At 64.5% G+C, this 56,324-nt stretch carries 51 protein-coding genes (1 of these 51 cut by a window edge); 27 read left to right on the plus strand and 24 right to left on the minus strand.

Translation table 11 applies throughout. The features are described from left to right. Positions 1-434: 434 nt before the first annotated feature. Together BUE21_RS01170 and BUE21_RS01175 are read left to right on the plus strand one after the other, a co-directional pair. Positions 435-1,757, plus strand: a complete 1,323-nt coding sequence (locus BUE21_RS01170) for an acetyl-CoA hydrolase/transferase family protein (RefSeq protein ID WP_073353695.1) — start codon at positions 435-437, stop codon at positions 1,755-1,757. 174 nt (positions 1,758-1,931) lie between these two features. Then, the gene (locus tag BUE21_RS01175; protein ID WP_073353875.1) at positions 1,932-3,623 is read left to right on the plus strand and encodes a SulP family inorganic anion transporter; all 1,692 of its coding nucleotides are present in this window, start codon (positions 1,932-1,934) and stop codon (positions 3,621-3,623) included. Between the two features lie 9 nt (positions 3,624-3,632). Here BUE21_RS01175 and holA read toward each other — a convergent pair whose 3' ends face one another. The 3 genes from holA to BUE21_RS01190 form a co-directional block, all read right to left on the minus strand. Then, on the minus strand, positions 3,633-4,703 hold the full coding sequence (gene holA / locus BUE21_RS01180; RefSeq protein WP_073353696.1) for a DNA polymerase III subunit delta: 1,071 nt from the start codon (positions 4,701-4,703) through the stop codon (positions 3,633-3,635). 26 nt (positions 4,704-4,729) lie between these two features. Next, the gene (locus BUE21_RS01185) at positions 4,730-5,101 is read right to left on the minus strand and encodes a 5-carboxymethyl-2-hydroxymuconate Delta-isomerase (protein ID WP_073353878.1); all 372 of its coding nucleotides are present in this window, start codon (positions 5,099-5,101) and stop codon (positions 4,730-4,732) included. A gap of 205 nt (positions 5,102-5,306) precedes the next feature. Next, the gene (locus BUE21_RS01190) at positions 5,307-5,957 is read right to left on the minus strand and encodes a response regulator (protein WP_073353698.1); all 651 of its coding nucleotides are present in this window, start codon (positions 5,955-5,957) and stop codon (positions 5,307-5,309) included. A gap of 229 nt (positions 5,958-6,186) precedes the next feature. Between BUE21_RS01190 and BUE21_RS01195 the strand changes: the two genes are divergently transcribed. The 6 genes from BUE21_RS01195 (at position 6,187) to BUE21_RS01220 (ending at position 11,816) form a co-directional block, all read left to right on the plus strand. Continuing rightward, a complete protein-coding gene (locus BUE21_RS01195) occupies positions 6,187-6,744 on the plus strand; it encodes a dimethylamine monooxygenase subunit DmmA family protein (protein ID WP_073353880.1) in 558 nt (185 codons plus the stop codon). Next, positions 6,741-7,700 (plus strand): PDR/VanB family oxidoreductase, encoded by a 960-nt coding sequence (locus BUE21_RS01200; protein WP_073353700.1) that lies wholly within the window; start codon positions 6,741-6,743, stop codon positions 7,698-7,700. The genes BUE21_RS01195 and BUE21_RS01200 overlap by 4 nt, the downstream gene beginning before the upstream one ends. A gap of 17 nt (positions 7,701-7,717) precedes the next feature. After that, entirely contained in the window at positions 7,718-8,737 is a 1,020-nt protein-coding gene (locus tag BUE21_RS01205; protein WP_073353701.1) for a heme-dependent oxidative N-demethylase family protein, read from the plus strand. Between the two features lie 69 nt (positions 8,738-8,806). Beyond that, positions 8,807-9,940 carry an aminomethyl transferase family protein gene (locus BUE21_RS01210; protein ID WP_073353704.1) on the plus strand — a complete coding sequence of 378 codons (1,134 nt, stop codon included), beginning with the start codon at positions 8,807-8,809 and terminating at the stop codon, positions 9,938-9,940. Between the two features lie 143 nt (positions 9,941-10,083). Continuing rightward, positions 10,084-10,947 (plus strand): formyltetrahydrofolate deformylase, encoded by an 864-nt coding sequence (gene purU / locus BUE21_RS01215; protein ID WP_073353705.1) that lies wholly within the window; start codon positions 10,084-10,086, stop codon positions 10,945-10,947. Next, complete coding sequence (locus BUE21_RS01220; protein WP_073353707.1) at positions 10,944-11,816, plus strand: bifunctional 5,10-methylenetetrahydrofolate dehydrogenase/5,10-methenyltetrahydrofolate cyclohydrolase; 873 nt, start codon at positions 10,944-10,946, stop codon at positions 11,814-11,816. The genes purU and BUE21_RS01220 overlap by 4 nt, the downstream gene beginning before the upstream one ends. Positions 11,817-12,021: 205 nt before the next feature. Here the strand turns inward: BUE21_RS01220 and BUE21_RS01225 are convergent, their stop codons facing one another. Genes BUE21_RS01225 through BUE21_RS01240 form a run of 4 tightly spaced genes read right to left on the minus strand, consistent with a single transcriptional unit; the run spans position 12,022 to position 18,057 of the window. Next, positions 12,022-13,392 (minus strand): ammonium transporter, encoded by a 1,371-nt coding sequence (locus tag BUE21_RS01225; protein WP_234971012.1) that lies wholly within the window; start codon positions 13,390-13,392, stop codon positions 12,022-12,024. Positions 13,393-13,434: 42 nt separating this feature from the next. Next, the gene (locus BUE21_RS01230; protein ID WP_200796671.1) at positions 13,435-14,241 is read right to left on the minus strand and encodes a TorF family putative porin; all 807 of its coding nucleotides are present in this window, start codon (positions 14,239-14,241) and stop codon (positions 13,435-13,437) included. Positions 14,242-14,288: 47 nt separating this feature from the next. Continuing rightward, a complete protein-coding gene (locus tag BUE21_RS01235) occupies positions 14,289-16,628 on the minus strand; it encodes a trimethylamine N-oxide demethylase (RefSeq protein WP_073353710.1) in 2,340 nt (779 codons plus the stop codon). A gap of 1 nt (position 16,629) precedes the next feature. Next, positions 16,630-18,057, minus strand: a complete 1,428-nt coding sequence (locus BUE21_RS01240) for an NAD(P)-binding domain-containing protein (RefSeq protein ID WP_084522637.1) — start codon at positions 18,055-18,057, stop codon at positions 16,630-16,632. 278 nt (positions 18,058-18,335) lie between these two features. On the opposite strand from BUE21_RS01240, the gene BUE21_RS01245 reads away from it, so the two are divergent. From BUE21_RS01245 to BUE21_RS01255, 3 genes are read left to right on the plus strand one after another with little or no spacing between them, the layout of a single operon-like run. Then, positions 18,336-19,034 carry a sensor histidine kinase gene (locus BUE21_RS01245; RefSeq protein ID WP_073353712.1) on the plus strand — a complete coding sequence of 233 codons (699 nt, stop codon included), beginning with the start codon at positions 18,336-18,338 and terminating at the stop codon, positions 19,032-19,034. Next, on the plus strand, positions 19,031-19,732 hold the full coding sequence (locus BUE21_RS01250) for a response regulator (RefSeq protein WP_073353715.1): 702 nt from the start codon (positions 19,031-19,033) through the stop codon (positions 19,730-19,732). Before BUE21_RS01245 ends, BUE21_RS01250 begins: the two co-directional genes overlap by 4 nt. Continuing rightward, entirely contained in the window at positions 19,695-20,492 is a 798-nt protein-coding gene (locus BUE21_RS01255) for a PAS domain-containing protein (protein ID WP_084522641.1), read from the plus strand. Before BUE21_RS01250 ends, BUE21_RS01255 begins: the two co-directional genes overlap by 38 nt. Before the next feature lie 22 nt (positions 20,493-20,514). Here the strand turns inward: BUE21_RS01255 and fghA are convergent, their stop codons facing one another. The 7 genes from fghA to glnT all read right to left on the minus strand — a co-directional run bounded on the left by fghA (position 20,515) and on the right by glnT (position 27,248). Further along, positions 20,515-21,348 (minus strand): S-formylglutathione hydrolase, encoded by an 834-nt coding sequence (gene fghA, locus BUE21_RS01260; protein ID WP_073353721.1) that lies wholly within the window; start codon positions 21,346-21,348, stop codon positions 20,515-20,517. 14 nt (positions 21,349-21,362) lie between these two features. Next, positions 21,363-22,475, minus strand: a complete 1,113-nt coding sequence (locus tag BUE21_RS01265; protein ID WP_073353723.1) for an S-(hydroxymethyl)glutathione dehydrogenase/class III alcohol dehydrogenase — start codon at positions 22,473-22,475, stop codon at positions 21,363-21,365. Positions 22,476-22,507: 32 nt separating this feature from the next. Next, positions 22,508-22,834: a metal/formaldehyde-sensitive transcriptional repressor gene (locus tag BUE21_RS01270; protein ID WP_073353726.1), complete on the minus strand. Its 327-nt coding sequence runs from the start codon at positions 22,832-22,834 to the stop codon at positions 22,508-22,510. A 176-nt stretch (positions 22,835-23,010) separates the two neighbouring features. Next, positions 23,011-24,342, minus strand: a complete 1,332-nt coding sequence (locus tag BUE21_RS01275) for an FMN-binding glutamate synthase family protein (RefSeq protein ID WP_073353729.1) — start codon at positions 24,340-24,342, stop codon at positions 23,011-23,013. Position 24,343: 1 nt separating this feature from the next. Next, positions 24,344-25,036: a GltB/FmdC/FwdC-like GXGXG domain-containing protein gene (locus BUE21_RS01280; protein ID WP_073353732.1), complete on the minus strand. Its 693-nt coding sequence runs from the start codon at positions 25,034-25,036 to the stop codon at positions 24,344-24,346. Next, positions 25,024-25,932, minus strand: a complete 909-nt coding sequence (locus BUE21_RS01285) for a class II glutamine amidotransferase domain-containing protein (protein ID WP_073353735.1) — start codon at positions 25,930-25,932, stop codon at positions 25,024-25,026. Before BUE21_RS01285 ends, BUE21_RS01280 begins: the two co-directional genes overlap by 13 nt. Before the next feature lie 14 nt (positions 25,933-25,946). Continuing rightward, positions 25,947-27,248 (minus strand): type III glutamate--ammonia ligase, encoded by a 1,302-nt coding sequence (gene glnT / locus BUE21_RS01290; protein ID WP_407656050.1) that lies wholly within the window; start codon positions 27,246-27,248, stop codon positions 25,947-25,949. 256 nt (positions 27,249-27,504) lie between these two features. Here glnT and BUE21_RS01295 point away from each other — a divergent pair, with 256 nt between their 5' ends. Further along, positions 27,505-28,122, plus strand: coding sequence for a helix-turn-helix domain-containing protein (locus tag BUE21_RS01295; protein WP_073353736.1), 618 nt, complete (start codon positions 27,505-27,507; stop codon positions 28,120-28,122). A gap of 183 nt (positions 28,123-28,305) precedes the next feature. Further along, positions 28,306-28,758 carry a MaoC family dehydratase gene (locus BUE21_RS01300; RefSeq protein ID WP_073353738.1) on the plus strand — a complete coding sequence of 151 codons (453 nt, stop codon included), beginning with the start codon at positions 28,306-28,308 and terminating at the stop codon, positions 28,756-28,758. Positions 28,759-28,863: 105 nt separating this feature from the next. Here BUE21_RS01300 and BUE21_RS01305 read toward each other — a convergent pair whose 3' ends face one another. From BUE21_RS01305 to BUE21_RS01320, 4 genes are all read right to left on the minus strand, one after another. Further along, a complete protein-coding gene (locus BUE21_RS01305) occupies positions 28,864-29,532 on the minus strand; it encodes a HutD/Ves family protein (protein ID WP_073353739.1) in 669 nt (222 codons plus the stop codon). Then, entirely contained in the window at positions 29,529-30,482 is a 954-nt protein-coding gene (locus BUE21_RS01310; protein ID WP_073353740.1) for an electron transfer flavoprotein subunit alpha/FixB family protein, read from the minus strand. Before BUE21_RS01310 ends, BUE21_RS01305 begins: the two co-directional genes overlap by 4 nt. Positions 30,483-30,525: 43 nt before the next feature. Continuing rightward, the gene (locus tag BUE21_RS01315; RefSeq protein ID WP_073353742.1) at positions 30,526-31,281 is read right to left on the minus strand and encodes an electron transfer flavoprotein subunit beta/FixA family protein; all 756 of its coding nucleotides are present in this window, start codon (positions 31,279-31,281) and stop codon (positions 30,526-30,528) included. Positions 31,282-31,371: 90 nt separating this feature from the next. Then, positions 31,372-32,556, minus strand: a complete 1,185-nt coding sequence (locus tag BUE21_RS01320; RefSeq protein ID WP_073353744.1) for an NAD(P)/FAD-dependent oxidoreductase — start codon at positions 32,554-32,556, stop codon at positions 31,372-31,374. 153 nt (positions 32,557-32,709) lie between these two features. On the opposite strand from BUE21_RS01320, the gene BUE21_RS01325 reads away from it, so the two are divergent. The 4 genes from BUE21_RS01325 (at position 32,710) to BUE21_RS01340 (ending at position 36,489) form a co-directional block, all read left to right on the plus strand. Beyond that, entirely contained in the window at positions 32,710-33,822 is a 1,113-nt protein-coding gene (locus BUE21_RS01325; protein WP_073353890.1) for a LysR family transcriptional regulator, read from the plus strand. After that, entirely contained in the window at positions 33,819-34,640 is an 822-nt protein-coding gene (gene hutG / locus BUE21_RS01330) for an N-formylglutamate deformylase (protein WP_073353745.1), read from the plus strand. The genes BUE21_RS01325 and hutG overlap by 4 nt, the downstream gene beginning before the upstream one ends. A gap of 147 nt (positions 34,641-34,787) precedes the next feature. Continuing rightward, entirely contained in the window at positions 34,788-36,098 is a 1,311-nt protein-coding gene (locus tag BUE21_RS01335; protein ID WP_073353746.1) for an ammonium transporter, read from the plus strand. Positions 36,099-36,144: 46 nt separating this feature from the next. Beyond that, a complete protein-coding gene (locus BUE21_RS01340; protein ID WP_073353747.1) occupies positions 36,145-36,489 on the plus strand; it encodes a P-II family nitrogen regulator in 345 nt (114 codons plus the stop codon). An 86-nt stretch (positions 36,490-36,575) separates the two neighbouring features. On the opposite strand, the gene BUE21_RS01345 is transcribed toward BUE21_RS01340, so the two are convergent. Together BUE21_RS01345 and leuS are read right to left on the minus strand one after the other, a co-directional pair. Next, positions 36,576-37,085 (minus strand): LPS-assembly lipoprotein LptE, encoded by a 510-nt coding sequence (locus BUE21_RS01345; protein WP_073353749.1) that lies wholly within the window; start codon positions 37,083-37,085, stop codon positions 36,576-36,578. A gap of 38 nt (positions 37,086-37,123) precedes the next feature. After that, on the minus strand, positions 37,124-39,823 hold the full coding sequence (gene leuS / locus BUE21_RS01350) for a leucine--tRNA ligase (RefSeq protein WP_073353751.1): 2,700 nt from the start codon (positions 39,821-39,823) through the stop codon (positions 37,124-37,126). Positions 39,824-40,096: 273 nt separating this feature from the next. On the opposite strand from leuS, the gene BUE21_RS01355 reads away from it, so the two are divergent. The 6 genes from BUE21_RS01355 (at position 40,097) to BUE21_RS01380 (ending at position 47,275) form a co-directional block, all read left to right on the plus strand. Further along, positions 40,097-41,455 carry an LLM class flavin-dependent oxidoreductase gene (locus BUE21_RS01355; RefSeq protein WP_073353753.1) on the plus strand — a complete coding sequence of 453 codons (1,359 nt, stop codon included), beginning with the start codon at positions 40,097-40,099 and terminating at the stop codon, positions 41,453-41,455. A 158-nt stretch (positions 41,456-41,613) separates the two neighbouring features. Further along, the gene (locus tag BUE21_RS01360) at positions 41,614-43,203 is read left to right on the plus strand and encodes an ABC transporter substrate-binding protein (protein WP_073353755.1); all 1,590 of its coding nucleotides are present in this window, start codon (positions 41,614-41,616) and stop codon (positions 43,201-43,203) included. A 25-nt stretch (positions 43,204-43,228) separates the two neighbouring features. Further along, positions 43,229-44,035: a MetQ/NlpA family ABC transporter substrate-binding protein gene (locus BUE21_RS01365; RefSeq protein ID WP_073353758.1), complete on the plus strand. Its 807-nt coding sequence runs from the start codon at positions 43,229-43,231 to the stop codon at positions 44,033-44,035. Positions 44,036-44,042: 7 nt separating this feature from the next. Then, positions 44,043-45,200: a methionine ABC transporter ATP-binding protein gene (locus tag BUE21_RS01370; RefSeq protein ID WP_084522648.1), complete on the plus strand. Its 1,158-nt coding sequence runs from the start codon at positions 44,043-44,045 to the stop codon at positions 45,198-45,200. Then, complete coding sequence (locus BUE21_RS01375; protein WP_073353760.1) at positions 45,190-45,897, plus strand: methionine ABC transporter permease; 708 nt, start codon at positions 45,190-45,192, stop codon at positions 45,895-45,897. The genes BUE21_RS01370 and BUE21_RS01375 overlap by 11 nt, the downstream gene beginning before the upstream one ends. A 46-nt stretch (positions 45,898-45,943) precedes the next feature. Then, positions 45,944-47,275, plus strand: a complete 1,332-nt coding sequence (locus BUE21_RS01380; RefSeq protein WP_073353762.1) for an LLM class flavin-dependent oxidoreductase — start codon at positions 45,944-45,946, stop codon at positions 47,273-47,275. 30 nt (positions 47,276-47,305) lie between these two features. Here BUE21_RS01380 and BUE21_RS01385 read toward each other — a convergent pair whose 3' ends face one another. Then, on the minus strand, positions 47,306-48,814 hold the full coding sequence (locus BUE21_RS01385) for a Ppx/GppA phosphatase family protein (protein ID WP_073353765.1): 1,509 nt from the start codon (positions 48,812-48,814) through the stop codon (positions 47,306-47,308). Between the two features lie 169 nt (positions 48,815-48,983). Then, on the minus strand, positions 48,984-50,456 hold the full coding sequence (locus tag BUE21_RS01390) for an aminotransferase-like domain-containing protein (RefSeq protein ID WP_073353767.1): 1,473 nt from the start codon (positions 50,454-50,456) through the stop codon (positions 48,984-48,986). Between the two features lie 184 nt (positions 50,457-50,640). Here BUE21_RS01390 and gabT point away from each other — a divergent pair, with 184 nt between their 5' ends. The 3 genes from gabT (at position 50,641) to BUE21_RS01405 (ending at position 55,266) form a co-directional block, all read left to right on the plus strand. Beyond that, positions 50,641-51,936: a 4-aminobutyrate--2-oxoglutarate transaminase gene (gene gabT / locus BUE21_RS01395; protein ID WP_073353770.1), complete on the plus strand. Its 1,296-nt coding sequence runs from the start codon at positions 50,641-50,643 to the stop codon at positions 51,934-51,936. A gap of 362 nt (positions 51,937-52,298) precedes the next feature. Further along, entirely contained in the window at positions 52,299-53,744 is a 1,446-nt protein-coding gene (locus BUE21_RS01400; RefSeq protein ID WP_073353772.1) for an amino acid permease, read from the plus strand. Positions 53,745-53,784: 40 nt separating this feature from the next. Further along, positions 53,785-55,266: an NAD-dependent succinate-semialdehyde dehydrogenase gene (locus BUE21_RS01405; protein ID WP_073353775.1), complete on the plus strand. Its 1,482-nt coding sequence runs from the start codon at positions 53,785-53,787 to the stop codon at positions 55,264-55,266. A gap of 103 nt (positions 55,267-55,369) precedes the next feature. On the opposite strand, the gene BUE21_RS14305 is transcribed toward BUE21_RS01405, so the two are convergent. Both BUE21_RS14305 and BUE21_RS14310 read right to left on the minus strand, forming a co-directional pair. Continuing rightward, on the minus strand, positions 55,370-55,714 hold the full coding sequence (locus BUE21_RS14305) for a hypothetical protein (protein WP_143164361.1): 345 nt from the start codon (positions 55,712-55,714) through the stop codon (positions 55,370-55,372). A gap of 58 nt (positions 55,715-55,772) precedes the next feature. Then, positions 55,773-56,072, minus strand: coding sequence for a hypothetical protein (locus tag BUE21_RS14310; RefSeq protein WP_143164362.1), 300 nt, complete (start codon positions 56,070-56,072; stop codon positions 55,773-55,775). Between the two features lie 198 nt (positions 56,073-56,270). On the opposite strand from BUE21_RS14310, the gene BUE21_RS01410 reads away from it, so the two are divergent. Further along, positions 56,271-56,324: the beginning of a helix-turn-helix domain-containing protein gene (locus tag BUE21_RS01410; protein ID WP_073353778.1), read on the plus strand. Its footprint extends 162 nt past the window's final position; only the first 54 of its 216 coding nucleotides appear in the window; its start codon is at positions 56,271-56,273; its stop codon lies off the right edge, out of view.

Consider the following 56,324-nt stretch of genomic DNA (forward strand, 5'->3'; position numbering starts at 1 on the left):
GGCCGACAGGCCGACAGGCCGACAGGCCGACAGGCCGACAGGCTACGATAAATCGAAAAAACTGCACGAGAAAAAATTTGGCATATTTTTTCATTTGTCATAAAAAACAATAAATGTAAATAAATACCATCGAATCATTCCGATCTGCGCGTTACTTTTCAAAAAAGCAATCATATTCTAGCGACAGAACAAATGTTGCTCTCCATGAAAGCAATCACCCACCAAGGGGAGCCGCAATTACCAGGGTTTTTGCAACGCCTCCCCTACTCCAGTAGGGAATTGTTCAACATGGCACAAAATCGATGATACGATCTGCGCGTTTTTTTGCCGGGCATCGCACAGGTACTCCCTAGAAAATACCGATTCCCACCACCCGGCACGTCGATGAATTTTCGTTTTCGTAACATGGGTGACCATAAAAAGGAGATACAGAAATGGCTTCCGAATTCGCCGAACTCTATCGCAGCAAACTGGTTTCTGCCAAAGAAGCCGCCGCACTTGTGCCCTCCGGGGCCAAGATCACCATGGGCGCAGTGATTTCCCAGCCGCCCGCCACCTTCAAGGCCCTGGCCGAACGTGCCGAAGCCGGTGAAGTCGAAGACCTGCGTCTGTATTACCTGCTCTCCAGCGGCATTGCCGGCAGCACCGTGATGCGCGACGAACTGTCCGAGCGGATTGCCCCCATCAGCTTCTTCCACGGCGGCGTCGAGCGCGCCCTGGACAACAAGCGTGTGGCCGAAGGCCGTCCGCTGCTGGAGTTCCTGCCCACTTCGTTTGGCCGAACTCCACACATCATGATCGATGTCATCAAGGTCGATACCCTGATGGCCACGGTCTCGCCGATGGACGAGAACGGCTATTTCAGCTTCGGCACCAACGTCGATTACTCCCAGCCCGTCTCGCAAACTGCCAGACACGTGATTCTGGAAGTGAACCCGAACATGCCGCGCGCCTATGGCAACAGCACCGTGCACATCTCGCAGGTCACCGCCATCGTCGAGCACGAAACCCCGCTGGTCGAGCTGCCCTCCTTTGAGATTGGCGTGGAAGACCGCGCCATCGGCAACATCGTGGCGGGCTTCATCCACGACGGCGACTGTCTGCAAATGGGCATCGGCGCATTGCCCGATGCCATCTGTGCCGCCCTGGGCGATCGCAAGCACCTGGGTGTGCACACCGAGATGATGATGCCCGGCCTGATGAACCTGATGAAGGCAGGCGTGGTGGACAACAGCCGCAAGAAGGTCAATACCGGCAAGAGCGTCTATGCGTTTGCCGCTGGCTCCAAGGAACTGTACGAATACCTGCATGAGAACCCACTGGTCGAAGGCCACCCGGTCGATTACGTGAACAACCCGTTCGTGATCTCCCAGAACGACAACGTGGTGTCGGTCAATGCCACCATCGAAGTCGATCTGTTCGGTGCCTGCAACTCCGAATTCCTCAAGGGTCGCCAGTTCAGTGCCAGCGGTGGCCAGCTGGACTTCGTGCGCGGAGCCAACTACTCCAAGAACGGTCGCTCCATCATTGCCTGCCACTCCACCGCCGCCAAGGGCACTGCCTCGCGCATCGTGCCCAAACTCAGCGGCCCGGTGACCACCCCACGCAACGACGTGCACATGATCGTGACCGAACACGGCTACGCCGACCTGAAGGGCAAGACCGCCACCGAACGCGCCCGCGCGCTGATCTCGATTGCGCACCCCCAGTTCCGTGAGCAACTGGAGCAGGAAGCCAAGGCACTCAGCCTGCTGTAAGCCAGACCGGCATCGCAGCCCAGGCGCGTGGAACCACCACTTGCCTGTGCCGCGTGCTTTTTCCGACGGAGCCTGATGGCTCCGTTTTTCATGGCCGCTTGCCTTGCCCTTGCGATACATTGCACGAGAATGCCCCGGTGAAATGCCATCGCAATGCCCTGGAAAACCTGCTCCATGCCCATCCACCTGCCCTCCTCCCTTCGCCACCTCCTTCCCTGTCTGGGCTGGCCCAGACCCACGGCCCAGTCGCTGCAACAGGACGTGTTTGCAGGCATGACGGTGGGGCTGATGCTGATTCCCCAGGCCGTAGCCTATGCCGCACTGGCCGGCATGCCGCTGGAGACGGGCCTGTATGCCGCCATCGTGCCGCTGGTGGTGGCCACATTGCTGGCATCGTCTCCCCGGCTGGGGGTGGGGCCATCGGCACTGACCTCGCTGATGGTGTCCTCGGCCCTGCTGCCAATGGCCCTGCCCGGCAGTGCCGACTGGATCACCCTGGCGGTGTGGCTGGCCCTGCTGGCCGGACTGGCGCAACTGTGCATGGGGCTGTTCCGGCTGGACTGGCTGCTGAACGTGGTGACCTCCCCGGTGCTCAACGGCTTCACCCAGGCGGGGGCACTGCTCATCATGGCCTCGCAGGTTCCCAACATCACCGGCATTGCCTGGCAGCAATGGGGGGCGGTGACGCACTTCGATGCCTTTCTGGCCCTGTGGCTGGCCATGGACACCGAAGGGCTGCAATACGGGCTGATTGGCATTGCCGCGTTTGTGCTGGCGCGCCGCCTCGGATCGCGCATTCCCTCGGCCATGCTGATTCTGGCGATTGGCGCAGTGGTCAGTGCGTGGACGGACTATGGTGCACGCGGTGGGGCGGTGATTGGCGACCTGCATGTGCGCCTGCACGCCCTGGCCCTGCCGGGCTGGATTGGCTGGCCGCTGCTGGGGCAATTGCTGGTGCCCGCGCTGGTGATCGCGTTGATGAGTTTTGTGGAGGTGGCCGCCTCGGCCAAGAAAGAGCATGAACGCGCAGGCACGAACTGGGTGCCGCATCAGGACTGGATTGCCCAGGGCATGGCCAAGATCGGCTCGGGCCTGTCGGGCGGCTTTGCCACCAGTGCCTCGTTTTCGCGCTCGGCGGTCAATCTGTATGCCGGAGCGGTGTCCGGCTGGTCGGTGCTGTTCACCAGCCTGTTCGTGCTGGCCACCGCCCTGTGGCTGACCCCGCTGCTCTACCATGTGCCGCTGGCCCTGCTGGGTGCATTGGTGATTACTGCCGTGAGCAATCTGCTGCGCCCTTCGTGGTTCCGCAAACTGTGGGCATTCTCGCGCACGGAAATGCTCATCGCGTTGCTGACATTCACCATCACACTGCTGGCCTCACCACGCATTTACTGGGGGGTGCTGGCTGGACTGCTGGCGAATCTGGCCTACTTCATGTACCAGCGGCTGCACCCACGCATCATAGAAGTGGGCGTATTCCCGGCCGATGGCCGCCTGCGCGACCGCCATCTCTGGGAGCTGTCGCCTCTCTCGGAACAGGTGCTGAGCCTGCGCATGGATGCGCCGCTGGACTTCGCCTCAGCCAGCGTGCTGGAGAACCGCGTGGTGCAACTGCTGGAGCAACGCCCGCAGACGCGCCATGTCTGCCTGGTGGCCTCCAGCATCACCGGGCTGGATGCCACCGGCATGGAAACGCTGCAACACATCCGCGACCGCGTACAGCAGCGCGGCGGCACGCTGTTCCTGAGTGGCATGAAACTGCCGATGGAACTGCGCCTGCGCGACAGCGGCTTCTGCAACGACCCCGAGCGCGTGCGCCTGCTGCCCACCGATGCCGAAACCGTGCAGGTGTTGCGGCAGCTTTAGAACAATGCGTCATCCCGCCAGCGAACGCTGGCACAGGCGGCTCAATTGCAGGGTCAGACGCTGCATGGCCGCCGTGGGGTCGGTGGGCCAGGCGGTATGCGGCAAGCCTTTGTTGATGCCATCGACGGTGTGTGCCGACTGCACGATGCGCGCAATCGCAGGCAGGCGCAGACGCGGCAGCACGCGCTCGAAACCCTGTTCCTTCGGCCCCCAGGCGCGGGCCAGCCGCAGTGCCTGGGGCATGGGTGCGCCTTCGTCCAGTGCCTGCCGGGCACGGTACAGCCCGAGAATGTCATTGGCCAGCACACTGTGCAGGCGCACCACCGCCTCGCCTTCGGCCAGCAGGCCATTGAGGATTTTCTGGCTGCGCAGCACCTGTCCGGCCAGCGTGGCACTGGAGAGATCGTTGATGCTGTAGCGCGCCACGTTCAGCACGCTGGCGGCAATCTGCTCGTAACCCAATTCGCCAGGCGGGTACAACAGCGCGAGTTTTTCCACTTCCTGGTGCGCGGCCATCAGGTTGCCTTCCACGCAGTCGGTGAAGAAGCTGAGAATGCGCAGACCTTCTTCGCCTACGGGCACATGCTGGCCGTGCCGCTGCATCCGTTGCGCCAGCCAGGCGGGCATGTCGCGCCGGGGCACCGGGTCGATGCGCAACACGGCTCCGGCATCGGCCAGCGCGCCAAACCACGGGGTGGCCTGCATGGTGCGGTCGGCCTTGGGCAGGATCACCAGCAGCAGGGTGTCGCTGGCTGCGCCACTGGCCGCCGCCTGCTGCGCCAGCCGCTGCAACACCTGCCCGCCTTCCCTGCCGGGCTTGCCGGTGGGAATGCGGATTTCCACGATCTGCCGCTCGGCAAACAGGCTTTGGCTGGCACTGGCAGCCAGCACGGCCGACCAGTCAAACTGGGTGGCCGAACCGCTGAACACCGTGCGCTCGGCAAAGCCCTGCTGGCGTGCAGCAACGCGGATGCTGTCCAGGGCTTCCTGCTCCAGCAAGGGTTCATCGCCATGCAGCACATACAGCGGAGCCAGCCGCTGCTGCAAGTGGGAGGAGAGTTGTGACGGGCTGAGCTGCATCAGGTACGCATTCGGGGTGTGCCGCTTCAGGCAGCCGATTCAAGGGCCGTCTTGGCGTAGGTATCGGGCTGAATCTCGATCACGTCCACGGTCAGTTGCACATGAATCTGCCGGGGAATGTGCTGCACCAGTTCGCGCAGGCTCTCCAGCACCTGCTGCGACAGGGCCTGCCGCTCCTGTAGCGAACGGCCCGCCATGATGGCTGCCTGCACATGTACAAAGCCCTGCCCCTGTGGATCGGTTCCCACCAGATAGTCATCGAGTGCAATCGCACGGCTCTTGATCTGCGGGGGCTGAAAATGACCGCTGTCCAGCAGCGTCTGGTTCACCACGGCAAGGGCCTGGCGGGGCGAGAAGCCGTCGATGTTGCGGGTGTATTCGATGGTGATGTGTGGCATGGGCAAATCCTTGGGACAAATGAAATGGCTCAACAACAGGGGGGATGACTGGCTCTGTGCGCACAGCATGGCACAGGCCCGTGCCAGCTTAGCGAATTTCCGGCGATCCTGCTGGAAACCGGTGGCCAGTCCGCCGGTTATGGCCCACAGGTCGGCAACGGGCATCCGCAAAGGGAAGAAATTGTAGTGCACCGGGTTTGGAGATTCAGGACGATTGGTGAAACCACGCCGCAAGGTCCAGCCGCGAACGCAACCGCAGCTTGCGCAACAGGTTCTTGACGTAGATTTTCACCGTGCCGTCGCTGATGCCCAGCTCCCTGGCCACCAGCTTGTTGCTCAAGCCTCTGGCAATCAAGGCCAGCGTCTGGGCCTCGCGGGTCGTCAATTCGATCTGGTGCAGCGGTGCAGCAAGCCCTGCCGCCGAGGTTGGTGGCGTTGGCTGGGGCTGTGCCAGCAGTGCGACCATCTGGTCTTTCAGCACCACCGTGCCTTCGCAGCATTGCAGCAAATACGCTTGCAGGCGCGACGGCTCCATATCCTTGAGCGCATAGCCGTTGCACCCCAGAGCCAGTGCCTGTAGCAACTCGCTGCGGTCCAGCGAGGCCGTGAACACGACCACGCGGCAGGCCAGTTCCAGTTGGCGGATTTCATCAAGCACCTGCATCCCGGAAAGCCTGGGCATGTGCCAGTCCAGCAGCACGAGGTCGGGGTGCAAACGTCGCGCCATCTCCACGCCTTCACGCCCGCTGCCGCTCTCGCCCACCACCTCGAAGCGGGAATTGCCTGCCAGCAAGGTGACCAGTCCGCGCCGGAACATGGGATGGTCGTCGATGACGAGCAGGCGCACCGCACTCATCGATGCCCCTCCAGCACGCCAGGGCCATGCAGTCGCACCGTGCAACAGGCGAAGGCAGGGCAAGGCGGCGTATTCATCATGGCAGGCCATTCTACGCAGCGGCCCCGAAGCCGTAACTACCCCCAAGGGAGTATCACCTTGTCGGGATTGAGGCCGCTGGCAGCAGCACAGAGAATTTCCCCGACAGGCAGACAGCCCGCGAATGCGAAACACCCTCTGGAGCCAGCCCATGACTTTGCACCCACCCAGCCCTTGCGGGCATTCGGCCAGCCTCCCGGTCTATCAGGCCCACGCGCTGCGCAACGATGCCCGCCACCACATTCTGGTCTGCGTCGGCCTGCCCGACGCATCCGACCTGCGCTTTCTGGCAGAACTGCCGCAGCGCGTGCCACACCAGCACCACTGCCTGATGCTGGAAGACGACGGCGATGGCAACCTGCCGCCCGCCCAGACCGCGCGGCTGATGCCGCTGCTGTCCGAAGCCCGCACCGGCTGGCACCTGTACCTGTCCGGCCCGGAAGCGGGGCTGTGGCCGCTCTACGTTCAGGCCATTCAGGCGGGCATGCAGCCGCAGGAAATCAGCCTGCACCGCCACGACAGCGCGATGCGCCCGATCTACTGCGTGCACTGCGGCACACGCCAGCAGGCCGCCAGCCAGGCCCCCCAGCCCATCTGTGGCTGCTGTGGCGTGGCCCTGGAAATCCGCGACCATTTCTCCCGCGTGCAGGGAGCCTATCTGGGGGTGGTGGCGAATGCCGACCAACCGTATGCGAGGGCCAGCACATGAGCACGTCCAGTCCCCTCAACGTCACGGTGGCCGCCATCAGGCCCCTGACCCCGCTGGTGCGCGAGTTCACCTTCACCGCCACCGATGGCAGCCTGCTGCCGCGCTTTTCTGCGGGCAGTCACATCCAGGTGCACCTGCCGCTGGGTGACAGCGGCCGTGTGCTGCGCAATGCCTATTCGCTGGTGAGCGACCCCGGCGATGGCTCACACTACCGCATCGCGGTGCGGCGGCAGGAGGATTCGCGCGGCGGTTCGCGTTTTCTGCACGAGCAGGTGCAGCCCGGCGACCGCCTGGGCATTGGCGCACCGGCGAACCTGTTCGCGCCGCATTCGCGCGCCCGCCACCACATTCTGGTGGCAGGTGGCATCGGCATCACGCCCTTCATGGCCTATGTGCAGGAATTCGAGCGGCGCGGCGACTCCTTTGAGCTGCACCATGCCTGCCGCACCGGCCTGACGGATGCCTACCTGAAGCACCTGCAACAGCACCTGGGCGACCGCTTCCACAGCTATGACGCAGAACACGGCAAGCCCCTGCGGCTGGAACAACTGCTGCACGACCGACCGCTGGGCACGCATGTGTACTGCTGCGGCCCGCAACGCCTGATCGACGGTGTGCGCGATGCCGCGCGCCAGCAAGGCTGGGCGGATACCCGCGTGCACTTCGAGGCATTTGCAGCCCCCGAACCGGGGGTTCCCTTCACCGCACACCTGGCGCGCAGTCAGTGCACCGTGCAGGTGGCCAGCGACCAGAGCCTGCTGGAAGCCCTGGAGGCCGGTGGCATCGGCGTGCCCAACCTGTGCCGGGGTGGCGTGTGCGGCCAGTGCGCCACGCGCTTTCTGGACGGCGCGGTAGAGCACCGTGACCACTTCCTCTCCAGCGAGGAACGCACGCACCTGCTGATGCCCTGCGTCTCGCGCTGTGGCAGCGACCGCCCGCTTTTGCTTGATCTATAGGAATAGGAGACCGCGCCATGACGCTTGAATTCGCACCGTCCATCGAAACCTTCCGCGACGACTTCAGCTACCGCAACAGCCCGCGTGCGATTGCGCGCTTTCCACTCCCCTTCCCCGAAGACCGCTACATGTACTCGGTGAACATGGAACCGGCCACCTCGCGCGACCCCGGCTCCGTGTTCGAGCACCTGTTCGACATCGACGAGCACTACCGCTCCGAAATGGCCGAGCGCGCCCTGGTGCTGGAGCGCGACCCGCGCCGCAGCATCACCATGCCGCACATGCAGGAAGCCGCCTGGGACGCACTGGAGCGCATCATGGAACAGCTCAGCCACGACTACCCGGACTGGTTCGCGCTGGAACGCCACGGCAGGGAATGCACCTGGCGCAACCGGGCACTGGGCATCGAACAATCCTTCGTGCTCGACCAGCCCGACACCCTGCCCTACCCGCCACTCGAATACATCATGCGCCAGACCCAGGGCGACATGGCCCTGCTCGACCAGCGCGAAGGCGACCTGTTCATGGATGCCGGGGTCGTCACCTGCCCGGCCGACTGGTCGCTGGCCTTCGATGCGGGCATGAGCTTCAAGCAGTGGCACTCGCCGGTGCCGCTGGCCCACCAGATGGGCGTGTTCGACCGCGCCCTCAAATACCTGCTGAACGTGCAGGTGGGCCAGCCGGTGCGCCGCCTGAACTGGACACTCACCATCAACCCACGCCTGGACACCTCTGCCGAAACCTACCACGAATGGGGCAGTGACCGTGGCACCGTCACACCCGGCAACGCCGGCCAGAAAGTGCACCTGCGCGTGGAATTGCAACTGATGCTGCGCCTGCCGCGCAGCAACGCGCTGATGTTCGGCATCCGCACCTACCTCGCCAGCCTGGAAGAACTCGTCACCCGCCCCGGCTGGGGCCAGCGTCTGCACCGCGTCATGCGCGACCTGCCCGAGCCGATTGCCGACTACAAGGGCATCACCCGCTACCGCCCGCAACTGGTGCAGTGGCTGCGCCAGCACGACCCCGAAGCCTGACGGCCCGGCCAGCGGCAAGCCCCCATCCCCTCTGAATCCCCTGAACCACAACCACTGGAGAATATCAACATGGCAACTCAATGGCGTTTTTCCGCACTCGCCGACCGGCATCGCGCCCTCGGCTCCCAACTCGAAGACTGGCTGGGCATGGGCACCGCCTGGACTTACGACACCCCCACCAGCGAGCACTACAAGGCCATCCGCACCCAGGCCGGGCTGATGGACGTTTCCGGCCTGAAAAAAGTGCACTACGTCGGCCCGCATGCCGAGCAACTGCTGCAATGGGCCACCACGCGCAACATCGACAAGCTCTACCCCGGCAAATCCGCCTACGTCACCTTCCTGAACGACGATGGCAAATTCATCGACGATGGCATCGTTTACCGCACCGGCCCGAATGCCTTCATGGTGGTGCATGGCGGCGGCACCGGCTACGAGGCCCTCACCCAGGGCATACAGGGCAAGCAGGTGGCCGTGCTGTTCGACGACGACCTGCACGACCTCTCGCTGCAAGGCCCCGCAGCCGTCGATTTTCTGGCAGAGCATGTGCCCGGCATCCGCGGCCTGAACTACTTCCACCACATGCAGACCCAGCTTTTCGGCAAGCCGGTGATGATCTCGCGCACCGGCTACACCGGCGAACGCGGCTATGAAATCTTCGTCAAGGCCGCCGATGCGCCTACCGTCTGGGACAGCATCCTCGAAAAAGGCGCGGCCCACGGCATCATCGCCTGTTCGTTCACCACGCTGGACTGGCTGCGCGTGGAGAGCTACCTGCTGTTCTACCCTTTCGACAACTCCCAGTATTACCCGTTTGCCAATGAAAAGGCTGGCGACACCCTCTGGGAACTGGGGCTGGACTTCACCGTCTCGCCCGGCAAGCAGGGCTTTCGCGGTGCCGAGGAGCACTACCGCCTGAAAGGCCGGGAACGCTTCAGAATTTACGGCATCGAGATCACCGGCACCGATCAGCCTGCGGCGGCTGGCGACACGCTCTGGAATGGCGACACGCAAGTGGGCATCATCACCGGCGGAATGCACTCGCCCCTGACGGGCCGCAACCTCGCCATTGCCCGGCTGGATGTGGCAGCCGCCGTGCCCGGCACACCACTGCGCGTCAGCGGCAGCCTGGAAGCGACCGCCACCGCCCAGCCCATGCCCTTCGACGACCCGGACAAGAAAAAGCGCACGGCCAAAGGCTGACGGCCATGCTGAACCCGCATCCCGTGCGGCACCACAGAGCCTGGTTCAGCGTCGCCTGACACCACTTCCCCGCCCCCTGTCATCGCTCCCGCCCCGACTCCGACCGGGGCGGGCTGTTCCACGCCCTTTCACCCCATACCCCCATGACCCCGTCCCGCGAAAACTTCATACTCACCATCAGTTGCCCGGCCACCACCGGCATCGTGGCCGCCATCTCCACATTCCTGGCCGAGCGCGGCTGCTACATCAGCGAACTCTCCCAGTTCGACGACGAAGACACCAGCCGCTTCTTCATGCGCTGCGTCTTCCACTTCACCCGCGAAGGCGCGGACATCCAGTCCCTGCGCGAAGCCTTCGCCGATGTCTCCGGCCACTTCGACATGGACTGGCAGGTCTTCAGCAGTGCGCAACCCATGAAAGTGCTGCTGATGGTCAGCAAGTTCGACCACTGCCTGGCCGACCTGCTGTACCGCCGCAACAAGCACGAAATCGACATGGACATCACCGCCGTCGTCTCCAACCACCTCGACCTGCGCCCGATGGCCGAACGCGAGGGCCTGCGCTTCATCTACCTGCCCGTCACCAAAGACAACAAGACCCAGCAAGAAAAGGAGCTGCTGAAGATCGTCGAAGAAACCGGCACCGAGCTGGTGGTGCTGGCCCGCTACATGCAGATTCTTTCCGACGACCTCTGCCGCGCGCTCAGTGGCCGGGCCATCAACATCCACCACAGCTTCCTGCCCGGCTTCAAGGGAGCCAAGCCCTACCACCAGGCACACAGCCGGGGGGTCAAGCTGATCGGGGCCACCGCCCACTACGTCACCGCCGATCTGGACGAAGGCCCCATCATCGAACAGGCAGTGCAGCGCGTCGATCACAGCTACCAACCCGATGACATGGTCGCCGTGGGCCGCGCCACCGAAACCGTGGCCCTGGCCAGTGCCGTGAAGTACTACACCCAGCACCGCGTCTTCCTCAACCAGGACAAAACGGTGGTGTTCAAATGAGCGCGATCCGCATCGACGGCAAGGCCGTCGCCGACACCCTGCTGGCCGAAGTCGGGCAGGACGTGGCCGGGCTGCGCCAGCAGGGCGTACACCCCGCGCTGGCCGTCATTCTGGTGGGCGACGACCCTGCCAGTGATGTCTATGTGCGCAACAAGGTGCAGCGGGCCGAGGCCGTGGGCATTCGCTCGCTCGAATACCGCCTGCCCGCCAACACCTCCGAAGCCGCACTGCTGGAGCGCGTCCAGGCACTCAACGGGGATGCCAGCGTGCACGGCATTCTGGTGCAGATGCCGCTGCCCGCGCACATCAGCGAAGCCAGCGTGATTCAGGCCATCGCCCCGCACAAGGACGTGGACGGCTTCCACCGCGAGAACGTCGGCAGCCTGTCGCTGGGGCAGGAGAGCCTCGTGCCCTGCACCCCGGCCGGCTGTATGCGGCTGCTGCGCACCGTGCTGGGCGAAGACGGCCTCAAGGGCCTGCACGCCGTGGTGGTTGGACGCTCCAACATCGTCGGCAAGCCCATGGCCGCGCTGCTGTTGCAGGCCGATTGCAGCGTCACCGTGGTGCACTCGCGTTCGCGCGATGCCGCCGCGCTGTGCCGCCAGGCCGACATCATGGTCGCTGCCGTGGGCCGCCCGGCCATGATCGGTGCAGACTGGGTCAAACCCGGTGCCATCGTCATCGACGTGGGCATCAACCGCATCGCCACGCCCGAAGGCAAAACCCGCCTGATCGGCGACGTGGATTACCCAGCCGTCGCCCCGCTGGCCCACGCCATCACCCCCGTACCCGGCGGTGTCGGCCCCATGACGATTGCCGGACTGCTGGCCAACACCGTCAAGGCCGCCCGGCAACAGACCGGGCACTGAAAGGACACAGCACCATCCTGTCTGGCCCCGTCTATAGGCAGTACGGGGCCGTAACCAAGAAAAAAGAAAGGGAGTGCCAATATGGCACTCCCTTTTTGCCCTGTCAGCAAGGGAAGGTCTGCAAAACCCGCCTTGCGCTGCATCCCATTGGCGGGCGCGGGCTTACCACAAGAGTTTTGCAGACCTTCCCAAGGGCATGATGTTCTCACCCCAGGTCGCGGTAGCCAATCTCGCCGTGCGAGTTCAGGTCAAGGCCATCGCGTTCGTGTTCGGCATCCACGCGCAGACCCTTGCAGCAGGCAGCGGCCACCTTGAACGCAATCCAGGCAGTGATGGCAGCGTAAACAATGCTGAATGCCATGGCGGCCAGGTTCACGCCCGATTGCTCCAGCAGGGTGCGGCCTTCCGGCAGGCCCTGACCTCCCAGCAGCGGCAGGGCGAACAGCGGGGTGAACAGGCCTCCAAAAATGCCGCCCACGCCATGCACCCCGAATACATCGAAGGCATCGTCCAGTCCGAGGCGGGGCTTGAGCCATTCCACGGCCCAGAGGCACAGCGGCCCAGCCAGCAGGCCCAGCACGATGGCCCCCATCGGCCCGACAAAACCACAGGCCGGAGTGATCGCGACCAGCCCGGCAATCGCACCGGAAACTGCCCCCAGCATACTGGGTCTGCCCCGGTGCAGCCACTCCACCAGCACCCAGCCCAGCGTGCCAGCCGCGCTGGCCAGCATGGTGTTGAGCATGATGAGCATGGCAAAGCCATTGGCCGCCAGCGCGCAGCCGCCACAGAAGCCCAGCCAGCCCACCCACAGCAGCGAGCCGCCGGTCATGCTCATCGTCAGGTTGTGCGGGGCCAGCGATACCGACGAAGTCCCCCAGCCCTGGCGGCGGCCCAGCAAGGCGGCACCGACCAGCGCGGCAATGCCCACGTTGATGTGCACCACGTTGCCCCCGGCAAAGTCCTGCGGCTCCAGCCCCAGCACCCAGCCGCCACCCCAGGCCATGTGGGCCATCGGGATATAGTTGATGACCATCCAGACCGCCATGAACACCAGCACCGCAGAGAACTTCATGCGTTCGGCAAACCCGCCGACGATGATGGGCGGCGTGATGGCAGCAAACATCATCATGAACAGGATGTACAGGTATTCGGGGATGGTGCCCACCATCGAATCGGTGCCGACCCCGGCGAGAAACACTTTGTCGAAGCCGCCCAGCACCGCCTGCCAGGGGCCACCGTCACTGAAGGTGAGGCTGTAGCCGAACAATGCCCACAGCACGGCCATCAGGGCGACGACGGTGAACACCTGCATCAGTATGGACAGCACGTTGCGCGCGCGGGCCAGCCCGGCATAAAAAAGGGCCAGCCCCGGCAGCATCATCAGCAGCACGACCAGGGCACAGAGGGCGACAAAGGCGGTGTCGCCGCTGTCCAGCGCAGGCGCGGCCTGGGCCTGCGCGGGCAGGCCGATGACCATGCCCAGCAGCAGTGCGAGACTGGCATGGGCCTTGCCGCCGGGCAGGCAAGGCGGTTCGTTCTTCATGGAGACTTGGAGACGCTGGCGGGTATTCATGAACTTTCCTTATCGAGGGCTTGCCGGAACCGGGGGACAGACTCAAAAGCGGCGGCTGAGTGTGACCAGCCAGCGGGATGCAGAAGTGTCCACATGCCCGATGCGGTAGAGCGCGCGGTCGGCATTCGTGCCGGTGACGGCCAGTGCCACCGTCCAGCCTCCATCGAACCCCTTGCTGACCTGCGCCTTGTAATCGCTGAAGTCGTAGGCACCGTAGTCCTGCACCCGCTGGTGTCCGGCATGCAGGTCAATCGCCCAGCCCTGTGCCAGCGCAATGGCCAGATTCGCCTCGATGTAGCCAGAACCCTTGCTGTCGTCGCCGTGGCCCATCGAGGCAGCGTTCATGGCGAAGTAGTCGGTGAGGGTGTGCGAGTATTTGAACGTCAGCCATTTCCAGCCGACGCTGGCATAGGCTTCCACGGTGTTGTAGGACTCCCCGGCCAGCCGTGCGCCGGGGTAGCCAAAGCGCAGCAGGCCCAGGTCGTAGGCGACATCACCGACATTGCGGGCATATCCGCCATAGACATCCAGTTCCACGGTCGCACCGGCAATCGCATCGCTGCTGAGGCTGCTGGCCCACACGCCCAGATAGGCTCCGCTGGTGTGCGCCAGATCGAAGCCACCCTGAATGGCCGGTTTTTCCTGCGAATAGTTGATGCCGCGAAACACATACTGCGAGGTGAGCGCGAGGTTGCTGTCGAGCGTGAAGGCCGGTGGCGCATCAGCGGCGTTCTGGGTCTGGGTCTGGGTCTGGGCCTGCGCGGTGCCGATGCCTGTGCAGAGCGCGAACACAGCGGCCATGACGGGACGATGGCAGCGGTGGCGATGGTGGCCGGGGAGTGGGGGCATGTGGAGGCTCCTGGGGTGGTGGGGTGAATGGGTGGCGTGGGTCGGCTTCAGGCACGCACGCGCGTTTTGTCGGGGTCGTAGTGAGCGAAGCGCACCACCTGGCCGGGGTGGCGTTTCTGGTGGCCATCGAGTGTGCCGATCTCGATGGCAGTGCCGATGGCCGCAGCCGATGGCTCCAGCCGCGCCAGCGCAATGCTCTGTTGCAGGATGGGCGAATAGCAGGCACTGGTGACCACGCCCACGCGGGCGCGGCCGATGTACACGCCATCGCCGTGGTGCACGGCCTCGTTGCCCTCGAGTGCCAGCCCGGCCAGCACCTGGCGCGGGTGGCCCTGGCGTTGCAGCATGGCTTCGCGGCCCACGAAGTCCACGTCCTTGCTTTTGATCGGCACGGTAAAGCCGATGCCTGCCTCGAACGGATCGGTGCCATCGTCGAATTCGTGCGCGGCAAAGACCAGCCCGGCCTCGATGCGCAGCATGTCCAGCGCGTGCAGACCCAGCGGTTGCAGCCCCAGCGGGCGGCCCGCTTCCCACACGGCATCCCAGACGGCCTGCGCGTCCCTGGGATGGCAGAAGATTTCGTAGCCCAGCTCCCCCGTGTAGCCGGTGCGCGAAACCACCACGGGCACGCCCGCAAAGCCGCCGATGCGTGCGGGCACGAAGCGGAACCAGCCCAGTTGCGACAGGGGCGTGTGCGCCGGGGCCGTCCACAGGATGGCATCGAGCAGTTCCCGCGAACGCGGCCCCTGCACGGCCAGGTTGTGCATCTGGTCGGTGGAACTGCGCACCCAGACGCGATAGCCTTTTTCGGCGGCCTGCTGGCGCAGCCACAGCCCGGTGGCCTCCTCGCCGCACACCAGGCGGAAATTGTGTTCGCCCAGGCGCAGCACCGTGCCATCGTCCTGCACGCCGCCATGCGGGTGGCAGATGGCGGTATAGACCACCTGACCGATGGCGAGCTTGCGCATGTCGCGCGTGAGGCACCATTGCAGCAGGGCCTGTGCGTCCGGGCCGGTGATCTCGAACTTGCGCAGCGGCGAGAGATCCATGACGGCCACGGCCTGGCGGCAGGCCCAGTATTCCTGGAGCGTGCCCACGGTGTCGTATTGCGCCGGGAGCCAGAAGCCCCGGTATTCGGCAAAGGCGCGCGTCAGGGCCGAGGTGCGGGCATGGAAGGCCGTCTGCCGGGTGGGTTGGGGAATGGATTCGGGGGTCATGCGAATGGCGAAGGTGGGCTGAAAGGTGGACGTGGCGGCATAGACGCGCACCTGGATGTCGGTGGGCTGCCAGCCATTGGCGGGGTCGATGTCGTCCGGGCACGAGGAGCTGACGCAAACCAGATCGGTGAGGGCACGCAGCAGCACATAGTCACCGGGGCGCGACCACGGCTCATCGACCACCATGGCATCGCTGGCATCCACGCGCGTGTTGAAGAAGAAGTTCAGGGCCTCCCAGGCCAGGCGCGGGGCCACGCCGTAGGGAGCCAGTGCGCGGTTGAAGTTGTCGCTGCAATTGACGTGGCCGGGGTAGCCCGCATCGTCGTAGTAGCGGGCATGGCAGGCGGTGGCGAAGGCATCGTGGCGGCCACAGGTGTCCTGTACCAGTTCCACCAGCGGCTCGCACTCGCGCGAGAATGCCTTGGAAGGCAGCCCCGGCTGCGGGTAGGCGCGGTGCAGCATGGTACGGGTGATGGTGGCATCGAGGCAGGATTCGCGCCCCTGCCGCAATGCCTCCAGCGAGAATGCCTGGAAGTCCGAGCACTGACGGCCCTGCACGTCGATGACCTGGATGTACTCGCCCGCACGCACGGTGTAGGCGTGGGCGGTGCCGGGGTCGATGTGGATGTCCTGCAAGGGCGGGGCCAGCGGCGGCGGTGGAGTGCGTTCTCCAGCCCCTGCGCCAGGGCGTGCCTGCCGTCGCAACTCGATGGGTGTGGTGGTGGCCTGCCCGTCCACCGCCATCAGCGGGCCGGGCACGGCCAGCAGCACCCAGCCATCGAGCGGACAATCAAAACACACCTGCGCACCAGGCAGCCCTTGCGGCCCGAACACCGCCAGGGCCTGCGCCCCTGCCAGCGCGATGCCATGCTCCAGCAGCATGGCACGGGCTTCGATCACGCCATCGGCGGTTGCGTCGAGCGCATCCAGTACGTCCGCGATGACACGGCCACCGCCTGCCAGCGCATCGGTGCGGCAGGTGCCGTCGGTGGCAAAAAACAGCAGTTCGCCGGGCTGGCCGCCTTCCAGATCGATCAGCTCGATCTGTTCGCCAGCCGCGACCGCCAGCAGCCGGGCACTGCGGCCCGGCACCTGCCAGCGATCCATTCCGGCGGGCCAGGCCTGCAAGCCCGGTTCGCGCGGGGCCGTGGTGTGCGGTGCGACGGGCATGTCAGATTCTCCCGGACATGGCGCGGCGCACCAGCGGCGCGAAATCTTCGTCGGGGTTGAAGCGGCTGTCGTTGGCCACGCGCTCCAGCGGTGCATCGGACATGTAAGCCTCCAGCGAATCGTCCAGCGCGTCTTTCCACGGCGTGTGGTGCAGCGGTGACATCCGGCCCGTCATCACCGAGCGGTAGGCATGGTCGCGGAAGGTCATGATGCCTTCCTTCTTGTGTTTCTTCCATTCGAGGAAGATGTCCACCACGCCGTCGATGTCGAAGCTGGGGTAATCGGTGCGGGCGATCAGGTCTTTCACATACTCGCCCTGGAAGCGGATGCTGTCGGCATCGTCGCCAATGGCTTCTTCCAGCGCGCGCAGGTGCAGGCTGTCGGCGGTCATCTCCGCCTGGCTGGGCAGGGCGATGCGGCCCTGGATCACGTCGCGCACGAACCACGCCTGCGCATCGAACATGTTGAAGGTGAACCACTGATCCTGCATGCCCAGGTAGAACAGCTTGGGGTTGTGCTCCCACACCACGCCCTTGTACAGGCCCAGCGGCCACATGCGGTTGCGGGTCTTCAGGCGCAGATCGTCGGGCAGGAACGGCAGGTGGTGGATGTAGCCGGTGCAGAGGATGATGGCATCGATCTCCTTGCTGCTGCCATCGGCAAAGTGGACGGTGCGGTTCTCCAGCCGCGTGAGCAGCGGCTTTTCTTCCCAGTTGGTCGGCCACTTGAACCCCATCGGCTTGCTGCGGTAGCAGGTGGTGACGCTTTTTGCGCCGTACTTCCAGCACTGCGAGCCGATGTCCTCGGCAGAGTAGCTGCTGCCCACCAGCAGCACATCCTTGCCCTGGAATTCCACGGCATCGCGGAAATCGTGCGCATGCAGGATGCGGCCATTGAAACCGTCCATGCCCTCGAAGTTCGGCGAGTGGGGCGTGGAGAAATGCCCGGATGCCACCACGACGTAATCGAACGTCTCGGTATAGATGCGGTCGTTCTCCAGATCGTGGGCGGTGACGGTGAACAGGCCGGTCGGCTCGTCGAACACCACCTGGCGCACCGGCGTGCTGAAGCGCACCCAGGGGCGCACATGGGCCTTTTCCACACGGCCCTTCATGTAGTCCCACAGCACGGCACGCGGCGGGTAGGAGCCGATGCCCTTGCCGAAGTGCTCGTCGAACGTGTAATCGGCAAACTCCAGCCCCTCCTTGGGGCCGTTGGTCCACAGGTAGCGGTACATGCTGCAATGCACCGGCTCGCCATGTTCGTCCAGGCCGGTGCGCCAGGTGTAGTTCCACAGGCCGCCCCAGTCGGAACACTTCTCGAAACAGACGATTTCGGGGATGGCGTGGCCGTTACTGGCTTCGGACTGGAAGGCGCGCATTTGCGCCATGCCGGAGGGGCCTGCGCCGATGATGGCGATACGGGTCATGGGATGGTTCCTTTCTGAAAATGCAAAGCGGGAAGTTCACCGATCAGGCAATCGGTGCGTGGACGGTGAATCCAGTATCAAAGCAAGCCGCCGCCCGCTCAATTGCCCGGTGGAGCTAAGCCCAAAGGGGTAACACCCGGCACCACGCCAAGGCACGGAACTTGCATTGACCACGGCAGAGGCGAGCACGCTCCGAAGCGGCCACCACGGGCGGTTTCCGTGCGGGGATGGGCCGCCACTCCTTCCACCCACCGCCCCCGACTGCGCCCGCACCTGCAATGACCGCCCCTGTCCCCACGCCCGGCACCCCCTCGCAGCCCGATGCCGCACCCCCCGTGCGCTCGCGCTACGAAGCCCTGTCGCACGAGCTGCACGACTCCGTGGCCCAGCAACTGGGCTTTCTGGCCTTGCAGGCTCTGCGCGTGGAAAAAATGCTGGATGCCCACCCGCAGGCCCAGACCATGGTCGAGGAAATGCGGCTGGTGCTCAGCCGCGTGCAGAAACAGGTGCGCGAGATGATTACCGGCGTGCGCACCACCTTGCTGGAGGTGTCACTGCGCGAGGCATTGCAGGGAGCAGTCGAGGAGTTCTCCTGCCGCAGCAGCATGGTGTTCGACCTGGACAACCGCCTGCCCGATGGCGTACTCTCGCCCGCCTGTGAACTCCAGGTGCTGCAAATCGTGCGCGAATCGCTGGCCAATGCCGTGCGCCACTCCCAGGCGGCACAGGTCGGCATCCGGCTCTGTCTGGATGCCGAGGGCCAGCAGGTCGATGTTTCCATCAGCGACAACGGCGTGGGCATGGCCCCCACCAGCCCACAGCCCTGCGGGGGCCACTACGGCCTGCTCATCATGCAGGAGCGTGCGCATTCGATTGGTGCATCGCTGTCGGTGCAGCCTGCCCGCACACGGGGCAGTCAAGGCCATCCCGGCACCTGCGTGCACCTGCAAGTGCCCTTGGCGGATACCGTGCCATGACCGCCCGCGTGCGCATTCTTCTGGTGGACGACCACCCGCTGATGCGGCGCGGCATCGCCGAACTGCTGGCCAGCACCGAAGACTTCGAGGTGCTGGCCGAAGCCTCCAGCGGCCGCGAAGCCATCCACCTCGCCACCCGCCTGCACCCCGACCTGATCCTGCTCGACCAGCACATGCCCGGCGGCCTGTCGGGCTTGCAGGTGCTCGACGAACTGCGACAACTGGAACTGCCGCTGCAAGCCGTCATCCTCACCGCCGAATTGCAGCGCGGCGAGTTTCTGGCCGCGCTGCAACTGGGCGTATCGGGCTACATCCTCAAGGATGCCGACCCCGAACTGCTGCTCACCCACCTGCGCCGCTGCCGCAACGGCGAAATGGCCCTGAGTGACGAAATGGTGGCCCTGCTGGCCCACCGCGACAGCGCGCGCGAGGGCGACATGGCCGCGCAACTGGCCAGCCTGACCCCACGCGAAGGCCAGACTCTGGCCCTGATTGCCAAGGGGCTGAGCAACAAGGAAATTGCCCGCGACATCGGCATCAGCGACAGCACGGTCAAGGTGTATGTCAAGAGCCTGCTGAGCAAACTGAACCTGCGCTCGCGGCTGGAACTGGCCGTCTGGGTGTACCGGAGCGCGGGCCTGAACGACAAGGACATGGACGATGGCACAGGAACCCTCCCCCCCCGCACCCGCTGCTGAACCGGCCCGGCCAACCGATGCAGGCTGGCAGTGGATGACCGCCCTGCCCGTCCCGGCCCTGTGCATGGACGTGGCCGGCAATGCCGTGGCCTGCAACCCGGCCTGGAGCCGCTTCATGGGTTCGGTGCTGGCCGGACAGGATGTGATGGGCCTGTTCCACCCCGAAGACCGCATGGCCTGGATGACGCAACTGATGGCCTGCGTGCACGCCGTGCCCCTGCCGCACACCGGGGCCGCCACAGACGAATCGGCCGCCCTGCGCCTGTTGCCACCCGGCGGGGCCGTGGCATGGTGCTCCATCGCGCTGCAACGCCATCAGGAATGGGTCTGCATGGTGGCACACGATGTCACCGGCTACCACCGCCGCGAAGCGCAGTTGCGGGCCGCCTCGCGCGGGGCATTCAGCCTGCTCAACGGCATTCCGGCCATGCTGTACCGGGGCCGCAACGACCGCAACTGGAGCATGGAAATGGTCAGCGAAGGCTGCCGCATGCTCACCGGCTACTCGCCCCAGGACATCGAACTCGAAGGCCGCCTGCACTTCAACCAGTTGATCGTGCCGCCCGATGTGGACTATGTGTGGGACGGCGTGCAGGAAGCCCTGCTGCGCCGCCGTCCGTACCGGCTCTGGTACGCCATCACCTGTGCCGATGGCCGCATCAAACAGGTGTTTGAAATCGGCCAGGGCATCTACTCGCACAGCAACGAAGTGCTGGGCGTGGAAGGCATGATTACCGAGCGTTTCGAGCCGCCCGCGTGAGAACACGCCCCAAGAACGGGGTTTACGATCGCAGCCACCGGGCATGGTGCGCCATGTGCGCGCCGATGAAGCTGGCAATGAAGTAATAGCTGTGGTCGTAGCCGGGCCGCAGGTTCAGCTCCAGCGGATGCCCGGCCTGTTCGCACGCGGCGCGCAGACGTTCGGGCTGCAACTGGGTGGCGAGGAATTCGTCGGCCTCGCCCTGCTCCACCAGCAGCGGCAGACGTTCGGTGGCCGTGGCAATCAAGGCCACCGCATCGTGCGCCCGCCATGCGGCACGGTCTTCTCCCAGATAGGCGGCGAAGGCTTTCTGGCCCCACGGCACTTCGCTGGGAGCGACGATGGGCGAGAAGGCCGACACACTCGCATAGCGGCCCGGATGCCGCAGGGCCAGTGTCAGCGCACCGTGGCCGCCCATCGAGTGGCCGAAGATGCCCTGCCGCCCGGTGGTCTGGAAATGCGCGGCCACCAGCGCGGGCAGTTCCTCCACCACATAGTCTTCCATGCGGAAATGCGCGGCCCAGGGCGACTGCGTGGCATTCAGGTAAAAGCCCGCGCCCTGCCCCAGATCGTAGGCGGCATCGTTGGCCAGGCCCTCGCCGCGCGGGCTGGTATCGGGTGCGACGAGGATGATGCCGTGCTGCGCCGCGTACTGCTGCGCCCCGGCCTTGGTGATGAAGTTCTGCTCGGTGCAGGTCAGGCCCGAGAGCCAGTACAGCACCGGGCAGGCCTGGCCCGCCAGCGCGGCAGGCGGCAGGTAAACGCCCAGTTTCATCGGCACGCCCAGCGTGGCCGAAGCGTGTTGCCAGACTTCCTGGCGACCGCCAAAGCTGGCGTGCTGTTCGATGCGTTCCATGTGCGGCCTGCCTTTCAGGCGTAGTGGATGACGCTGCGGATGGACTTGCCCTCGTGCATCAGATCGAAGGCTTCGTTGATCTGCTCCAGCGGCAGCGTGTGCGTGACGAACGGCGCAAGTTCGATCTCGCCGCGCATGGCCTGTTCCACCATGCCGGGCAGTTGCGAACGCCCCTTCACGCCGCCAAAGGCCGTACCCAGCCAGCGGCGGCCCGTCACGAGCTGGAACGGACGGGTGGAAATTTCCTGCCCCGCACCCGCCACCCCGATGATGACCGACTGGCCCCAGCCCCGGTGCGCGCACTCCAGCGCGGCCCGCATGACCTGCACATTGCCGATGCACTCGAAGGAGTGGTCCACGCCCCAGCCGGTCATCTCCACAATCACCTGCTGAATGGGCTTGTCATGTTCCTTGGGATTCACGCAGTCGGTTGCCCCAAAGGTGCGGGCCAGCTCGAACTTGGACGCATTGGTGTCGATGGCAATGATGCGCCCGGCCTTGGCCTGCCGCGCACCCTGAATCACCGCCAGCCCAATGCCGCCCAGACCGAACACCGCCACCGTGTCACCCTCCTGCACCTTGGCGGTGTTGTGTACCGCGCCGATGCCGGTGGTCACGCCACAGCCCAGCAGGCAGACCTGTTCGTGGTTGGCTTCGGGGTTGATTCTGGCCAGCGAGACTTCGGCCACCACCGTGTATTCGCTGAAGGTGGAGCAGCCCATGTAGTGATAGACCGGCTGGCCGTTGTAGGAAAAGCGCGTGGTGCCATCGGGCATCACGCCCTTGCCCTGCGTGGCACGCACGGACACGCAGAGGTTGGTCTTGCCGCTCTGGCAGAACAGACATTCGCCGCATTCGGCGGTGTAGAGCGGAATCACATGGTCGCCGGGCTTGAGCGAGGTCACGCCCTCGCCCACTTCCACCACCACGCCTGCACCTTCGTGGCCCAGCACGGCGGGGAAGATGCCTTCCGGGTCGTCGCCCGACAGCGTGAAGGCATCGGTGTGGCAAACCCCGGTATGGCTGATCTTCACCAGCACCTCGCCCTTGCGGGGCGGCTCCAGGTCAAGTTCGACGATTTGCAGGGGTTGTCCGGCCTCGAAGGCAACAGCAGCGCGGGTTTTCATGGTGTTTCTCCTGTGGTGATAGGGCAAGGGATTCAGGTCAGGTAGCGGCGAATCAGCCGCACCAGCGTATCGATTTCGGTGGCGGTGGCGGTGGCGGTGGCATCAGTGGCGGCGGGTGCCGCCTGCACGGTGTCTGCCGGGCCGGATGGGCAGTCCTGGCGCAGAAAAGTCTCGCGCAGATGGCTCTCCAGCACTTCGGCCATCAGGCCATTGGTGGCTCCGCGCAATGCGGCCAACTGTTGCAGCAACTCGCCACAGTCGGTGCCAGCCTCCACCGCCCGCTCCAGAGCCTCGGTCTGGCCCTTGATGCGGCGCAAGCGCGTCACGACTCGTTTTTTCTCTTCAGGGGAATGGGGCATGGTGACTGTGGCAAGGGCCTCTTGATACTCTGGGGGAGTATATGGCAGAAGTCATGACACAGCCCACTTCATCCACGCAAAGCCGCGCAAAAAACCGCACAGCCTGCCGTGCGATTGCACCGGCAGGCTGTGTGGCCTGAAAGCGTGTTTACGTTCTGAGCACGCTTGGGGTGCAATCAGAGCGGCTTGCCGGGAATCCAGCCCGTTCCGGCCAGTGGCACCTGGGCCATCGCGGCCGATTCCAGCGTCAGGGCCACCAGGTCTTCCGGCTCCAGGTTGTGCAGGTGCGACTTGCCGCAGGCGCGGGCAATGACCTGTGCTTCCATGGTCAGCACCGACAGGTAGTTGGCCAGTCGCCGCCCGGCCTGCACGGGGTCGAGCCGTTTCGCCAGTTCCGGGTCTTGCGTGGTGATGCCTGCCGGGTCGCGGCCCTCGTGCCAGTCGTCGTAGGCACCGGCGGTGCTGCCAAGCTTGCGGTACTCGTCTTCGAGGTGCGGGTCGTTGTCGCCCAGTGCCACCAGCGCGGCCGTGCCGATGGCCACGGCATCCGCTCCCAGGGCCAGGGCCTTGGCCACATCGGCACCGTTGCGAATGCCACCGGAGACGATGAGCTGCACCTTGCGGTGCATGCCCAAATCCTGCAAGGCCTGCACGGCCGGGCGGATGGCCGCCAGAATCGGGATGCCGACGTGCTCGATGAACACTTCCTGCGTCGCCGCCGTGCCGCCCTGCATGCCGTCGAGCACGACCACATCGGCACCGGCTTTCACGGCCAATGCCACGTCGTAGTAGGGGCGTGTCGCGCCCACCTTGACGTAGATGGGCTTTTCCCAGTCGGTGATTTCGCGCAGTTCCAGAATCTTGATTTCCAGGTCATCCGGCCCCGTCCAGTCCGGGTGGCGGCAGGCCGAACGCTGGTCGATGCCTTCGGGCAGGCAACGCATTCTGGCCACGCGCGGGCTGATTTTCTGGCCCAGCAACATGCCGCCGCCGCCGGGCTTGGCTCCCTGTCCGATGACGACTTCGATGGCATCGGCCTTGCGCAGGTCGTCGGGGTTCATGCCGTAGCGCGAGGGCAGGTACTGGTAAACCAGGGTCTTCGACTGGCCGCGCTCTTCCGGGGTCATGCCGCCGTCGCCAGTGGTGGTGCTGGTGCCCGCAATGCTGGCCCCGCGCCCCAATGCTTCCTTGGCCTGTGCCGACAATGCGCCAAAGCTCATGCCTGCAATGGTGACGGGCGTTTTCAGGTGGATGGGTTTTTTCGCGAAGCGCGTGCCCAGCACCACATCGGTACCGCATTTCTCGCGGTAGCCTTCGAGCGGATAGCGGCTCACGGACGCGCCCAGGAACAGCAGGTCATCGAAATGCGGCAACTTGCGCTTGGTGCCCGCACCGCGAATGTCGTAGATGCCGGTGGCCGCCGCGCGGCGGATTTCCGACAGGGTATAGGGGTCGAAGGTGGCAGAGAACTGCGGTGCCGTTTGCGGAATGTGTTTGGATTCGCTCATGTCAGTAGGCTCCTGCGTTATCAACATGGAAGTGGTAGAGGGTGCGGGCCGAACCGTAGCAACGGAACGATGCGGGGTCGAGGTCGCCGTGGCCTGCGCGTTGCAGCAGGTCGGCCAGGATGGCACGCTCGGCTTCGCCCAGCGGCTTTTCCTCGCAGTCCGCGCCCAGGCTGGCGACCGTGCCACGCACGAAGATGCGTGCCTCGTAGAGCGAATCGCCCAGGGCCTCGCCCGCATTGCCGAGGATGACGAGGTTGCCCGCCTGCGCCATGAAGGCCGAGAAACTGCCCACCGAGCCGCCAACCACGATGTCCGCACCCTTGAGCGAGATGCCGCAGCGCAGCCCCGCGTCGCCGTCGATCACCAGCAGGCCACCCTGCGCGGTGGCTCCTGCGGCATTCGAGGCAAAGCCCTGAACGTGCACGGTGCCGCTCATCATGTTTTCGGCCACGCCCGTGCCCGCGCTGCCGGTGATGGTGACGCTGGCGTGCTGGTTCATGCCGGCGGCGTAGTAGCCGGCATGGCCGTCGATGGTGACCTGCACCGGGGCATTGAGGCCCGCCGCAATGGCGTGCGCACCGTTGGGGTTCTCGATCGTGACCTGCAAGCCGGACCGCGCCGGGGCTTCCTGGTGCAGGAACTGGTTGATTTCTCGCAGCGGCGTGGCTGCCAGATCGAAGATCAGACTTTCCATACGTACATCTCCTCGGGAGCGGGTTCAAAGACATGGGCGTGGGCCACACCCGGCAGGTGCGCCAGCGAGCGGAACTCGGAGGCAATGGCAACGTAGTCGTCGCTCTCGGCCACCACGGCGGGCTTGCAGGCGAAGGGGTCACGGATCAACGCCAGTTCGGTGGGCGTGCCCATCAGGAACGTGTAGAAGCCATCGAGCACCTCGAAGCCTTTTTGCAGGGCTTCCTTGAGTTCGTCGCCTTCGCGCAGTCGCCACTCCAGAAAGCGCGTGGCGGCCTCGGTGTCGTTGTCGGTGTCGAACGCGATGCCGTGCGGGGCCAGCATGCGGCGGATGGCGTAGGGGTTGGAGAGCGAACCGTTGTGTACCAGGCAGAAGTCCTCCCCGGCGGTGAACGGGTGGGCGCGGTCGGGCGTGACGGCCGATTCGGTCGCCATGCGGGTGTGGCCCACCAGATGCGTGCCCTGGAAGTCGGCAAAGCCATACCGCGCGGCCACTTCGGCGGGCGTGCCGATATCCTTGTACAGGTCGATGCTGCGGCCTGCCGAGAACACCTTCAGCAGCGGCTGGTAGCCCTGCAACCACTGGCGCACGGTCTGCGGCTCGATGGCGAACGAGAGGATGCCGTGGTTGCCCTTGGCCTCCACCTGTGCCTTGGCGTGCAGGTCCTGGTTGAGCGCGCTGACCAGCTCCTGCCAGTCGTAGCGGTCACCGCCAGCCACATAGCCCGCGAACACGCTGAGCTTGCGCCGCCCCTGTGGCAAGGGCGCGGTGAACACGGCCAGCCCGGCCGAATCGGGGCCGCGCTCGGTCATGCCGATCAGCATCGGCACCATAAGCGATCCGAGCTGCTCGCGCAGCGCGGGGTTCTTGATGAGTAATCCAACGATTCCACACATGGGGTTGCTTCCTTTCAATAAAACTCAAGGTACTGCTTGATTTCCCACTCCGAGACATGGCGTTGGTATTCCACCCACTCCATGCGCTTGAGCCGGAGAAACTCATGGGCCACCGGGCCGAGTGCATCGCAGATCAGCGTGTCGGCCTCCAGGGCATCGAGCGCGATCACCAGGCTTTGCGGCAGCAGGCCGATGCCCGCCTCGCTCAACTGCTGCGCGCTCCAGTCGTACAGGTTCACGTTGCGCGGCTCACCCGGATCGAGTCGGCGTTCGATGCCGTCCAGCCCGGCTGCAATCACGGCGGCGGTGGCCAGGTACGGGTTGGCGGAACCATCGGGCAGGCGCAACTCCAGCCGCCCCTTGGGCACGCGGATCATGCTGGAGCGGTTGTTGTCGCCATAGCTGATGTAGGCCGGTGCCCAGGTCGCGCCGGTGAGCGAACGCCCCACCACCAGCCGCTTGTAGGAATTGACCGACGGTGCGCACAGGGCCGCCAGCGCGGGAGCGTGTGCCAGCAGGCCACCGAGGAAGTGATAGGCCATTTCCGACAGGTGCAGCCCGCGCGGGTCGGACTTGTCCTCGAACAGGTTGCGCTGGCCATCGCCAATCGACAGGTGCATGTGCATGCCATTGCCGGGCCGGTTGGAGAACGGCTTGGGCATGAACGAGCAGATGTAGCCCAGTTCGTTGGCAATCTCGCTGGCCGCCATCTTGAAGAACACGAAGTGGTCGGCCGAAGTCAGGCAGTCCGCGTAGGTGAAGTTCAACTCGAACTGGCCGTTCGCGTCTTCGTGGTCGATCTGATAGACATCGATGCCCACCGCACGCATGCCGTTGGAGAGCCGCTCCAGAAACTCGCGGATGCGCGACAGCCCCTTGTAGTCGTAGCAGGGCTTGGCCAGCGTGTCGCTGGGGTCGGCGGGCAGCAGGCCGCCATCCTCGCCCCGGCGCAGCAGCGAGAATTCCGGCTCCAGACCGCTGAACAGCGTCCAGCCGCGCTCGGCCAGCCGGGCCACCTGCTGCTTGAGCGCGACGCGGCTGTCGTAGGCCCAGGGCCTGCCTTCCACATGGCCATCGCAGACGATGCGGGCCAGCCCCGGCTGCCAGGGCACGGTGGTGAGCGTGGGCAGATCGCCCACCGCCATGTAATCGGGGCCGTGCGGCTCAATGCCCATGCCCCAGATGGCAAAACCGGCAAAGCCTGCCCCCGCCTTCAGCACCGAAGGCAGGTGCGACACGGGCACGGACTTGGCCTTGGCCACCCCGTGAATGTCCACAAACTGCGCCAGCACATACGAAATGCCACTGGCCTGCAAATACGCCTGCGCCGCCTCGACATTGCTGAAGCGGGGAGGAACCACCAGCTCACCTGGCGGCGTTCTTACCAGATGCGGGGTCAAATCGGTTTTCACGGTACATGCTCCTTGACGGTCATGAAGAAAGGGGTGGGGAGGAAGGCGGCCTGAAGGAACAGGCATCGCGATTCCTCTTATGCAACTTTTGTGCCTACAATGAAATAACGTTCCCCACAACCCGCGCCGCACCCCGTGCCAATCCCACTAAACTAGGCGCATGGAAAATTTCAGTGACATCCACCAGCCGGGGCTGGAAGAATCGGTGGGCGCAGTCATCCGTGAACTGCGTCTGAAAGAGGGCCTGACCATTGCGCAAGTGGCTGAATTGGCTGGCCTGAGCCGGGGCATGCTGTCCAAGATCGAGACCGGCAGCACGATGGCCGGGCTGGACACGCTGGCGCGCATCGCCCGCGCGCTGGGCGTGGCCATGTCGGTGCTGTTCAGCAAATACGACACCAGCACCGCATCGGCGCAGCATGTCAAGAATGGGGCAGGCATGGAAGTGGTGCGCCGGGGCACCAAAAGCGGGCACACCTACCACCTGCTGGCCTACGGGCAAGGGCCGGTCAAATCCTTCGAGCCGTTTCTCATCACGATGGAAGACGACAGCCAGACCTACCCGACCTTCCAGCATCCGGGCACGGAATTCCTCTACATGCTCGAAGGCGTGCTGGAATACCGCTGCGGCCAGCAAAGCTATGTGCTGGAGCCGGGCGACGCGCTGAGCTTCAATGGCGAGATTCCGCACGGCCCCGGCGAACTGACGCAAACGCCCATCAAGTTCCTGTCCATCATCGTGTACCCGCACAACCAGCACGGCCCCGGCCCGGATTGAGCCTCTGCCGGGCACCGCCGCCCATGCAACGCCCCCGCAAAGTGCCGGAACATCGTTCGCCCTTGAATAGATTTCAAGCAGAATCTATCGGGCAGATTCCTGCACCGGGCTGCCGCCCCCAGCCGCCGCATTGCGGCAGCGGCATCCTGCCCCCCGCGAAATCCAATCCAAGGAGCACATTGCATGGCCACCTCCCACCCCGTGTACCTCGAAGACCTTGCCGTGGGCGACATCTTCCGCAGCGCGGAACACGCACTCGATACCGAACAGATATTCGACTTCGCACGCCAGTTCGACCCCCAGCCCTTCCACCTCGACCCGCAAGCCGCCCGCGACAGCCTGTTCAAGGGGCTGGCGGCCAGCGGATGGCACACGGCGGCCATCACCATGAAGCTGCTGGTGGCCAGCCTGCCGCTGAGCGGCGGCATCATCGGGGCAGGCGTGGAGCTGCAATGGCCCCGACCCACCCGGGCGGATGATCGCCTGCATGTGGTCAGCACCATCCGCCAGATCGTGCCCTCGCGCTCCAAACCCGACCGGGGCATCATCACCGTCGAATGCCACACACTGAACCAGGATGGCGACATCTGCCAGCAGATGGTCACGCAGATCGTCATCCTGCGCAGGCCGGGCTAAGGACTTGTCCTAAGTCATGGGCCGATCTTCGCGTGAACAGGCCGGGCGCAACTGGAAGCGGATCGTGGCCTGGAACGTGTTTACGCCTGCCACCTGTTTTGCCAACTAGCTCTTTACCAGCACCACCTGAGCCAGCGTACTGTCGGGCTGCAAGCCTTGCAGGTGAATGCGTCCGCGCACGCCCACGATGCGCAGGCCGCTGTCGGCCCCCAGTTCATAGGCGGCCACGCTGGCAGCGGAATCCGCCGTTTTCAGGCCAACGCGCCAGCGGCCTGCCGCCACCAACAGCACGCACACGGCCTGTTCGTGCAGGCCCAGCGACGTGCCCACTGGCCCGGCATGCCATGCCAGTTCGGCCTCGGCGTGGCCCCGCCGGGTCATCACATTGAGCAGACGGGCCGGGCCGTGTGGCAGTTGGCTGTGCAGCCCGGCTTCACCGGCAAAACGCTGGCAGTCGCCCGGCTGGCCCCAGCGCAGAACCCCGGCATCCGGTGCGCCGTGCAATTCCAGCCCCGAACCATGCAGCAGCAAGGCCTGCCGCTCCACGCCTGCGAACGTGGAGAACGGCCCCGGCTGCACGTTGTCGGCCACACTGACGCGGCCTTCCCAAGGGAAGGTCTGCAAAACCCGTTGCGCCGCCCGCATCCCGCCACCAGGCTGCACCCAGATTTCCCGCGTCACGCCACCGCCATTGCGCCACGGTTGCGCTGGCACATCGGCCAGATGGAACAGGGTCACGCGCCGGGCCAGTTCCGGGGCAGAGAGGGCATTCAAGCCGCATCTCCCTGCGGTCGCAAGCCTGCCTGCAATACCGGCAATGCCTCGAACAGATCGCCCACCACGCCGTAGTCGGCGATCTGGAAGATCGGGGCTTCCGCATCCTTGTTGATGGCGACGATGCACTGGGCATCCTTGATGCCGGCCAGATGCTGGATGGCTCCCGAAATGCCCAGGGCCAGATACAACTGCGGCGCGACCACCTTGCCGGTCTGGCCGATCTGCACGGCATTCGGTGCAAAACCCGCATCGACGGCCGCCCGCGAAGCCCCCACCGCCGCACCCAGGTGATCGGCAAGTGCCTCAACCTTGGCCATGTTCTCCACCGACCCGACACCGCGCCCACCGGAGACGATGAGCCGCGCCCGGCCCAGATCGGGGCGGCTGCTGGCCACGGCTTCGGTGCCGGTCACGCGGCTGCGGGTGTCGGCTTGCACGGCCTCGGCTGCTTCGATGCGGGCCAGTGAGGCCGTGGCCTGCACGGGCGCGAACGCACTGGCGCGAATGGTCAGAAAAACGGCTTCGGTCAGCGGCTGTACGCGGGTGGTGACGGCTCCGGCATAGGCTGGGCGTTCCAGTGCATCGGGGGCGGTGCGGGTCACGTCGCTCAGGTAGGCGGCCTGGGCCAGCGCGGCGGCGCGGGGCAATGCCGCACGGGCTTGCAGGTTGTGCAGGCCGATGACCCAGCGGTAGCCTGCGCACTGGCGCACGATCTGCCGCGCCAGGGTTTCGGCATTCAGGCTGGCCAGTGCCGGGGCATCGGCCACATACACGGTGCCGATGCCAGCCAGTGCCGCAGCTTGCGCGGCCACGGTGGCCATCTGGTGTCCGGCCACCAGAATGTCCACGCAACCGCCCTGCACCAGTGGCAGGGCAGCGGCCACGGCACTGGCCACGGCAGGGTCAAGATGTTGCCCATCATGGGCGGCGAGGAGGAGTGCGTTCATGGCAGTGCTGAAGTGAAACGGTTGCAGGGAAGGTGGTACGGCATCAGGGCTGGAGCACGGGCAGTTCACGCAGGCGTTCGACCAGTGCGGCCACGCTCTCCAGCCGCACACCGGCAGCGCGGGCGGGCGGTTCGCTGACCTGCAAGGGCCGTGTGGTGGCGGGCACAGCGGCCTGCAAATCGGCAGCCGCCACGGTCTGGAGGGTCGCTTTCTTGGCCCGCATCATGGCAGGCAGTGTGATGTTGCGCGGCTCGCACAGGCGCAGATCGACGCTGACCACGGCGGGCAAATCCAGTGCCAGTTGCTGGCTGCCCTGGTCGGCATCGCAGCCGACTTCAAGCCGCGCCCCATCGAGCTGCATCCGGTTGGCGGAAATGGCCTGCGGCCAGTCCAGCAGGGCGGCCAGCATCGGCGCGGTGGCTCCCAGATCGTCGTCGATGTCCTGCTTGCCGCACAGCACCAAGTCCACGGGTTCGCGGGCCACGAAGGCTTGCAACAGGCGGGCGGTGGCCTGGGGTTCCAGTGCGCGGCCATCGGTCTCGATCAGCACGGCGGCATCGGCTCCCATGGCCAGTGCGGTGCGCAACACGTCCTGGCTGATGGCCGCGCCCAAGGCCACGACCGTGACCTTGCGGGCCAGCCCCCGTTCCTTCAGGCGCACGGCCTGTTCGACTGCCACTTCGTCGAATGGGTTGATGGACATCTTGACACCGCTGGTCTCGACCCCGGAGCCGTCGCTTTTGACGCGCACCTTGACGTTCGGATCGACCACGCGCTTGATGGATACGAGAATGTGCATGGAAAAACTCCTGGGAACGCCTTCAAAGCCGGTGTGACCCGACCTCGCACACGCCCCGAAAAACAAACAAACAACAGGCAAACGAACGATTCAGGACACCGCGCCCAGGCCGTATTTGCCAGTCAGCAGATGGCCGTTGCGGAACCGCTCCAGCGCGTAGGGCTGGATGTCCACCTCGGTGGGCAGGCCCAGTGCGCATTGCGCCAGCACCAGCCCGACGGCGGGCGAGAGCTTGAAGCCGTGGCCCGAAAAGCCATAGCCCACCACCAGCCCTTGCACGTCCGGCAGGCGGCCCAGCACCGGGTTCCAGTCCGGGGTCACGTCGTACACGCCAGTCCAGGAAGAAGCCACGCCCGCCGCATCGAAGCTCGGGAAGCGTTCGGCCACCTGCTCGCCAATCTCCACCATGTAGTCCATGCTGATGTCGCCCTGCTCGTTGTCGGGTTCGGGCAGGGTCTCGCCGACGATGCCCTCGCTCACCAGCATCTGGTTGCCGCCATAGCTGCGGCAGTACAGCATGCCGGGCGAACCCAGATCCTTGTACACCGGCATGCGGAAGGTATAGGCCTCGGGGCCTTCCAATGCCAGCACGCTGTGGCGTTCGGGCACGACCGGGCTGGGGATTCCCGTCCAGCGTTCGATGTCGCGTGCCCAGATGTTCTGGGTGCTGATGACGGTTGCGGCATGGAACACGCCCCGCGAGGTGCGCACGCCGGTGACCTTGCCGCCCTCCAGCAGCAGTTCCTCGACTTCCACGCCCTCCATGATCTTGACTCCCAGATGCCGCGCGGTGCGGGCAAAGCTGGTGGCCACCAGATACGCATCGGCAAAGCCGGCCTCGGGTTCGTAGCCGATCAGGGCCGCATCGTCGAAACGGGCAATCGGCAGCAGGCTGCTGGCTTCGGAGCGGCCCAGCAACTGCACCTCGATGCCCTGATCCTGCTGCGCGCGCAAGGCAGCGGCCAGCGGCTCCAGCTTCGCGCCCTCGGGGGCCGCAATCAGGTAGCCACACTTGACCATGCCAGCCGAGGCCTCCTCATCGCCCAGATAGGCGGCAAAGTCGGTGAATGCCTTCCAGGAAGCCTGCGCCAGACGCACGTTCTCGATGACCGAATAGTGGGTGCGCAGAATGCCGCTGGACTGGGAGGTGGTGCCCGCGCCGATCTGGGTGCGGTCCAGCACCAGCACGCGGGTGCAGCCCAGGCGGGCCAGATGGTAGGCCACCGACGTGCCGATGACACCGGCCCCGATGATGATTGCGTCGTACTGTTCCATAGAGACTCCAAGGGGTGGGGAAAAACGAGCCGCCAGCTTAGGGCGGCCATTGCGGCACGCGGATTGCTTCAGCAAAACTGATGAACAGTATTAGTTTTCGTGAACATCCCGCCAACCCCAGCAAAGTCGCCCACGATGGGCGGCACCGTGACCATGCCCAGATTCACCCCCTCCGTATCCCTTTCTGCCCCTGTCAGCGCAACCGGGCGGCACGAACGCGCCCTGCCCGATCTGCACGCCCTGGCGGCCTTCGTTACGCTGTGCGAGGCCGGTTCGATGGCACAGGCCGCACAGCGGCTGGGCGTGAGCCAGAGCGCGGTCAGCCAGCTTGTCAAGGGGCTGGAGACGACCTATGGCGTGCAGTTGCTGGACCGCGACGTGCGCCCGGCCCGCCCCACCCGCGCAGGCCACATCCTGCTGGACATGGCCGATGAACTGCTGGCCCACGCCCGCAGCGTGGCCGAGCACCTGCGCCAGCGGGTGCGGCAAGACCACGCGCAGATTCGCCTGGGCTGTGTCGATTCGTTCGCCGCCACCGTCGGCCCCGCGCTGATCCGGGCACTGTCCGGCTCCGCACGCGAATTGCAGCTCTGGTCGGGCCTGACCCCCGGACTGAACGCACAATTGCTGGCCCGCGATCTGGACCTGGCCATCTGCACCGAAGTGCCCACCGACCCGCGCCTGGCGCAGCACCTGCTGTTTTCCGAATCCTGGGTGGCCGTGTTTCCGCGCGGCATGGACTGCCCGCCACTGCGGCATGCACACGACCTGAAACAACAACTGCAATCCCTGCCCGCGCTGCCATTGATTCGCTACACACTGCGTTCGGTGATCGGCCAGCAGGTGGAACGCTTCATCCGCCACCTGGGGCTGGAGCTGCCGCAACGCTATGCCTTCGATGCCACCGACCCGCTGCTCAGCGTGGTGGCCGCCGGGCTGGGCTGGGCCATCAGCACCCCGCTGTGCCTCTGGCAGTCGCGTGCCTGGCTCGATCAGGTGCAACTGGTGCCCCTGCCTGCCTCGCGGCTGGGCCAGCGCGAGTTCCACCTGCTCTGCCGGGAAGCGCAGTGGGGCACCACCGCCGACGAAATCGCCCGCCTCACCCGCAGCGTGCTGTTGCAGGACGTGGTGCCCGCCCTGCGCCACGCCATGCCGGCACTGCCCGCCGATGCCATTCGCGTGCACACCGCCCCGGCGCGTGATGCGCCATCCACACCGCTTCCATTCCCTGCCCCATCCACCACCTACGGAGTTCCACCACCATGAACACCCCTGTCCTTGCACTGTCCCAGGGCACCTTGCCCGTGCTGCTGTCCATCCCGCATCTGGGCACCCACCTGCCCGATGAAATACGGCCTTCCCTGTCCGAAGAAGCGCGCACCGTCGCCGATACCGACTGGCACCTCGACCAGCTCTACGGCTTCGCCAGAGATCAGGGCTATTCGGTGCTGGAAGCACGGATATCGCGCTACGCCATCGACCTCAACCGCCCGCCCAGCGGCGAAAGCCTCTACCCCGGCCAGACCACCACTGGCCTGTGCCCGACCGAAACCTTCCGTGGCGTGCCGCTGTACCAGCCCGGCCAGGAGCCGGACGCGGCAGAAATTACCCGCCGTCGCGAAACCTACTGGCAGCCCTACCACGACGCACTGCGCCAGGAGCTGGAACGCCTGCTGGCCCAGCACGGCCAGGTGCTGCTGTGGGAGGCCCACTCCATTGCCAGCGTACTGCCGCGCCTGTTCGAGGGCCAACTGCCCGACCTGAACCTGGGCACCAACTCGGGTGCAGCCTGCGCCAGCGCAATCCTCGATGCCGTGCAGGAGCCACTGCACCACCTGCCCGGTGCCAGCCAGTTCAGCCATGTGGTCAATGGCCGCTTCAAGGGCGGCTACATCACCCGGCACTACGGAGAACCCGCCAGGGGCATTCACGCCATCCAGCTTGAAATGGCGCAGTGCCTCTACATGGACGAAGCCGCCCCGTTCAGCTACCTGCCCGAGCGGGCACGGCAGGTGCAGCCGCTGCTCAAGGCCATGCTCGCCAATGCACTGCAACAGGTGCAGCAGGCGGCCAAAACTGCCTGAATGCACTCCTTTGGGCCATGTCCTGCACCACACCAATAAATTCATATAAAGAAACTTTAATTCTTTGAATGAATTTTTTGGCATGGTATTTGCACCACGGAAGGCGATTGGTCAGGAGCCAATTGTTCACCACCCACTGGAATCGCCATGACACCTTCCGAACTTCTTCGCAACAGGCCGGCTGCGGGCCTTCTTGTTCTTCTGGCAGCAGGCCCGGCATGGGCGCAAGAGGGCGGCGTGGCCGATCCGGGGCACACCGCCTATGTGTTTGCCTGCGCCCTGGCCGTGCTGCTGATGACCATCCCCGGACTGGCCCTGTTCTACGCGGGCCTGGTGCGGGCCAAGAATGTGCTGTCGGTGCTGATGCAGGTCTTTGCCACCGTCTCCGTCGTCAGCATCCTGTGGGTGCTCTATGGCTACAGCCTCGCCTTCACCGACGGGGGCAGCGCGCAGCCCTTCATCGGCGGCCTCTCCAAGGTGTTCCTGCAAGGCGTGACCCCCGAATCGGTCGAAGGGGCCATCCCGGAACTGCTGTTCGTCATGTTCATGGGGCTGTTTGCCGCAATCACCCCGGCCCTGATCGTCGGCGGTTTTGCCGAGCGCATGAAATTCTCTGCCGTGATGGTCTTCATCATCGTCTGGTTCACCATCAACTACGTCCCGATGGCCCACATGGGCTGGGGCGGCGGCTGGGTGTTCCAGTGGGAGCCGCAGGACTTTGCCGGGGGCAACGTGGTGCACGTCAATATCGGCATTGCCGCACTGGTGGCCGCCTGGCTGCTGGGGCCGCGCCGTGAGCCTACCATGGCCCCGCACAACATGACAATGACCATGAGCGGTGCCTCGCTGCTGTGGGTGGGCTGGCTGGGCTTCTGCGGCGGCTGCGCCCTGCTGGCCAATGGCTTCTCGATGCTGGTGGTCTTCAACACCATGCTGGGGGCCGCTGGCGGAGCCACCGCCTGGATGCTGGTGGAGTGGCTGCACCGTGGCAAGCCCAGCATGCTGGGCATCGCTTCCGGGGCCATCACCGGGCTGGTGGCCATCACCCCCGCGTGCGGCTTCGTCGGCCCGGTGGGCGCGATTCTGGTCGGCGCACTGGCCTCGCCCGTCTGCATCTGGGCGGTGGAAAAGCTCAAGCCCATGCTGGGTCAGGACGACGCACTGGATGTCTTCGGCATCCACGGCGTGGGCGGCATCGTCGGTGGCCTGCTCACCACCGTGTTCGCACTGCCCATGTTCGCCGGTCAGGGCCTGCCCGAAGGCCGTTCCCTGCTCGACCAGATGCTCGTGCAGGTCGGGGCCATGGCATTCAGCATCGCCTTCAGTGCCATCACCAGCTGCATCGCGCTCAAGATTGCCGCCGTGTGCTGCAAGGGCCTGCGCGTGAGCGAAGAACAGGAAGAAGTGGGTCTCGACCCTTCCGAACACGGTGAAGTCGGCTACAAGCTGACCGCCTGACAACCACGCATCCCCCCCTGAATTCCCCATCACCGGAGCACCCGCCATGTCCCTCCAACTTGTCACCGCCATCATCAAGCCCTTCAAGCTCGACGAAGTCCGAACCGCCCTGACCGACCTCGACATCCGGGGCCTCACCGTCACCGAAGTCAAGGGCTTCGGTCGCCAGAAGGGCCACACCGAGCTGTACCGGGGCGCGGAATACACCGTGGACTTCCTGCCGAAGATCAAGATCGAACTGGCCATCGACCACTCGCTGCTGGAACGCGTGGTCGAAACCATCACCGCTGCGGCACGCACCGGCAAGATCGGCGATGGCAAGATATTCGTGCAAAGCCTGGACAACGCGCTGCGCATCCGCACAGGCGAAACCGGCACGGAATCGCTGTAGGGCACATCCGCCCACGGGATTCGTTGCGGATTCGCTTCAGCTTCACCCCAGGGCCTTGGTCGTGCCACGCCAAGGCCCGTATTCGTTCACGCGCTGCCTGCTGCCACCAGCCGCCGCATGATCTGCGCGATCAGGTCGTTCTGCATGTCGGCGAACAGCATCTGCTCTTCCGCCTCCTTGGCCAGCGCGGCCGATTCGTCGTAGCTGAGGTCACGGCTTTGCAGCAGCTCCACCACTTCGCCCGGCTGCCCCCCCAGGGGGTTGCTGATGCGGTAGCGGATGCGCAGGCGCAGTTGCAGCTCGCGCACGCCGCCGGTGGCCGTCTGGCTGATGACAGCGCGTTCGTGCTGCTCGCTCAACAGCTCCAGCACGCGCTCGGCCAGCTCCGGGGTGCTGGGCGCGCGCAGCACCGTGATGCCCGTGCCTTCCAGCGTGCGTTGCAACTGCCGTGCAAACACCGATTGGTCTTCGGCCTTGATGTACAGCGACTTGAACGGATAGGACGTGGCTCCACGCAGGCGAAAGCCACAGGCACTGAGCAACGGGGCGCAGCAGGCCGCAGTGGCCAGCGAGAGGAAAAGACGGCGTTGGGACATGGGAGACTTTCGGGGGGAAACAAACCAGTCAGGCAGGATCAGAGCACGATATTCACCAGCTTGCCGGGCACGACGATGACCTTCTTCGGCGCGGCCCCGTTGGCCTGGCGGGCAAAGGCATCGGAAGCCAGTGCAGCGGCTTCGATGGCCGCCTTGTCGGCAGTGGCGGGCACGGTGACGTTGCCGCGCAGTTTGCCATTGATTTGCAGCACCAGTTGCAGTTCATCCTGTTGCAGCGCGCGTTCGTCCACCTGCGGCCAGGGTGCATCGAGAATATCGCCAAAGATGGCGGCATAGCCCAGTTCCGCCCAGAGGCTGTGGGCAATGTGCGGGGTGGCAGGGTAGAGAATGCGCAGCAGAATGGCAAAGCCTTCGGCAGCGGCCAGATGGTCGGCCTCGCCCTCGGCCTTGAAGGCTTCCAGCGCGTTGAGCATCTTCATGCCGCCCGATACCACGGTGTTGTACTGCATGCGCTGGTAGTCGAAGTCCACCTGTTTCAGCACTGTGTGGATTTCCAGCCGCAGGGCCTTGGCCGCCTTGCCGAACTCGGCCTGGGGCGCGGCCTGCCGCTGCAACTGCGCCACCGCACCGGTCGCACCACTCTCGGCCAGCTTCGCCCCAAAGCCCCAGACGCGGCGCAGAAAGCGGTAGCTGCCTTCCACGGCAGAGTCGTTCCACTCCAGCGTCAGCTCCGGCGGGGCCGTGAACATGGTGTAGAGGCGGGCGGTGTCCGCGCCGTATTTCTCGATCAGGTCTTGCGGATCGACCCCGTTGTTCTTCGACTTGCTCATGGTGCCGATGCCCTCGTAGTCGATGGCCGTGCCCACGGGCAACACGCCATCGGCACTGTCGATGGCTTTCTTCAGCTTCGCGCCAACGATCTTGCCGCTGTCGTCCTGCACGAATTCCACGTCGCTGGGCCAGAAGTATTCCTTGCCGCCCTTGGCGGTGCGGCGGCTGAAAATATGGTTCAGCACCATGCCCTGCGTGAGCAGCCGGGTGAAAGGCTCGTCCACCTTCACCAGCCCCAGATCGCGCATCACCTTCGTCCAGAAACGCGCGTACAGCAGGTGCAGGATGGCGTGCTCGATACCGCCGATGTACTGGTCCATCGGCATCCAGTAGTCCGCGCCCTCGGCCACCATGCGGTCGCTGTTCTGCGGGTCGCAATAGCGCATGAAGTACCAGGAGGAATCGACGAAGGTATCCATCGTGTCGGTTTCGCGCCGCGCGGGTTTGCCGCAACAGGGGCAGACCACACCAGCGTGGAAGGCTTCGCTTTTCACCAGCGGATTGCCGGAACCATCGGGCACCAGGTCTTCGGGCAGGACGACGGGCAAATCCTTCTCGGGCACGGGCTGCGGGCCGCAGTCCTCGCAGTGGATGATCGGAATCGGCGTGCCCCAGTAACGCTGGCGCGACACCCCCCAGTCGCGCAGACGCCAGGTGGTTTTCTTCTCGCCCAGCCCTTGGCCGGCCAGCAGTTCGGCCACCTTGTCCACGGCCTGCCGGTGGCCCAGGCCATCGAGCACGCCGGAGTTCACACAGGCCGCGCGTGGCTTGTCGCCATACCATTCCTGCCAGCCTTCGGTGGAGAACGCCTCGCCCTCCACGGCAATCACCTGCTGGATCGGCAGGCCATACTTCTGCGCAAACGCAAAGTCGCGCTCATCGTGCGCGGGCACGCCCATCACCGCGCCGTCGCCATAGCTCATCAGCACATAGTTGCCGACCCAGACTGGCACGGCCTCGCCCGTGAGCGGGTGCGTGACGAACAGGCCGGTGGGCAGGCCTTCCTTCTCCTTGGTGGCCAGTTCCGCCTCGGTGTTGCCACCCTTTTTGCATTCCTCGATGAAGGCGGCCAGACCGGCATTGTCCGCTGCCGCGTGCAGGGCCAGCGGATGCTCCGGGGCGACCGCGCAGAAGGTCACGCCCATGATGGTGTCGGCACGGGTGGTGAACACATACAGGCGGCCATCCTGAATCAACTGGCCATCGCTGCCCCGGATGTCATGCGGGAAGGCGAAACGCACGCCCTCGCTCTTGCCGATCCAGTTCTCCTGCATCAGCCGTACCTTGTCGGGCCAGCCCGTCAGCGTGGCCTTGTCGTTGCCCAACTGCACATGGTCGAGCAGCTCCTGCGCGTAATCGGTGATCTTCAGGTAATAGCCGGGAATCTCGCGCTTTTCCACCAGCGCACCGGTGCGCCAGCCGCGCCCGTCGATGACCTGTTCGTTGGCCAGCACCGTCTGATCGACCGGATCCCAGTTCACCACCTGGGTCTTGCGGTAGGCAATGCCCTTTTCCAGCATCTTCAGGAACAGCCACTGGTTCCAGCGGTAGTAGGCGGGGTCGCAGGTGGCGATCTCGCGGCTCCAGTCGATCGCCAGCCCCATCGCCTGCATCTGCTTCTTCATGTAGGCAATGTTCTCGTACGTCCACTGGGCAGGCGGAACCTTGTTCTTCAGCGCGGCATTCTCGGCAGGCAGGCCAAAGGCATCCCAGCCCATCGGCATCAGCACGTTGTGCCCCCGCATGCGCAGGCTGCGCGTGAGCATGTCGTTGATCGTGTAGTTGCGCACATGGCCCATGTGCAGCTTGCCGCTGGGGTAAGGCAGCATGGAGCAGGCGTAGTACTTGGCCTTGTCCGCATCTTCGGTGACGCGGTAGGCATCGGCAGCAGTCCAGTGGGTCTGGGCGGCATGTTCCACGCTCAGGTGGTCGTATTTTTCTTGCATGAGGGGTCTGGGCAATCGGAAGGCAGAAAGCGCGGCCATGCACAGACCAAAGCCTGTTGCACCGCAAAGCCGCCATTTTAGAACCGGTTCCAGCACAGACCGCCCACGATGCCGCCTCTGATGCCACAGCCGTCGCGTTTGGCTGGCATGTGCCTGACAAACAACCGTTTTGCATTTGCAAATGGGCATTTTCAAATAGGAACTTATTCTTTGACGGAAGGCACCCTCCTTCCCTAGCATGGCCGCTTCGCAATTTTTCTGCTTGAGCCGACCATGTCCACCGCCCCCCGCCAACTCAATCTCAACCTGTTCATCTACCCGAATGGGCACCACGAAGCCGCATGGCGGCATCCGCTGGCGGCGCACCAGCGGGTGCTGGACGTGAGTTTCTATCAGGAGCTGGCGCAGCAGGCAGAAGCCGCCAAGTTCGATGCCGTGTTCTTTGCCGACGGGCTGGGCATTGGCGACGGAGTGCGCTATGCCAGCCGCTTCCACCTGGAGCCGATTACGCTCATCAACGCGCTGGCGGCAGCCACGCAGAAGATCGGCTTCATTGCCACGGCTTCCACCACGTTCTACGACCCCTACACGCTGGCGCGGCTGCTGGCCTTCACCGACCACCTGAGCCACGGGCGCGTGGGCTGGAACATCGTCACGTCCAGCCTGAAGCGGGCCGCGCAGAACTACGGGCTGGCAGAACACCCCAGCCATGCCGCACGCTACGCCCGCGCCCATGAATTCGTCGAGGCCATCGGGCGGCTGTGGGACAGTTGGGAAGATGGCGCATTCATCAACGACCCGGCTTCCGGGCTGTTTGCCGACACCGACCGCATTCACCCCGCCCAATTCAGCGGCGAGCACCTGAGCGTGGCCGGTGCGCTGAATGTGCCACGCTCGCCACAGGGGCGGCCCGTCTATGTGCAGGCCGGTTCGTCCGAAGCCGGACGCGACTTTGCCGCACAATACGCCGAGGCCATCTTCACCGCGCATCAGACGCTGGAGAGTGCCCAGGCGTTCTACCGCGACGTGAAAGAACGCGCCACGCAACGGGGCCGCAACCCGGCGCACGTCAAGATTCTGCCCGGCCTCAGCCCCTTCATCGGCTCCACCGAAGCCGAGGCCAAGGCACTGCAACGCGAGTTCGACGAGCTGATCCAGCCGGACTTCTCGCTGCTGCAACTGAAGAACCAGTTGGGGCTGGACGTGGACTTGCGCGGCCATGACCTGGACGCGCCCTTCCCGCTGCACCTGATTCCCGACAACCCCGATCAGGCTGAACACAGCCGCTTCCAGTTGGTGTTGGACATCGTCAAGCGCGAGCAGCCCACGCTGCGCCAATTACTGCAAAAGCTGGCCGGGGCGCGCGGGCATTTCGTGCTGGCGGGCACGCCCGAGCAGATTGCCGACCACATCCAGACCTGGTTCGAGCAGGGCGCGGCCGATGGCATCAATGTGATGCCGCCCTGGTTGCCCGGCGGCTTCGAGGTCTTCACCCGCGAAGTCGTGCCGATTCTGCGCCAGCGCGGACTGTTCCGCGAGGAATACAGCGGCAGCACGCTGCGCGACCACTTCGGCCTGCCACGCCCCGAAAGCCAGTTTGCCCCGGCACTGGCCCAGGCGCAGGCGGCCTGACGGCAGGCAACGCAGTCCCGCATTCCAGCACCCCCATCTGCCATGAACCCCCTCTGGAAACCTGTGCGCACGCCCCGTACCGGGCGATGTCGGGCCTGTTGCCGACTTTCTGCCCGCGTATTTCCCGTGTCTGCCACACCGTTTTCAAGGATTCGTTCATGCCTTTGCGATTGTTTGCCCCGTCCACCTATCTGAAAGCCTCCGTGCTGGGCCTGGCTCTGTTGGCCATCTCTGCGTCCAGCCACGCCCAGCAACCCGTCTACGGTGGCACCCTCACCTGGGCGTTGCGGGTGGAGCCGCCCACGCTGGTGCCCATCAACACCCCGGCTGGCGGGGCGGTGGATGTGGGGCCGAAGATCGTCGAGGGGCTGCTGACCTACGACGACCAGCTCAACCCCCGGCCGCTGCTGGCCACGGCCTGGGAGGTCGCGCCGGATGGCCTGCGCTACGAGTTCACATTGCGTCAGGGCGTGAAGTGGCACGACGGCAAGCCGTTCACCTCCGCCGACGTGGCTTATTCCATCTTCACGCTGAAGGAGCACCATTCGCGTGGCCGCGCCACCTTCGCCCAGGTGCGCGAGGTGCAAACGCCTGATGCGCACACCGCCATCCTGCTGCTGGACAAGCCCGCACCCTATCTGCTGACTGCGCTGGCTTCCACCGAATCGCCCATCGTGCCTCGCCATCTGTACGAGGGCAAAGACCTGGGCAGCAACCCGCACAACAACGCCCCCATCGGCACCGGGCCGTTCGTCTTCAAGGACTGGGTGCGTGGCAGCCACATCACACTGGAGCGCAACCCCGATTACTGGGACAAGCCCCGCCCCTACCTGGACAAGGTGGTGATCCGCTTCCTGACCGATGCGAGTGCCCGCGCGGCCGCGCTGGAATCGGGGGATGCGCAGATTTCCGGCAACGCGATTGCCTCGGGCGAGATCGAACGCTTCGAGAAACTGCCGCATCTGCGCGTCGATAAATCGCCCGCCCGCTACACGGTGCCGTACAACCAGATCATCATCAACCACGAGCACCCCGCGCTGCAAAAACTGCCGGTGCGCCAGGCGATTGCCCACGCGGTGTCCATCGATCACATCAACCGGCTGGCATGGCACGGACAGGGCACGCCCTCGGCCACCGCCATCAGCGTGCCCAGCCGCTACCACGATGCGTCGATTCCGTTCCACACATTCGATCTGAAAGCCGCCGAGAAGCTGCTGGACGACGCGGGCTACCCGCGCGGTGCGGATGGCAAACGCTTTGCCGTGCGCCTGACTTCCAACCCCTACACCGAGCGGCGCATTGCCGACATCCTGCGCCAGCAGTTGCAGAAGATCGGCATCGACGCGGCCATCCATGCCTACGACTTCGGCACTTATGTGAACAAGGTCTATACCGAACGCGCCTTCGACATCAGCGTGGAAGCGCAGTCCAACCTGTTCGACCCCACCGTGGGCGTGCAGCGCGTGTACTGGTCGAAGAACTTCCAGATCGGCCTGCCCTTCTCCAACGGGGGCCGCTACGCCAACCCGGAAGCCGACCGGCTGCTGGAAGCCGCCGCCGTGGAGCCTGACGAGGCCCAGCGCAAGCAACTGTTTGCGCAACTGCAACGCACGCTGTGGGAAGACGTGGCTGCCATCAACATCGGCCAGCCGCCCGAAACCGTGGTGTACGACCGCAGGCTGATCGATGCCGACCCCACCGCCGAACGCATCTACGGCAGCTTTGCCCACCTCTATTTCACTCCCTGAAACTTCTGCACCAAGGAACCCCTCCATGAAATTCCCCTCGCTTCCCCAACTGCTCGCATCGCTGGGCATGGGCCTGCTGGTCAGCCTCTCTGCGGCAGCCAGCCCGGCGGCCTCGCACTCCATCACGCTGGGCGTGACCGCTGGCCCCCATGCGCAGATTGCCGAAGCCGTGGCCGAAGTCGCCAAGACCAAGGGACTGGAAGTGCGGCTGGTGGAATTCACCGATGGCCTGCTGCTCAACACCGCCACCGAACGCGGCGAGATCGATGCCAACGCCTTCCAGCACACGCCGTACCTGAACCAGCAGGTCAAGGACCGGGGGCTGAAAGTCCAGTCCGTGGCCCGCACCGTGCTGATGCCGATTGCCGGATACTCGCGCCGCGTCCAGAGCCTGGATGCCCTGCCACAGGGCGCGCAGGTGGCCATTCCCAGCGACCCCACCAACAGTGGCCGTGCCCTGAAACTGCTGGAAGCGGGCGGGCTGCTGAAACTGCGCGACGGCGTGAGCTTCGATGCCACGGAACTGGACATCATCGACAACCCGAAGAAGCTGCGCATTCTGCCGCTGGAGCAGGCGCAACTGCCGCGCTCGCTGGAAGACGTGGATTTCTCCGTCATCAACTCGCACTTCGCCCTCAATGCCGGGCTGGTTCCCAAGCGCGACGCACTGCTGCTGGAAGGCCAGCTCTCGGAATACTTCTGCCTGATCGGCGTGGGCGAGAAAAACCTTCAGCAGCCCTGGGTTCCAGTGCTGGTGGAGAGCTTCCGTTCGCCCGAAGTGAAAGCCTTCATCGAGAAGAAGTTCGAGGGCAACATCATTGCAGGCTGGTAATCACCTCATGAGTGCCCTGCCCCACTGGTCATCGGACGATCCCTCGTCGGCCGCCACCGTGCAGTTCCTGCCACCGGAACCCACCACGGATGCCTCGCCGCGACGGCCCGCGTCCAGTGCCGCAACCCGCCACCGCCCCATCATCCGCATCGAAGGACTGAGCAAGTCGTATGTGGCGGGTGAGAACGTGCTCGATGGCATCTCGCTGCACGTCGCCCCCGGCTCCATCCACGGCATCATTGGCCGCTCCGGCGCGGGCAAGAGCACGCTGGTGCGCTGCCTGAACCGGCTGGAAACGCCCAGCGCGGGGCAGATCGAAATCGACGGGCAGGACATCACCCGCCTGCACGGCGCGGCCCTGCGGCAGGCACGGCGCAGCATCGGCATGGTGTTCCAGCATTTCAACCTGCTGTCCTCGCGCACGGCAGCGGGCAATGTCGCCCTGCCGCTGGAACTGGCCGGGCACAGTGCCGCACAGATTCGCCAGCGCGTGCCCGAACTGCTGGCCCTGGTGGGGCTGGCGCACAAGGCTGATGCCTATCCGGTGGAACTCTCCGGCGGGCAGAAGCAGCGCGTGGGCATTGCCCGCGCCCTCGCACTGGAGCCGCGCATCCTGCTCTCGGACGAGGCCACCTCCGCACTCGACCCGGAAACCACCGAACAGACGCTGCAACTGCTCAAGCGCATCAACCAGCGGCTGGGGCTGACCATCGTGCTCATCAGCCACGAGATGGAAGTGGTGCGCGACATCGCCAGCCACGTCACCGTGCTGGAGCATGGCCGGGTGATCGAATCCGGCCCCACCTACGATGTGTTTGCCTTTCCGCAAACCCCCACCGCACGCCGCTTTCTCAGCAGTATCGTCGCGCACGACCTGCCCGAGGCACTCGCCAGCCGCATCCAGCCGCAACCCGCGCCCGGCAGTGCGCCCGCCATCCGGCTGGTGCTGGCCCATGCGGCGGCCAGCATGCCCGTCATCGCGCTGCTGCACCAGCACTTCGGCATTCAGGCCCGCATCCTGCATGGCCGCGTGGACACCATCGGCGGGCAACCGCTGGGCGTGCTGACGCTGGCCCTGCCCCACGCCGATGTCCGGCTGGACGAGGTGCTGGCCTGGCTGCGCCAACCAGGATTGCACACGGAGTTTCTCGGCCATGCTCTCTGAACTGCTCGCTCCCTTCATCGCCCCCGCGCTGCTCAACATCCTGCTGGTGTCGCTGCAACAGACCCTCGCCATGGTCTCGGTGGCCGCCGTCATCTCCGCGCTGCTGGGGCTGCCGCTGGGCGTGCTGCTGGTCGTCACCGAACGCGGGCACATCCTGCCGCACCGGTTGCTGCACCGCAGTGTCGGCACCGTGGTGAACCTGATCCGCTCCACGCCCTTCATCATCCTGATGGTGTCCATCATCCCGCTCACGCGCCTGCTGGTCGGCACCACCGTGGGCACGACCGCCGCCATCGTGCCGCTGACGATTGCCATCACGCCGCTGTTCGCGCGGCTGGTGGAAGCGGCGGTGCGCGAGGTGGATCGCGGCCTGATCGATGCCGCGCTGGCGATGGGCGGCTCGCCCTGGCAGATCATTCGCAAGGTGCTGGTTCCCGAAGCCCTGCCCGGCATCGTCGCGGGCCTGACCGTCACGCTGGTGAGCCTGATCGGCTACTCCACGATGGCCGGCGTGGTCGGTGGCGGCGGGCTGGGCGATCTGGGCATCCGCTTCGGCTACCAGCGGTTCATGCCCGAAGTCATGCTCATGGTCATCGTCGTGCTCGTGGTCATGGTGCAGTCCGTGCAATTCGTGGGCGACCGCGCCGCCCGTGCCGTCAATCACCGCCTGCAACGCCGCCGCCAACAACCTGTTTGACGGCAGCGTTTGCGCATCCTCTCTCTCACCTTCACCGCACAACACCATGTCCCATTCACACACCCCCGACGCGGCCCAACCCCGGCGCAGCCTGCACCTCAACGTCAATATGCTCAGCTCCGGCTTCCTGCCCTCCGCGTGGCGGTATGCCGACAGCCGACCCGATGCCTTCATCGACATCGACCACTACCTGCAAATTGCCCGTACCGCCGAACGCGGCAAACTCGACGCGCTGTTCCTGGCCGATCAGGTCTCGATTGCCGACCGCATCGACCTGCGCCCCATCAACGCGCTGGAACCCACCGTGCTGCTGGCCGCCCTGTCCACGGCCACCACGCACATCGGCCTCATCGGCACCGCATCCACCACCTACAGCGACCCGTACAACCTCGCGCGGCGTTTCGCCTCGCTCGACCACATCAGCCACGGGCGCGTGGCCTGGAACATCGTCACCTCCTCCGATGCGGCCGCCAGCCACAACTTCGGCCTGAACGGCCCGCTGGCACACACCACCCGCTACGAACGCGCCGCCGAATTCGTCGATGTCGTCAAGGCCCTCTGGCACAGTTGGGAGGCCGATGCCCTCGTGGGCGACAAGGCCACCGGCCGCTTTGCCGACCCCGCCAAAATCCACGCCATCGACCACAAGGGCACGTTCCTTGACGTGCGCGGCCCGCTCAACGTGCCACGCACCCCGCAAGGCCGCCCGTTGCTGGTACAGGCTGGCGGCTCCGGTGATGGCCGCGCCCTGGCCGCCCGCCATGCCGATGCGGTGTTCTCCGCCTCGCAGTCGCTGGAAGAAGCCATTGCCTACGCACACGACCTGCGCCAACGTGCCCAGACCTTCGGGCGCGACCCCGGCAGCATCGTGGTACTGCCCGGCCTGACCACCATCATCGGCGGCACCGTCGAAGAAGCCGAACGGCGCAAGCGAGACTTGCTCGACCTGCTGGACATCGACTACGCCATCAGCCGCCTCTCCGGCGTGCTCGGCATCGATCCATCGCGCCTGCACCCCGACAGAGAACTGCCCGACGACATCCCCCTGCCCCAGGACGGCGGCCACACCTTCTTCCACGCCACCCTCGCACAGGCACGCGCCCATCGCTACACATTCCGCCAACTGGTGTACGCCCTGGCGGGCGGCACGGGCCACCGCGTCGTCACCGGCACCCCGGAACAGATTGCCGACGACATTGAACACTGGTTCAAGGCAGGCGCGGCAGACGGCTTCAACCTCATGCCCGATGTACTGCCCAGCGGCCTGACCGCCTTCGTGGACGGCGTGGTTCCGCTGCTGCAACAACGCGGGCTGTTCCGCCAGGACTACGCAGAAACCACCCTGCGCGAACGCTTCGGCCTGCCCGTGCCGGGTTGAGGAAGGTCTGCCAGACGCATCAGTGGCGCATCAGCCCTGCACCACCACCTTCAAATCAAACCCCACCTTCTCCCAGACGCAGGCTTCTTCCTGCAACAGGTAGTAGGACTGGGGATAGGCCTGGCTCCAGGCTTCGCTGACGGTGGCCCTGGCACTGCGGTTCTTGGGGGTGCTCCATTGCAGGGCTTGCAGTTCCGGGTCGTTGCGGGCGGTGCACAGCAAAATGGCCAGCCGCAGGCACAGCAATTGCAGCTCGAACAGGCCGGGATGGTTTTGCAGACGGTCTTGCAGCTTCTTCAGTTTGCCGCGATGCCCCAGGATGAGCTGCGCGATGTTGTCGCGCTCGGACGGCAGGAAGCCGGGGCAATCGCCGTATTCCAGAATGTACGCGCCGTGGTGGTGATAGCGTTCGTAGGCGATGCTGATGCCGATCTCGTGCAGCAGGGCCGCCCATTGCAGTTGTTGCAGGTCTTCGTGGCTGGCCTGGGGCAGGTTCCACTCCTGCCAGATGTGGGTGGCGGTGCTGGCAATGCGTTCGCCCTGAAGCCGGTCGTAGCCAAAGCGTTGCAGCAGGCTTTGCACGGTTTTCTGGCGAATGTCGCTTTGTTCGTTGTGGGGTTTCTCGCGCTGGATCAGATCGACCAGCGCGCCCTGACGCAAGGCACCATCGGAGATGTGGAGGGTGGCCACATCGAGGATTTCCATGAGGGCCGTCAGGATACTGACACCACCGCCGATGACCGGACGGCGGTCGTCGCGCAGTCCTTCCATGCTCAGGTTGTCGATATGCTGGGCACTGATGAGCTGTGCCTTGAGCTGCGCCAGTGCCTTGCGGGTGATGGTATTGGGTTCGGCCAGCCCCTGCTGGCAGAGGATTTGCGCCACCGCATTCATGGTTCCCGATGCACCGAAGACGTTTTCGCGCGGGAACTGGGCGAACAGCCCCAGCCGCTCCTGCAACAGGGCCTTGGCGGCCACCTCGGCCTTGGTAAAGCCCTTGGCAGTGAGCCGCCCCTCCCCAAAGAAACGCTGCGACCACGACACGCTGCCCAGCGCGAAGGAAGCGGCCTCCAGCGGAGCCTGCCCCTGGCCGACGATGATCTCGGTGGAGCGACCGCCGATGTCGATCACCATGCGGTATTCGTCCGGGTTGAGGGGCAGGTAGTAGGTCACGCCCTGGTAGATGAGCCGTGCTTCTTCCTGCCCGGAGATGACTTCGATGGGATGCCCCAGCAGCTGCTGCGCCTGTTCCAGAAATTGCTTGCGGTTGCGCGCTTCGCGCAGGGTCTGGGTAGCCAGGGCACGCACCCGCGAAGGATGAAAATTCTGCAACCGTTCGCCAAATCGTGCCAGACACTGCCAGCCACGCTCCATGGATTCCTGTGACAGATAGCCGTCGGCATCCAGCCCGCCACCCTGGCGCACGGTTTCCTTCAGGTATTCGACGCGCTGAAAATGGTCACCATGCAGGTTGCTGATTTCCAGCCGGAAGCTGTTGGAGCCGAGGTCCACGGCGGCAATGAGTTCTCCATCTTTCATGGTCTTTTTTGGGGGGGTCAGTGGGTGCAAGGGAATCTGACCACGAGAGGATGCAGCCAGGATGAGGGAGAGTGCGAATATGCCACGCGCATGGCAGGAATCGATACTAACCCACCATCATTACTGCGGCATGTGACATTTTTGTGTCATATGCCGCACATGGCTTGGCTCAATGGCGGCTGGCGGCCAGTCCGGGTGCACCGGTTTGGTTCCTGGCACCAGGGTGGTGCAGATAGCGTTCCAGCCAGTCCCAGATGGCACGATCCTGGCTGTAGGCGACGTTGAAGCGCAGCCAGCCGGTGGGGGCACCGTCCACCAGGAACAATTGTCCGGGGCCGAACATGATGCCTTCGGCGGTGGCCGCGCTGGCCAGTTCGGCACTGTCGGCCACGGCCGGGTGCCGCGCCCAGATGTACATGCCTTCGTTGGGTTCGTAGAACGGCTCGAAGCCGTGGCTGTGCAGGCGCAGTGACACTTCCTCGTGCCCGGCCTTGAGCCGGTCGCGCAGGCTTTTGAGGTGCTTGCGCCAGCGGCCATCGGTGACGACGTTGTACACCAGCTTCTCGGCCACCTCGGAACTGGTCAGGCCAGAGAGCATTTTCAGGTGCGCCAGCCGCGCCATCCAATCGGGATTGGCCAGCATGAAGCCCACGCGCAGATTGGGCGAGATGGTCTTGGAGAAACTGCCGACATAAACGACGCGCTGGAGCTGGTCGAGGCTGGCCAGCGAGGGCTGGTTCTCGTCGTCCATGTCGGCGTAGAGGTCGTTTTCCACCAGGGTCAGGTCGTACTGGTTGGCCATCTGGAGCAGCCGGTGCAGTTGCGAGAGGCTGGCCCGCGAGCCGCTCGGGCTTTGCAGGCGCGGCTGGGTGAAGAATACGCGCGGCCGGTGCTGGTGCAGCAGGCGTTGCAGTTCTTCCAGGTCGTAGCCGGATGGGGTGCGCGGTACGCCCAGCAGGCGTGCTCCCTGAAAGCGCAGGATATTCATCAGGTTGGGGTAGCCGGGGTTGTCCACCAGCACGGTGTCGCCCGGCTTGACCAGGCTGCGCACGGCCCAGTCCAGTGCCTGGCTGGAGCCGTGGCTGAACAGCACCTGGGCGGGGCGCACCAATATCTGCTGCTTGTGCTCCAGGCTGTGGGCAATGTGGGTGCGCAGGGGCAGATGCCCCATCGGGTCTCCATAGCCACCCAGCCGCAGACCCTCGGCGGCCACCTGGCGGAAGCTGCGCCGCACGGCATCCTCGAACAGCCAGTCGTTGGGCAGCCAGCCACAGCCGGGCTTCATGGGCAGGGTGCGGTTCTCGAAAATCTGCTGCAAGTACCAGACATCATTGAAGCTCGGGCGGCGTGTCGCACCGATGCCGCTGGAGGCAACGGCCACGGGCTGTGCAATCGGGCCGTCCTCGTCGCGGCGACAGACGAAGAAGCCCTGATTGGCGCGTGACACCAGCACCCCTTGCGCCACCAGCCGGTCGTAGGCCTCCACCACGGTGAAAACGCTGACCGAGTGCCGCGCAGCAAAGGCTCGGATGGAAGGAACCTTGGCTCCCGGCTTGAGTGCGTGGCTGGCCACCAGCTCGCGCACGCCATCGATGATCTGGCTGATGAGGGGGGTAGGGGATTCGGGTTTCAGGGTAATCATTTTGAGGCGATTCCATTCACAGTCTTGTCAAACTTCGCATGGGAAAGTCATGGTTGCGTCATCAGGGTGTATCGGTTGCGGGGCCAGTACAGTGGCGACCGGAATCGGGATTGCTGTACATGGACGCTGAGCGGCTGGATTCTTAAAGTTGCAAACCATTATCAACTCTCATGCGGAACCACCCATGTCAAGCAAAGAACGTACCAATGCCGCCCTGATGCAACGCCGCAAGAACGCCCTGCCACGCGGCGTGGGGCAATCGCACGAGGTCTTCATCGACCGCGCCAAGAACGCCGAATTCTGGGATGTGGAAGGCCAGCGTTATATCGACTTCGCAGGCGGCATCGCAGTGCTCAACACCGGCCACCTGCACGATGGCGTGACCGCAGCGGTCAAGGCCCAACTGGAGCAGTACACCCACACCTGTTTCCAGGTGGTGGCCTATGAGCCGTATGTGGAGCTGGCCGAGGAGCTTAATGCCATTGCCCCCGGAACGGAACCCAAGAAAACCCTATTCCTGACCACCGGCGCGGAAGCCGTCGAAAACGCCGTCAAGATTGCCCGTGCCTACACCGGCCGCCCCGGCCTGATCGCCTTTGCGGGCGGCTACCACGGCCGCACCAACATGACGCTGGCCCTGACCGGCAAGGTCGCACCCTACAAGATCGGCTTCGGCCCCTTCCCCGGTGATGTCTATCACGCCCGCTTCCCCAATGCGCTGCATGGCGTGAGCGTGGAAGACGCGCTGCAATCGGTGGAAGCCATCTTCAAGAACGACATCGAAGCCAGCCGCGTGGCCGCCTTCATCGTCGAGCCGGTGCAGGGCGAAGGCGGTTTCAATGTCGCCCCGCCCGAATTCATCGTGGGCCTGAAGAAGCTGGCCGAGCAGCACGGCATCCTGCTGATTGCCGACGAAGTGCAGACCGGCGCAGGCCGTACCGGCACATTTTATGCTTGTGAACAATGGCCGGTGGCTCCCGACCTGATTACCACGGCCAAGTCGCTGGCAGGTGGCTTCCCGCTCTCGGGCGTGATTGGCCGTGCCGACGTGATGGATGCCCCCGCCCCCGGTGGCCTGGGCGGCACCTACGCGGGCAGCCCGCTGTCCTGCGCTGCCGCGCTGGCCGTGCTGAAGGCATTCCGCGAGGAAAACCTGCTGGAGCGCAGCAAGGCCGTGGGCGCACGCCTGACCGAAAGCCTGCGCAAGCTGGCCGAAACCACTCCGGCCATCTGCGACGTGCGCGGCCTGGGTGCCATGGTGGCTTTCGAACTTGGCAAGAACGGCAACCCGAATGAACCCGATGCCGAACTGACCAAGCGCATCACCGCCGAAGCCGCCAAACGGCATCTGGTGCTGCTGTCCTGCGGAACCTACGGCAACGTCATCCGCATTCTGGTGCCGCTGACCGCCTCCGATGCCCTGCTGGATGAAGGGCTGGACATCATCGCCCAGAGCGTGCAAGCAGCCCTCCAGTCGTAAAGACAAGCCAGGGAAGGTCTGCAAAACTCTTGCGGTAAGCCCGCGCCCGCCAGTGGGATGCAGCGCAAGGCGGATTTTGCGGTCAATAGCGGGGCTATTGACCGCAGAAGCCAACGCCGCGATGCGCCCAGTGGTGGGATGCGGGCGGCGCAACGGGTTTTGCAGACCTTCCCTAGGGAAACGTCTGCGCGGTTTCGCTGCGGCGAATCCGCCAGGCCCTCCGCCCGCCAGACGGGCGGGCAATCGCGGGAGCGGATCGAAAGCACGCTCCCAATCATCCCCCGGTGGGGCGTGGCGGTGCTGCATGGTGCGTTTTCGTGGGTGTTGCAACCGACCAGCCTCCCCCTCCAAGGAACCCAACCATGTCCAACACCCATGATCCTTCTGCCACACACGAAGGCAACCAGCTCAAGGCCGCACTCAAGACCCGCCACCTGACCATGATGTCGATTGCCGGGGTCATTGGTGCGGCCCTTTTCGTTGGCTCGGGCAAAATCATTGCCAACACCGGCCCTGCCGTCATCCTGGCCTACGCTGCCGGGGGCATCGTCGTCATGCTCATCATGCGCATGCTCGGCGAGATGGCCACCTCCGCACCCGATACCGGCTCCTTCTCCACCTATGCCGACCAGGCCATTGGCCGCTGGGCCGGCTTCACCATCGGCTGGCTGTACTGGTGGTTCTGGGCCTTGCTGATGGCCTGGGAAGCCTATGTCGCCGGCATGATCCTGCACGAATGGTTCCCGCAGATTTCGATCAACGTCTTCACGCTGGTGGCCACCTCCTTGCTGATTCTGGTGAACTTCTTCAACGTCAGGAACTATGGTGAATTCGAGTTCTGGTTCGCGCTCATCAAGGTCATCGCCATCGTCTGCTTCATCCTCGTCTGTACGCTGGCCGTGGTGAACCTCTGGCCCACCGGCGAAGTGCGCGGCATCTCCAACCTTACGGCACAGGGCGGCTTCATGCCCAACGGCTTCAAGGCCGTCATCGTCGCCATGCTCGGGGTGATGTTCGCCTTCCTCGGCGCGGAAATCGTCACCATCGCCGCCTCCGAATCGAAGAACCCCGCCGACCAGATCGTCAAGGCCACCAACTCCGTGGTCTGGCGCATCTGCCTGTTCTACATCGGCTCCATCTTCCTGATCGTCGCGCTGGTGCCGTGGAACGACCCGATGCTGGGCCAGTCCGGCTACGGCTCGTACCGCCGCACCCTGGAGCTGCTGGGCATCCCCGGTGCGCAATGGGTCATGAACTTCGTCGTGCTGACCTCGGTGAGCAGTTGCCTGATCTCCGCCCACTACACCGCCTCGCGGATGCTGTACTCGCTGGCCAAGCGCGGTGATGCCCCCAGGATGCTGATGCAGACCCGTGGCAACACCGGCATTCCCGTCTATGCCGTCATCGCCTCCTGCTCGCTGGCCGTCCTCATCGCCATCATCAACTTCATCGACGCACTGCGCCCCAAGGACATCCTGGACGTGCTGATGAACACCACCGGCATGATCGCCATGCTTGTCTATCTGGTCGTCGCCTTCTCCCAGCTCAAGATGCGCCGCAAGCTCGAAGCCGAAGGCAAGCCCATCCGCCTCAAGATGTGGCTGTTCCCGTGGCTGACCTATGCCGTCATCGTCTTCATCATCGGCTCGCTCATCACCATGCTGTTCGTTGCGGAATACCGCCCGCTGGTCATCTCCACCGGCGTGGCCGCCCTCATCGTCGTGATCGCCGGTTTCGTCGTGCACTCGCGCAACGACAAGGCCGCCGCCCTGGCATCCACTGCCACCCCCACGGCATCCCGCATCTGATACCCTTTTGACTTTCGTTCCGACCCATACACCCCATACCATGACACAAGCCAACACCACCCCGCTCTCGCTGCTGCAAGACCCCAGCCTACTCCAGACCGATGCCCTCATCAACGGCCAGTGGGAAACCGCCGCCAGCCGCTTTGCCGTGCACGACCCCGCCACCGGCCAGCACCTGGCCGACGTGGCCAATCTCAGCGTGGCCCAGGCACAGCAGGCCATCGATGCCGCCAACGCCGCATGGCCTGCCTGGCGCAACCTCACCGGCAAGCAACGCCATGCCCTGCTGCTGCGCTGGTTCCAGTTGCTCACCCAGCACCAGGAAGACCTCGCACGCATCATGACCGCCGAACAGGGCAAACCGCTGGCCGAAACCCGGGGCGAAGTCGCCTACGGTGCCAGCTTCGTCGAGTGGTACGCCGAAGAAGCCAAGCGCGGCAACGGCGAAACCCTGCCGCAGTTCGACAACAACCGCCGCCTGCTCGTCATCAAGCAGCCCATTGGCGTGTGCGCCGCCATCACCCCGTGGAACTTCCCGCTGGCCATGATTACCCGCAAGGTCGCCCCGGCACTGGCCGCAGGCTGCACGGTCGTCATCAAGCCCGCCGAACTCACCCCGCTCACTGCCCTGGCCGTGGCCGAACTGGCGCAACGCGCGGGCATCCCTGCCGGCGTGGTGAACGTGCTCACCGCCGACAGCGAGCAGAGCATTGCCATCGGCAAGCTGCTGTGCGAAAGCGACATCGTGCGCCACCTCAGCTTCACCGGCAGCACCGAAGTGGGCCGCATCCTCATGGCCCAGTGCGCCCCCACCGTCAAGAAACTGGCCCTCGAACTGGGCGGCAACGCCCCGTTCATCGTCTTTGACGATGCCGACATCGACTCCGCCGTGGAAGGAGCGATTGCCAGCAAATACCGCAATGCAGGCCAGACCTGCGTCTGCGCCAACCGCCTGTATGTGCAGGACAGCGTGTACGATGCCTTCGTCGAGAAATTCGCCGCCCGCGTCGCCGCCTTCAAGGTCGGCAACGGCTTCGAGGACGGCGTGGTGCAGGGGCCGCTGATCGAACCCGCCGCCCTCGACAAAGTGCAAAGCCACGTCGATGATGCCGTCGCCAAGGGTGGCAAGGTGCTCACCGGCGGCCAGCGACTGCACGGCCAGTTCTTCGCCCCCACCGTCATTGCCGAAGCCACCGCCGACATGAAGGTCGCCCGCGAAGAAACCTTCGGCCCGCTCGCCCCGGTGTTCCGTTTCCACACCGAAGCCGAAGCCATTGCCGCCGCCAACGCCACCGAATTCGGCCTCGCCAGCTACTTCTACAGCCGCGACGTAGGCCGCATCTTCCGCGTCGGCGAAGCCCTCGAATACGGCATGGTGGGCATCAACGTCGGCATCATCGCCACCGAACACGTCCCGTTTGGCGGCGTGAAACAATCCGGCCTGGGCCGCGAAGGCTCCCGCCACGGCATGGACGAATACCTGGAAATCAAATACCTCTGCGTGGGCGACATCCTGAAGTAAACCCACGGTTATCCAGACAGCAAAATCATCAGGCGGAATAACGATAGCGTATTCCGCCTTTTTTTGCGTCATGGCGGGATATGCCCTTGGCTATCCTAGCCTATCAATCCCAATAACTATTTCGTGCACAAGCATAATAAAGAATTCCGAACGACTGTATTGCCAATGCAGCAACAATCGGCTTGGGATTTACAATGCTCGGATTACCAAATAGCCCAAGCCACTGGGCCACACATGCCAGTAGACAAACAATGCAGAAAATAGATGCAGACTTCGTCCTTGCGCGATGCAGCAGAATAATACTGGCAACCAGCGTAACCAAGGAAAAAACCAAAGGCGCAAAAGACAGAATACTGTTCGCCATTTTCACATGATGCACCGTATCCTGTATCCGACCACAACCACTCAGCAACGGAATGGTCAGCATTGGTAGAACCATCTTTTTCATATAAGCACTTTCATAGTATTTCAATACAAAACAAAAGCAAGTAAGATATAAAATCTTCTTATCTACTCCACTCACTCTCATTAAATACGCTAGGCGAAAATATATACCCTCTTTCTTCATCAATCACACAAAGGCGCATCGAATAAGTATCCCCTCCATATTTTTTCTTATAGCCAACCTCCACAACTATATTTCCTTTCTTTTTATAAATATCAAAAGCCTCCGCATCCACAGAAAAATCAACATTTTTACTCACAAAATCTACGCATGCTTTCTCAGCCTCTTTTTTTTCATTGTCCGAAATCCCTGAACATGCAGCCAAAAACAGGCAACACAAGATACAAGTAATTTTTTTCACAGTTTTCCTTTGTTAATTATATGAACAACATGAATTTAAACTATATGAATTCATGCAACTTTGTGTGTTCATTAAGCCTTGCTGGCTAGGGCGTGCCATCAATGTAGACACTTCTAATGCAACACCAAATGTCACTATTAGTATACATGTCACGATCAGTATGTGTCACGATTGGTGAACTTTTTATAGAAACGCGGGATGTACCTATCCCTGCGAAAGCGTTTCGGCCAACGTGTGCGAGAGTTGCGCAAG

It is taken from the genome of Lampropedia hyalina DSM 16112, from assembly GCF_900129055.1.
Classification (GTDB): domain Bacteria; phylum Pseudomonadota; class Gammaproteobacteria; order Burkholderiales; family Burkholderiaceae_C; genus Lampropedia; species Lampropedia hyalina.

Bases quoted from the DNA above. Each gene is read 5' to 3' on its own strand.
- BUE21_RS01355 (WP_073353753.1), top strand. From the start codon at position 40,097: ATGTCCACCGCCCCCCGCCAACTCAATCTCAACCTGTTCATCTACCCG.
- BUE21_RS01175 (WP_073353875.1), top strand. From the start codon at position 1,932: ATGCCCATCCACCTGCCCTCCTCCCTTCGCCACCTCCTTCCCTGTCTG.
- BUE21_RS01405 (WP_073353775.1), top strand. From the start codon at position 53,785: ATGACACAAGCCAACACCACCCCGCTCTCGCTGCTGCAAGACCCCAGC.
- BUE21_RS01310 (WP_073353740.1), bottom strand. From the start codon at position 30,482: ATGAACGCACTCCTCCTCGCCGCCCATGATGGGCAACATCTTGACCCT.
- BUE21_RS01390 (WP_073353767.1), bottom strand. From the start codon at position 50,456: ATGATTACCCTGAAACCCGAATCCCCTACCCCCCTCATCAGCCAGATC.
- BUE21_RS14305 (WP_143164361.1), bottom strand. From the start codon at position 55,714: ATGAAAAAGATGGTTCTACCAATGCTGACCATTCCGTTGCTGAGTGGT.
- BUE21_RS01230 (WP_200796671.1), bottom strand. From the start codon at position 14,241: ATGCCCCCACTCCCCGGCCACCATCGCCACCGCTGCCATCGTCCCGTC.
- BUE21_RS01375 (WP_073353760.1), top strand. From the start codon at position 45,190: ATGCTCTCTGAACTGCTCGCTCCCTTCATCGCCCCCGCGCTGCTCAAC.
- BUE21_RS01220 (WP_073353707.1), top strand. From the start codon at position 10,944: ATGAGCGCGATCCGCATCGACGGCAAGGCCGTCGCCGACACCCTGCTG.
- BUE21_RS01265 (WP_073353723.1), bottom strand. From the start codon at position 22,475: ATGAAAACCCGCGCTGCTGTTGCCTTCGAGGCCGGACAACCCCTGCAA.
- BUE21_RS01240 (WP_084522637.1), bottom strand. From the start codon at position 18,057: ATGACCCGTATCGCCATCATCGGCGCAGGCCCCTCCGGCATGGCGCAA.
- BUE21_RS01195 (WP_073353880.1), top strand. From the start codon at position 6,187: ATGACTTTGCACCCACCCAGCCCTTGCGGGCATTCGGCCAGCCTCCCG.
- BUE21_RS01300 (WP_073353738.1), top strand. From the start codon at position 28,306: ATGGCCACCTCCCACCCCGTGTACCTCGAAGACCTTGCCGTGGGCGAC.
- BUE21_RS01345 (WP_073353749.1), bottom strand. From the start codon at position 37,085: ATGTCCCAACGCCGTCTTTTCCTCTCGCTGGCCACTGCGGCCTGCTGC.
- BUE21_RS01315 (WP_073353742.1), bottom strand. From the start codon at position 31,281: ATGCACATTCTCGTATCCATCAAGCGCGTGGTCGATCCGAACGTCAAG.
- BUE21_RS01235 (WP_073353710.1), bottom strand. From the start codon at position 16,628: ATGCCCGTCGCACCGCACACCACGGCCCCGCGCGAACCGGGCTTGCAG.
- BUE21_RS01325 (WP_073353890.1), top strand. From the start codon at position 32,710: ATGCCCAGATTCACCCCCTCCGTATCCCTTTCTGCCCCTGTCAGCGCA.
- BUE21_RS01270 (WP_073353726.1), bottom strand. From the start codon at position 22,834: ATGCCCCATTCCCCTGAAGAGAAAAAACGAGTCGTGACGCGCTTGCGC.
- BUE21_RS01320 (WP_073353744.1), bottom strand. From the start codon at position 32,556: ATGGAACAGTACGACGCAATCATCATCGGGGCCGGTGTCATCGGCACG.
- BUE21_RS01295 (WP_073353736.1), top strand. From the start codon at position 27,505: ATGGAAAATTTCAGTGACATCCACCAGCCGGGGCTGGAAGAATCGGTG.
- BUE21_RS01360 (WP_073353755.1), top strand. From the start codon at position 41,614: ATGCCTTTGCGATTGTTTGCCCCGTCCACCTATCTGAAAGCCTCCGTG.
- BUE21_RS01285 (WP_073353735.1), bottom strand. From the start codon at position 25,932: ATGTGTGGAATCGTTGGATTACTCATCAAGAACCCCGCGCTGCGCGAG.
- BUE21_RS01250 (WP_073353715.1), top strand. From the start codon at position 19,031: ATGACCGCCCGCGTGCGCATTCTTCTGGTGGACGACCACCCGCTGATG.
- leuS (WP_073353751.1), bottom strand. From the start codon at position 39,823: ATGCAAGAAAAATACGACCACCTGAGCGTGGAACATGCCGCCCAGACC.
- BUE21_RS01380 (WP_073353762.1), top strand. From the start codon at position 45,944: ATGTCCCATTCACACACCCCCGACGCGGCCCAACCCCGGCGCAGCCTG.
- gabT (WP_073353770.1), top strand. From the start codon at position 50,641: ATGTCAAGCAAAGAACGTACCAATGCCGCCCTGATGCAACGCCGCAAG.
- purU (WP_073353705.1), top strand. From the start codon at position 10,084: ATGACCCCGTCCCGCGAAAACTTCATACTCACCATCAGTTGCCCGGCC.
- BUE21_RS01335 (WP_073353746.1), top strand. From the start codon at position 34,788: ATGACACCTTCCGAACTTCTTCGCAACAGGCCGGCTGCGGGCCTTCTT.
- BUE21_RS01370 (WP_084522648.1), top strand. From the start codon at position 44,043: ATGAGTGCCCTGCCCCACTGGTCATCGGACGATCCCTCGTCGGCCGCC.
- BUE21_RS01205 (WP_073353701.1), top strand. From the start codon at position 7,718: ATGACGCTTGAATTCGCACCGTCCATCGAAACCTTCCGCGACGACTTC.
- hutG (WP_073353745.1), top strand. From the start codon at position 33,819: ATGAACACCCCTGTCCTTGCACTGTCCCAGGGCACCTTGCCCGTGCTG.
- holA (WP_073353696.1), bottom strand. From the start codon at position 4,703: ATGCAGCTCAGCCCGTCACAACTCTCCTCCCACTTGCAGCAGCGGCTG.
- BUE21_RS01280 (WP_073353732.1), bottom strand. From the start codon at position 25,036: ATGGAAAGTCTGATCTTCGATCTGGCAGCCACGCCGCTGCGAGAAATC.
- BUE21_RS01340 (WP_073353747.1), top strand. From the start codon at position 36,145: ATGTCCCTCCAACTTGTCACCGCCATCATCAAGCCCTTCAAGCTCGAC.
- BUE21_RS01210 (WP_073353704.1), top strand. From the start codon at position 8,807: ATGGCAACTCAATGGCGTTTTTCCGCACTCGCCGACCGGCATCGCGCC.
- BUE21_RS01170 (WP_073353695.1), top strand. From the start codon at position 435: ATGGCTTCCGAATTCGCCGAACTCTATCGCAGCAAACTGGTTTCTGCC.
- BUE21_RS01385 (WP_073353765.1), bottom strand. From the start codon at position 48,814: ATGAAAGATGGAGAACTCATTGCCGCCGTGGACCTCGGCTCCAACAGC.
- BUE21_RS01400 (WP_073353772.1), top strand. From the start codon at position 52,299: ATGTCCAACACCCATGATCCTTCTGCCACACACGAAGGCAACCAGCTC.
- BUE21_RS01365 (WP_073353758.1), top strand. From the start codon at position 43,229: ATGAAATTCCCCTCGCTTCCCCAACTGCTCGCATCGCTGGGCATGGGC.
- BUE21_RS01190 (WP_073353698.1), bottom strand. From the start codon at position 5,957: ATGAGTGCGGTGCGCCTGCTCGTCATCGACGACCATCCCATGTTCCGG.
- BUE21_RS01245 (WP_073353712.1), top strand. From the start codon at position 18,336: ATGACCGCCCCTGTCCCCACGCCCGGCACCCCCTCGCAGCCCGATGCC.
- BUE21_RS01225 (WP_234971012.1), bottom strand. From the start codon at position 13,392: ATGAATACCCGCCAGCGTCTCCAAGTCTCCATGAAGAACGAACCGCCT.
- BUE21_RS01275 (WP_073353729.1), bottom strand. From the start codon at position 24,342: ATGAGCGAATCCAAACACATTCCGCAAACGGCACCGCAGTTCTCTGCC.
- BUE21_RS01200 (WP_073353700.1), top strand. From the start codon at position 6,741: ATGAGCACGTCCAGTCCCCTCAACGTCACGGTGGCCGCCATCAGGCCC.
- BUE21_RS01185 (WP_073353878.1), bottom strand. From the start codon at position 5,101: ATGCCACACATCACCATCGAATACACCCGCAACATCGACGGCTTCTCG.
- fghA (WP_073353721.1), bottom strand. From the start codon at position 21,348: ATGGAACGCATCGAACAGCACGCCAGCTTTGGCGGTCGCCAGGAAGTC.
- BUE21_RS01255 (WP_084522641.1), top strand. From the start codon at position 19,695: ATGGCACAGGAACCCTCCCCCCCCGCACCCGCTGCTGAACCGGCCCGG.